This window comes from Streptococcus sp. ST16 (genome assembly GCF_046098135.1).
In the GTDB taxonomy this organism is placed as follows: domain Bacteria; phylum Bacillota; class Bacilli; order Lactobacillales; family Streptococcaceae; genus Streptococcus.
Genome location: NZ_JBJUSE010000008.1, coordinates 1 through 57,108 on the forward strand (window position 1 = coordinate 1; position 57,108 = coordinate 57,108).

A 57,108-nucleotide genomic window follows, 5' to 3' on the forward strand; every position below is an offset into this window, starting at 1 on the left:
TATACGGATGTGACAGAATTTGCCATTCCAAATAGCACACAGAAACTCTATTTATCGCCTGTTTTAGATGGCTTTAATAGCGAAATTATCGCCTATAATCTTTCTTGTTCTCCTAATTTAGAACAAGTGAAAGCTATGCTGGAGCAGGACTTTACAGAGAAATACTACGAAAATACGATTCTCCATAGTGACCAAGGTTGGCAATACCAACACGATTCTTATCATCGGTTCCTAGAAAGTAAGGGAATTCAAGCATCCATGTCACGCAAGAGCAACAGCCCAGCCAACGGTATGATGGAATCTTTCTTTGGCATTTTGAAATCGGAAATGTTTTATGGTTATGAGAAGGCGTTTCAGTCGCTTAAGCAATTGGAACAAGCTATTGTGGACTATATTGATTACTACAACAACAAACGAATTAAGATCAAACTAAAAGGACTTAGCCCTGTGCAATACAGAACTAAATCCTTCGCTTAAATTATTTGTCTAACTTTTTAGGGTCAGTACACAGAGCTGGTTTTTCATGTCTAATTGTCTGTTTCTACGAATCGTCCTAGGATGTGGACATTTTCGGATACAGAGACAAAGGCTGTCGGATCGACCTGTTTCATGATGTGTTTAAAATCATTAAACTCTGCTCGCGTGATAACCGTAATCAAGACTGCTTTTCTCTCGTGATTATAGGTTCCTTCTGCATCGTGGATCATAGTTGCTCCGCGGTGCAATTTTTTATGAATTTTTTCAATTACCTTCTCTGGATGATTGGTCACAATCATAGCCTGCATGCGTTTTTGCTTGGTAAAGACTGCGTCTGTCACACGACTCGATACAAAAATCGTAATCATGGAGTAAAGAGCGTATTTCCAACCAAAGGTCAGACCTGCTATCAGCATAATCATCCCATTTACCAAGAAAGAAATACTACCAACATTCTTACCCGTTTTCTTTCGAATAGTCAGACTGACAATATCTGTACCACCGCTAGAGATATTGTTACGGAGCGCAAAACCAATCCCCAAGCCCATGACAACACCCCCAAAAAGGGCATTGATGATGGGATCCTCTGTCAAGGTCACAACTGGCACAAGCTGGATAAAGAGAGAACTCATGGACACTGTGATAAAGGTAAAGATTGTAAACTTATGCCCAATCTGATACCAAGCCAAAATCATCAATGGAAAATTGATAGCATAAAAGGTTAGCGATATCGGAATGTAAAAGCCAAACCAGTGATGACTCAAGGCAGAGATAATCTGTGCCAAACCGGTCGCACCACTGGAGTAAACGTGTCCTGGTTGAAAAAAGAAATTGACTGCTACTGCTGACAAAAATCCATAGACCAGAGAGGCCGATACTTTCTCATCATATTTTTCCCGAGAGATACTTTGTAAAACTCGTAAGATTTTTATCTGATAAGCAAAGCGGCGCAGATAATAGCGCCACCGCTTAATTTGTTTTGCTTGTTTCATCTTCTTCTACTTGTAAGCTGAGTTCCTCTAGTTGTTTGAGAGCGACTGTTGATGGAGCTTGTGTCATTGGGTCGGTTGCCTTATTGTTCTTAGGAAAGGCAATGACTTCACGGATATTTTCTTCTCCTGCAAGCAACATGACAAAACGGTCAAGACCGATCGCCAAACCACCGTGTGGTGGGAAACCATAGTCCATAGCCTCAAGAAGGAAACCAAACTGGTCATTTGCTTCTTCGGCTGAGAAACCAAGAGCCTTGAACATGCGTTCTTGAAGGTCTTTTTGGTTGATACGAAGGCTACCACCACCAAGCTCATAACCGTTCAAGACGATATCGTAAGCAATGGCACGAACCTTAGCCAAATCACCTTCTAATTCGTGAGCTGTTTCTTCCTGTGGAAGGGTAAATGGATGGTGGGCGCTCATGTAGCGGTCTTCTTCTTCAGACCATTCAAACATTGGCCAATCAACCACCCAAAGGAAGTTGAACTTATCGTTATCAATCAAGCCAAGCTCTTTGGCAATACGGCCACGAAGGGCACCTAGTGTTGCATTGGCTACCTCAAGCGTATCTGCTACAAAGAGAACCAAGTCTTTGTCTTCTAAACCAAGGGCATTTGTCAAATCTGCTTGAATGCCCGTCAAGAACTTAGCAACTGGTCCGTTTAATTCTCCATCAACTACCTTGACCCAAGCAAGACCTTTGGCACCGTACTGTTTGGCTACTTCGGTCATCTTGTCGATGTCTTTACGTGAGTAGTTGTCCGCAGCTCCTTTGACTACAATGGCTTTAACAGCAGGTGCTTCTGAGAAGACTTTAAAATCAACACCCTTGACAACTTCTGTCAGGTCTTGAAGCAACATCTCAAAACGGGTATCTGGCTTATCAGAACCGTAAAGTGCCATAGCATCATCGTATTTCATACGCGGGAATGGCAGCGTTACTTCGATGCCTTTAGTTTCTTTCATCACGCGCGCAATCAAACCTTCTGTGATATCTTGGATTTCTTGCTCCGTAAGGAAGGATGTTTCCAAGTCGACCTGGGTAAATTCAGGCTGGCGATCTCCACGCAAGTCCTCGTCACGGAAACATTTGACGATTTGGTAGTAACGGTCAAATCCAGCATTCATCAAGAGCTGTTTCGTGATTTGTGGACTTTGAGGAAGAGCGTAGAAATGACCTTTATTGACACGAGACGGCACCAAATAGTCACGCGCCCCTTCTGGCGTTGACTTAGAAAGGAAGGGTGTTTCCACATCGATGAACTCTAACTCATCCAAGTAGTTACGGATAGAGTGGGTCACCTTTGCACGAAGTTTGAGATTTTCCAACATCTCTGGACGACGAAGGTCAAGGTAACGGTAACGCAAACGTGTATCGTCATTTGCCTCAATACCATCTTTAATCTCAAAAGGTGTTGTTTTGGCTGTATTCAGCACTGCCAGAGCTGTCACGTTCAACTCTACCGCACCGGTCGGCAATTTATCATTTGCTTGCTCACGCGCAGCAACTTGTCCAGTCACCTCGATGACAAATTCGCTACGAAGACTTTCAGCTGTTGCCATAACCTCTGCAGAAACTTTTTCAGGGTTGATAACCAACTGCATGATCCCTTCACGGTCACGAAGGTCAATAAAGATCAAACCACCCAAGTCACGACGACGGCCAACCCAGCCTTTCAAGGTTATTTCTTGTCCGATATGTTCCTCACGAACACGACCAGCATACATACTACGTTTCATTGTTTCTCTCCTCTTTTATTCTGTTACTATTTTACCATAAAAGCGCAAGCTCTTCATGAAAATCATCAGAAAAGTTTGATTGTCTTTAGAAATCAAAACGAACAGACAAAAAATCCGATGAAAACATTATCGGATTCTCTGATTATGATTCTTAACCTTTTTTACGCTTTTCAGCAATCTCAGCTGCCTTTTTAGGTAGAACAATCTCCGTCGCATAAGCCGAAGCAAAACGCAAGACACCTGCAATAGGCGCAAAGACAACTGCTAGATAGTTGTAAAAGAAATCACCTTTAAAGGCATAGGCAAGTGCCCCGATGATAAAGAAGAGAACGACTGCCTGTATCACTGCTAATAAAATTACTCGTTTCATGTGACCTCCTGACTCTATTATAGCATGAGTATCATCAAAAAGCCGATTAAATTATTCAAAGCATGTAAAGAAATGCTGTAAAGAAGGCCTTTTCGACTCACATAAGCCAGTCCCAAACTCAATCCCAGACTAGCATAGACTAAAAACTGTTGCAGAGTCCCTGGAAAATGAATCAAGGCAAAAAGGACACTCGATACAAGGAGAAACAGAGCTGTCTGTTTGCTATTGTCCTGCTTAGGAAAGAGATAGCGCGCCAGCATCCCTCTAAAGATGAGTTCTTCCGTCAGAGGAGCAAAGACTACCACCATAAAGAAACCAAAGACCGGCTGAGCAACTGTCAATTGTGATACGATTTGTTGATTGACCGACGGATCATCTGGCAAAAAGAACTGGGCTGTAATCGCTACTAGCAAAACCAGGGTTGGCAACCAAATATGTCGATTAAAAGCAGTCGTCTGGATGCTAACCTTTTCTGTCTGATACCATCTGTAAACTCCATAAACATAGGCCCCTGATAGGGCGACATAAAGTGGTAAGACTCCAAAGATCGAAGCTCCTAGGTCAAGCGCTGATAAAGCCATACTCTGAACCAGACCATAGCCAAAGAAAAAGGATAGAACAGCTAGAAGAAACCAGCCAAGATTTTTAAGTAGTTTCATAAAAGACTCCTATTTGAAATAACGTTTTGTTTTTCGCAATTGTGCAACATTGGTATACAAATGGATGACAACTGCCACGAGCAGAGCAACCAACTGTACTTGTCCTAATACCATAGATAGAACTACTAAGACAATATAGATACCTGGTATGATGAGCTGATTGACCTTGAACAAGATCAAGTAAGCTTCTTCCATCTCAGCCTGTTTTTCTCCCTCATCATAAGTATTGAGGTATTCCAAAACTTCCTTTGGAGTCGCCATAACAGAAAGTTTATAGTTACGAATCTTGCTTGTGATTTTTAGGCAGTAAACACCCGACCAAATACTTACAACTATCAAAAGTAAGGATGTTGCTGATATGCCGAATCTTCCTAAGTCTAAAATCATACAGAATAGCATACTAATTTGGGAAACATTCCAAGCCACTGTACCATAATCCAAGAAACGATACATAGCAAGATAGTCTTGTTCGTTTTCTTCGTCCTCTTCTTCTCTTTGATAGTTTTGATAGGCCTTATTGCTTTTTCTAATAAAATAAAAGGTTAGAGTTGCCGTAATCAGCCCTAGACCAAAAAAGATTGAGAACAAGGCAGAGATTACTTGCTCTTGATTGATACTTAAAGGATTAACTCTAAGAGCTCCGGCAAGTATTCCTAATAAAACTCCGGCAATAAAAACTTTCAGTGCAAAAATGATATGTTTCTTATCCATATTTTAACCTCTTTCTATAACAAGCCAGACAACCATTGACCAAAGGCTTTACCTGATTCATAAATTGCTGTCAAACCCTCTGTTCCAAGTGATACTAAAATCAAACAAACAGCAAACAAGAGAATAGCTTGATTTCTTGCTTTTTTCGCCCCTTCTCCTAAAGGATCTCTCCCAAGCCAGCCTGCTAGATAAGCATATAGGATGACTGTTAAAATCCCAAACTCTGTTGACGAAAGAAACAACAAAATTGCTGCTAAACGGATGACGTTAGTCTTGATATTAAAATAATTTCCTAAACCTGCACAGACACCTGCAAGTTCTTTGTTCTCAGTATCTACTTGAAAACCTGCTAAAAACTCTTTCATATTCATTCTCCTTTTTCACTTGCTAGATTTTTTGCTTTCTTTTCAATCCATTCAATTACTGGTATGAGGGCAAAGTAGGCCCAAATAAATTGGTCACTTTGATAGGGATTAAACCAGCCTAAGTCCATCCCAATCAGTAAAAACACACTGACTAATAGAACTATGGCAACTACATAATAGATTACTTTATACTTGTTCATCACTCGTCCTCCTCCAAGCGAAATACCGATTCGACTGTTTCGTTGAAAATTTGAGATATTTTCAGGGCAATCACAATGGACGGGGTGTACTCATCCCGTTCTAGCAAACTGATGGTTTGCCTGGACACGCCAGCTAGCTTGGCCAGTTCAGTTTGATTCAAACCATCGCGAGCCCGAAGCTCTTTTAGACGATTTTTTAGCATGTCTTTACTCCTTTGTTCTTAACTTGATTTCATTGTAACACATCTTTTTATTTTTGACAAGTATATTTGTCAAAAAGTTTAAGATTTTTGTCATTTTGTAAAAGAAAACGGTCAGGAATAAGATCCTGACCAGTTTTAAATACTATTAAAAGCCTAATTTTTCAAAGACTTGAGAAAAATTTTGGCTGATTGTATCAAGCGTAACTTCCACTTCTTTTCGAGTTTGGTTGTTCTTGACCTTGACTTGTCCGCTTTCGACTTCACTCTCACCTAAAGTAATGAGGGTCTTAGCCGCAAAGACATCGGCTGACTTAAACTGAGCTTTGAGTTTACGGTTGAGGTAATCACGCTCTGCTTTGAATCCTTGTTGGCGAAGGGCTTGTACCACTTCCAGGGCCTTGACATTTGCGTCTTCACCCAGGACTGCGATATAGACATCTAGGGCATTTTCAATAGGAAGGGCCACACCTTGTTTTTCAAGGATGAGGAGCAGACGCTCTACACCAAGTCCAAAACCAAATCCAGCAGTCTCAGGGCCACCAAAGTAGGAAACCAAGCCATCGTAGCGACCTCCTGCACAGACTGTCAATTCATTGCCCTCGATTTCAGTGATGAATTCAAAAATCGTGTGGTTGTAGTAGTCCAGACCACGAACCATATTGGTATCGATGATGTAATCTACACCCAGATTTTCCAACATCTGACGCACAGCATCAAAATGAGCTTGACTTTCTTCATCAAGGAAATCCAAGATAGACGGCGCATTCTCTACTGCCTCCTTGTCTTCTTTTTCCTTAGAGTCCAAGACACGGAGAGGATTTTCCTCCAAGCGACGTTGGCTATCCTTAGACAAGGTCTCCTTGAGCGGTGTCAAATAGTCAATCAAGGCTTGACGGTAGGCTGCACGGCTCTCAGGATTTCCCAGAGTGTTAAGATGCAATTTCACACCTTTAATGCCGATTTCTTTCAAGAAATGGGCTGCCATAGCGATGGTTTCCACATCGGTAGCTGGATTGCTAGAGCCAAAGCACTCAACACCGATTTGGTGGAACTGGCGCAAACGCCCTGCCTGTGGACGCTCATAACGGAACATAGGTCCCATGTAATAGAACTTGCTTGGCTTTTGCACTTCTGGGGCGAAAAGTTTATTTTCCACATAAGAACGGACAACGGGCGCAGTTCCTTCAGGACGAAGAGTGATATGGCGGTCTCCCTTATCGTAAAAGTCGTACATTTCCTTGGTTACGATATCAGTTGTGTCCCCGACAGAGCGACTGATAACCTCGTAATGCTCAAAAATAGGCGTGCGCACTTCTGCGTAGTTATAGCGCTTGAAAATTTCACGGGCAAAGCCCTCAACGTACTGCCACTTGGCAGATTCAGCAGGTAAAATATCCTGCGTTCCTTTTGGTTTTTGTAATTTCATAGGGAATCCTCTTTAAACTTAATAGTCTTATTTTACCATAAATAGAGGGATTAAAACAGTGAGAGTAGAAAATCTCAAGAGAGTCTTTTCAGAAAATTCATCAAAAACTTGCCAAATTGTCAGAATTATGAGAAAATAGAGGATATTTATCACGTGGAGGGACTGTTATGAGAGACGATATCAAAATCAATGACCGCGCTTTGGCCTTACAAGACCAAATTATCGAAAAACTAGAGAAGGTTTTTGATACAGATGTGGAATTGGATGTGTACAATCTAGGGCTGATTTATGAAATCAATCTGGACGAAACAGGTCTCTGCAAGATTGTCATGACTTTCACTGATACTGCCTGCGATTGTGCAGAAAGTTTGCCTATCGAAATCGTAGCAGGTCTGAAACAAATCGAAGGTATCGAAGATGTCAAGGTTGAAGTCACCTGGTCACCTGCTTGGAAGATCACACGAATCAGTCGCTACGGCCGTATTGCCCTTGGACTGCCACCTCGTTAATACTCTTCAAAAATCTCTTCAAACCACGTCAGCTTTATCTCCAACCTCAAAGCTGTGCTTTGAGCAACCTGCGCCTAGCTTTCTAGTTTGCTCTTTGATTTTTATTGAGTATAAGTAGGCAAATCACTTTTGAAGATTAAAAAAAGCAAGCCGAAGTTGGCTTGCTTTTCTTGTTTATTTTTTACCAGATTGTTCCATATTCCAGAAGTCTGTCACGGCTCCGCGTGAAGCAGATGATACGATATGAGCGTATTTACCGAGGACACCACGGCTATAAAGTGGTGGCAAGGTTGTTTCTGCCTTGCGTTTTTCAAGTTCTTCTTCGGATACGGCCATGGAAATTTCTTTGGTATCTTGGTCAACCGTAACGATATCGCCTGTACGGAGGTAAGCAATTGGTCCCCCATCTTGAGCTTCAGGGGCGATATGTCCGACAACGAGACCATATGTCCCACCAGAGAAACGGCCATCTGTCAAGAGGGCAACCTTATCTCCTTGACCTTTACCAACGATCATGGATGAAAGGGATAGCATCTCAGGCATACCAGGACCACCCTTAGGTCCAACGAAACGCACAACGACTACATCGCCATCAACGATTTCATCTGACAAAACAGCCTGGATAGCATCTTCTTCTGAGTCAAAGACCTTAGCCGGTCCAACGTGGCGACGCACTTTAACACCTGATACCTTGGCAACCGCACCATCAGGGGCAAGGTTCCCGTTCAAGATGATAAGCGGACCATCTGCACGTTTTGGATTTTCCAATGGCATGATGACTTTTTGACCTGGTGTAAGGTCTGCAAAATCAGCCAAGTTCTCAGCAACTGTCTTACCAGTACATGTGACACGGTCGCCATGAAGGAAACCATTTGCCAGCAAGTACTTCATAACTGCAGGCACACCACCGACTTCGTAGAGGTCTTGGAAGACATACTGACCAGATGGTTTCAAGTCGGCCAAGTGAGGTACACGTTCTTGGATTGTGTTGAAATCCTCAAGTGACAAGTCAACATTGGCAGCATGGGCAATGGCAAGCAAGTGAAGAGTGGCATTTGTAGAACCGCCGAGAGCCATTGTAACAGTAATGGCATCTTCAAAGGCTTCACGAGTCAAGATATCTGATGGTTTGAGACCGAGCTCCAACATCTTAACAACAGCACGTCCTGCTGCTTCGATATCTTCTTTCTTATCAGCTGATTCAGCTGGGTGAGATGATGAACCTGGCAAACTCATACCGAGAACTTCGATAGCAGTCGCCATGGTATTAGCTGTGTACATACCACCACAGCCACCAGGGCCAGGGCAGGCATTACATTCAAGACGTTTCACGTCCTCAGCTGTCATATCACCATGGTTCCATTTTCCGATACCTTCAAATACAGAAACCAAGTCAATGTCTTTTCCATCAAGATTTCCCGGTGCAATAGTTCCACCATAGGCGAAAATAGCTGGGATATCCATATTGGCAATGGCAATCATGGAACCAGGCATGTTCTTGTCACAGCCACCGATAGCGACGAAGGCATCCACGTTGTGACCACCCATAGCCGCCTCGATGGAGTCCGCGATGATGTCACGAGATGTTAGAGAGAAACGCATACCAGGCGTTCCCATGGCGATCCCGTCTGCTACGGTAATGGTTCCAAACTGTACCGGCCAGGCGCCCGCAGATTTGACACCTTCTTTGGCCAATTTCCCGAAATCATGTAAGTGAATGTTACATGGCGTATTTTCTGCCCAAGTCGAAATGACCCCAACAATCGGTGTTTCAAAGTCCTTATCTGTCATACCAGTCGCACGAAGCATAGCACGGTTTGGTGATTTTACCATACTGTCATAAATGCTACTGCGGTGACGTTTATCTAATTCAGTCATCTTATCCCTCCCATTTCAGTTTTTACTATTATAGCACATTTTAAAAGCAATGAACAGAAGAAAATTCTTGAATTTTCAGAAAATTTCGATTAATTCAATTGAATGACTTCTAATTTTTTCATCTTTTTTTGTCAAGTAACTTTACTTTACAAAAAAAATGTGTTATCCTAGTATGGTTGATGAAAATCACTAGATTGAATCGAATTTAAATACCTAAAGGAGAAATCAAAATGGCAGTACCTGCACGTCGCACTTCAAAAGCGAAGAAAAACAAACGTCGTACACACTACAAAGTAACAGCACCATCTGTAAACTTTGACGAAACTACTGGAGATTACTCACGTTCTCACCGCGTATCACTTAAAGGATACTACAAGGGACGTAAAATCGCTAAAGCTGCATCAGCTGAATAATAGAAGGGAGATACCATGCGCGTAAATATTACACTTGAACACAAAGAATCTGGTGAACGCTTGTACCTTACTTCTAAAAACAAACGTAACACTCCAGACCGTCTTCAATTGAAGAAATACTCACCAAAACTTCGCAAACACGTCGTGTTCACCGAAGTTAAATAAGAGTTAAATTAGTGAAAATAGCGTTAAATCAACATTTTAACACTTAATAATAGCCGAGTGGAAACATTTTGGCAACAAAAAAGGTAGTAAGATATAATCTTGCTACCTTTTTATAATCTCCGTTTTCGTATAACAGACTTCGCTAGTGATACGAAAGCCGTGATTTCAATTTATAGCGAAAGTACCCCCTCCAGTTTGTCTGCTACCTCTTTCATAGCAGAAGGGCGAAGATGGGAATAAACTCCCAAAGTTGTCTGTATATCCGCATGTCCTAACCTATTTTTAAGTTCTAGGTCATTCATACCCAAAGATAACAATAGACTTGCGTGGGAGTGCCTTAAATCATGTATACGAATACTTTTGACTCCAGCTATTTCTCCGTGTTTCTTCATGCTATTAGCAAGCATTGTCTTAGTCACAGGTAAGCAGTTATAAGAAAAGACAAAACTTATTTTTCCTAGCTTTTTCTGATGATTTTTCCATAAGGATAGCGCCTTAATCGTCGTATCATCAAGATAAATTTTTCTATTGCTTGAAAATGTTTTTGTAGGGTTAATTTGCCAATTATTTTTATTTTGATAAAACATAGACTTATTGACTTGTACAGCTTTATTCTCAAAATCAACATCTTCCCATGTTAAAGCTTGTAATTCGCTTATCCTCAAGCCTGTCATAAAGAGAAATAGAAAACAGATATATTTCAAATGTTCTACAACATCATCTTTTTCAAAGGTTTTAATAAATTTTTCAAATTCTTCTTTTGTCCAAAAATCAACCTTTTTTCTAGTCCTCTTCATATTTCCAACCTGCCGAGCAGGATTTTCGCTCACAACACCCAAAGTAAGCGCCATATCAAATAGCTCTTTTACTGTTTGATGTAAATCTTTCAAATAGTTATTAGATAGCCCCTCTTCCAAGATGTCTGTATGCCATTTTTTTATATGAATAGGTTTAACATCAACCATTTTCATAGGATAAAAATATTTCAATCTTTTCAACTTAGAAGAAAAGGTCATAAATGTCCTGGTTGTCACTTTATTCTTATAGTGAGGTACAAAATACTTTTCCAAAAACAACTCAACCGTTAAAGTAACACCATGTACAATAGCTTTTTTCGAGTGTTTCGCTATAAAATCATCATACCATTTCTTGGCTTCTGTTTGAGTTTTAAACCCTCTTTTCTTTTTCTGCATTCTTTTACCAGTCACTTCATCAAAACCCAGAGAAGCAACCGCATAATAAGAGCTACTAGCCTTGTCATAATATACATGAGGGATTTTAGGCATATTCTTCCACTTCCTCAAAATTTAATTTTGTACCCAGAATTTCCTCAACAGCTTCAACAGGAACTTGACCTAATCCCTTAGAATTATAGTAAGCAAAGCCCTTTTGTACCATCAAAGCCTTAGCCTGTTTAATCAAACTATAAGCCTGATAATTTCCAAAACCCAATTTTTTCAAATCTTCTTTTGTTACGAACATAGCATTTTTCTCCTTTTCATGTTATAATTATTTTGGTTTTATATTTTGATGTGTGATTGATTTTCACGCATCTTTTTTTTGCATCTAGTCCATAAATTCCTATCATTCAGGAACATATAAATATTATCTAATTCCTGCCTTATCGGTATACTCTTTTTAAATCGTATCACCCTAAAGTCAGCATCTAACCTTTCATCAAAGAACATCACAATTTTTTTAGTCATTTGTCACGTCCTTTGCTTTTTTAGGTAATATTCTAGGTAAAATATAATCTTCTAAAATATCTTGAACAAACTCATCTTTACATGATTTTCGGTAAACTTCTTTAGTGTCAAAATAAGTCATTATACCTTTTTCAGTATTTGGAACAGATAATTTTATAGTTTCAGAAAATACATACTCTCGCTCGCCACCTCTCTCAAAGATTTCTAATACATAATTAAAACGGCGAAGATACTGGTCAATATTTTCATGTTTAATCTGTCTAAAGAAATCAAATATCCCCTCAGTATTCGTTAAAATAAATATTCTACCAGCTACCAATCTATTACGATATCTTGCCGACATTCGAGAATTGTTTAAAGGGTCTAATAACTTCAACCAGTCTGCTGGTTTCAAACTATCATAGCGTAAGTCGTTTAAAAGAATTACTTCCTCCCCTCTATAAGCGTCAAATGGATTACTTAAATCACTATCATACATTCTCCAGTCAAGTCTTTCTTCTTTGGCAGCTTGTATGATATCATTCCCAATTTGTTTGGCAAAAGTCGTCTTACCACTGTCCGACCTACCATGTACAAATATAGCCGTCAGTTTAAACTCACCATTCTGTAATGCCCTCATAGTTTCTCTCGCTGAAAAAACAGCTTGAGCATGAAATGCCTCTTCAAATTTATTTTGATTGTTAGCCCAGAGAAATCTCAATTCTTCATCATCAAAAACATCATCTTCAGTTAGCTCTCCAGTAATAATCTTTTGGAAAACCATATCCAAACTCTCATCTGTTTTCTCACGTTTTTTAGTGGCTGCATACTTCTCAAAATCTTCTTTATTCTGATTGATAAAGGTTTCATAATCAAGCGTATCAAATGTTTCCACATCTCTAGCATGATACTGATATTTATCTTTATCCTTGGCATGGATAAGATAAGCTAAAGCGTTGATACGTGTTAGGTGTCTTCCTCCCCTTGATTTTGGAGTTTCTACACGTTCCTTTTCTACTCCAAGAGCCAAAGCAACTTTGGACAAATCCATTCGTCTTGGAAAATCAATATATCCGTGAATATGAGGTTCAACCAATTTTGTCCCATAAGAAATATCTTTATCATGGACGATAAAAGCAACTTCCACAAATTCCTCTTCTTCAACTAGTTCACGGATACGGTCAAATATTAACCTAAAAATCTTAGCTTTATTCTCTTCCCAGTTTTCAAGCAATTTCTTATCTGACACAGCCCAATCCCAAAAGACTGGTTTCAGTTGTTGCTCAAATAGAAAACGTCTATTTTGTATTCTTTTTACCATTTTTCTTCTTTCTATATCAAAAAATAATTTTGTATCTTTATTTTATTTTTTGTATGTATATGCTTTAGGTTTGAGTATATGCTCCATTTTTTAGAGCATATACTCAAGCATATACTCAAGCATAAACTCAAGAAAAACCCTTAATTTTTTGGCATTTTTGCTTTTCCTAACGCTACGCTGACACCTTCGGTAATGTCCTCGGAAAGCTTGCCAATCAAGGGATTACCCTTGGTTTGCACCATTCTATCGTCAAGTCCTAGAATGGCGCTCGCGCATAGGTTTTGAGTATATGAGTATATGCTCCCCCAAAAAAACTTTTTGACTAAAATTTCTGTATATTTAGGTAGCTTGGTTGCATTGCCCTATCGGAACAAGTCAGCCAACTAGATGCCCGCTGATACCCGCAACCGCGCAGGGCGAACCGCCCTTTTTGCGGTTGCTATCAGCTACTAGTTAGCTCACTTGTAAACCGGTAGGAGCAAGGCGGCCAGCTCCCATCATATACAGAAAATTTAAACTTACATAGCAAGTTTTAGCCCAGAGGCTACTAGTTTGACGGCTTTATATCCTGCATTTCGACCCTCAACCCAGTCCGCTTTAACCTGCACATCTAGCAACTCAACGAATAGAGAGCCACCAAACTCAACGGTTTCTTCAATCTCCTCAAAACTGCCATGGACTTCAATCTTAATGGACTTAACGTCCTCTTGGTCAATTAAGCCATCATTTACAGCCTTAGCGGTTCGTTCATCAATTCCCTCTAAAATGTAATGACTCAAAATGTCGGTTTGTTTACCGTCTTTGAACTTCTTACTTGTTCGAGCTTTAGAAAAATCCACTAGAATTTTTTTAGGAATATCAAATTGAGAGCTTTCAAGTGCTACTTCTTTAAGTGAAAGAGGGGAAGTTAGTTTAATTTTTTTATTTGCCATTTTTTATATTTCCTTTTCTATTTTTTTAATTTAGAGAAGAACCCTTTACCCTGCTTTTCTTCCAAGGCTTCAAGTCGTTCTTCTAGTTTTTCTAATCGTCTAATGCTATTTTTCAAAGAAATAATCTGAAAGTTTGTACTTTTATTACTTTCTTTCTGTTTCTCTTTGAACTTTTTTAAATCAGCCACATCTTGCTTAAGTGCTCTTTCTTCGGCACTCTTCAAGTCGCCCCATATATCCGTTACAGCTTTAGTCATGTTTTTTGTCTCATCAATTCGCTTAGAAAGTTTGATAAACTTTTCAAATTCTTCCTCAGTAAATTGATAATGATCTTTCATGTGCTTACGTGTGACCTTTATTTTGACTTTCTTAAACTCGTAACCTGATAAGCGTTCAATACTTATCCGCCATTTTTTAACAGCGCTATAGGACTTGCCAGTGGCTTCCATGATATCTTTATACTCGTAATAATTCTTATTCGGCATCTCCTTTCCTCTTTTCTGTATATATGTTATAATTTAGATAGATTTATTTTATTGTGTCTTTGAGGTTTTTTCTTCAAAGACTTTTTAATAAAACCATAGGTACCACCCCCTAAAAATAATACTCTTAGTAAGAGTAATTTCATTATACTCCTGAAAAGAGTATTTGTCAACGATTAAACACGATTTATTTTGTTTTATTTAGAAAGGCTTTAATATGAGCATATTTTCAGAAAGATTAAAAGAGTTAAGAAAAAAAAGAGGATACACACAAACAGAACTGGCAAAATATATAAATATGAGACAAGGTAGTTATACAAAATGGGAAACAGGCATGACAGAACCAAGAATTGATAGTATAATACCGCTAGCTAAGATTTTAAATACTACAGCAGATTATCTACTAGGATTAACTGATATCTCCGAACGGAATCCTAAGATTAGCTCAATCAAAGAAACAGAAGCTATAGATGAAGATAAATTAAAAGAAATCTTAAAAATACAAGGAGATGGACAAGTAGATTTCTTTATTCTCAAGTTAATAAAAAATCGAGAAAAAGACCCAAAAGAATTATTTGAGGAATTAACAAAAGATAGCGACCCGATATCAAAAGAAATTGCTTCTATAGATTTCAACACCGCCATTAGAAAACTAAACGAATATGGCAACAATTCGGAAACAACAGAAACAAAATAACCCTATTTTTAGTAACTTAAAACTTATTAAAACTTAATAAAATATAGCGTTTTAGTTAAGACAATAGCTATATGTTACAGAAGTTAAATAAGCATACCTAACTCAAAACGCCTTACTGGGCGTTTTTTGCTTTATTGGCTGGCAGTCTATAGCTTTTGAGGAGAGATTTATGACATTTTATCTTTGGATGTTCCCGCTACTCTTTATCTTTCACGATATGGAAGAAATTATCGGTCTTGTCCCTTGGATTCATCTCAACGAGACCTTGCTGGCTCAAAAGGCTCCAGCTATTCTCAAGATTCACAAAGGAATTACAACAGAGGGATTTGCCCTTGCTGTTTTTGAGGAGTTTATCATTGTCTTATCCATCACTTTATTAGCGTATTTTAGTCAATCTAGAGCGCTCGAATTAGTTTGGTTGGGGGGATTTGTAGCCTTTGCACTTCATCTCTTGATCCATATTGGACAATCAATTCTTCTTCGCAAGTATATACCTGCTCTGATTACTTCTATCCTTTGTTTTCCTGTCAGTGCTTATTTGATTACAGACATCGTGCATTTGTGGAAGGTTTCGACTAGCGAATTTTTCCTATTTTCACTGGTCGGTTCAGGCATCGTCGTCATCAATCTCCTCTTTGCTCTCTGGCTTGGGAAAAAATATTCCGCCTGGCTTGCCCATAACCATTAACAAAAAAATCTGAGACAAAATGGTTCTCAAATTCTTAGTTATAAAAGAGAATAGGCGGAATCGCCGAATGTCGCCCCCCACTAGCTAAGTAGCGCGTTGGTAATAGATATTTTGTGTCCTACTATATAGCTATGCTTTCATGCCACTAATTCTTATTATATAGAGAAAAACAAATTAATTATTCCAAGCGATTCCTGATAATTTTACTATATTACAAAGATAATACAGTAGTCATTTTAACATCGAGATGAATTTTTCCTGTTACCTAATAGTATCCTTTTAGATTAATTACCAATTATTTATGAAATTTTCTGTATACCATATGTTACTTTTCTATACATAATTAATCTTTTATAACTGATACGGAACCATTTGAGCTAATTGCTCGACAACAATCTGTATAAACTTCGATAAAATCATATCCTCCATGTAAAGCAATGCTTTTGGCTTTATCGAGCCCACCAGGTAATGTCTCTCCTCGTTTATAATGCTCAATGATTTCTCCAACTAAGTCTAGGGTGTGCGCTTCATAAGGTGCTCCTAAATAACATTTTGCTACAAAACCTAGGAGAATTCCATTAATACCCACATCTGGAAATTCTAACTTAATTGTATTAATAATTTCATTTACTTCCTTTTTATTATGAACATGTCCTCCTGCATCTAGTTGATGAATAGCATCCATATATTCTTTAGATCGTGATTTTCTTAGAAGCCTATCTAAACTCAATTTATCTATCTGTGGTTGTTTTAAGTTAGAAGTCATGATATGGCTTACTTGTGTTTGTTTTTGGGATTGATATAGATTTAACATTGGTTTAGGCATCTATTTTTCTCCTAATTGTGTTATAAGTTATATTTTGCAATTTAAGATTCCTTTTAATGATACTCTCAAAAAAGAGCTTCCATTTAGGGAATTATGAAAATGGACACGAAACTGAGATTACAGTTACCGTGTCCAACTAATGAACTTATTAAACAAGTACTTTTCTTGTTTTAGGTCCACTTTGTTTATGAACAAGTCCCTCTCCGCCGATTGGTTTTCCAGATGCAGGAACAGCTCTTTCTTTCCCCCAATCTCTAATAGCATCAATTTTTTCTGGGCTAGTTTGAGAGAGTGGGACTACATTATTGAAAGCAGTCATGATATTCTCTTCGTTGAGAATAAAATTATCATTAGCGATAGCTCGGTAAGCTAAATCTCTAACTGTCGATTCTAAGTCCGCGCCAGTGAAACCATCACTTATTTGAAGAATATTATCAGAAAAATCTCCTTCAAATTCTAGACTTAAGTATTTTTTAAAATACAAAGCAAGTATTTCTTTACGCTCATCTGCAGTAGGTAAATCAACAAAGAATAACTCATCAAATCTTCCTCGACGGAGAAGTTCTGATGGGAGCATAGACACATCATTAGCTGTTGCAACTACAAAAACTTGTTTTTTGCATTCTTGCATCCAGAATAAGAATTGACCGACCATACGAGTAGATACGCCACCATCATTAGCGCCACCAGTAGCTCCTGATAGTCCTTTTTCTATTTCATCAATCCATAAAACACACGGAGATACATTTTCAGCGGTAGTTAGAGCATCCTTGAGTTGCTGTTCAGACTGACCTACATAACTTCCTTGAACCGTTGCAAAATCTAAACGATATAATGGAAGTTTCCAGTTAGCGGAAATTGATTTAGCAGATAAAGATTTTCCGCATCCAGGGACACCTACTAGGAGTATCCCTCTAGGTGGTTGCAAACCTTTCTCACGTAACATATCTTTCTTTTCGGGAGTTAGCAGTCCTTTCTTTTCGTTAAGCCACTTTCTTAACCCTTCAAGCCCTCCGACATCCTTCACAGAATCATCTACAACGATTTTTTCTAGACCAGAGATATCAGAGAATAGGCGATCTTTTGCAAATCTTATCTCATCTAAATCAGATTTTCTTATGCACTTATTTGCAATCAAAGCTGCGATAACGTTCTCCGCCTCGATTCTAGTTACCCCATTGAGAGCTGCAGCAGCTTCTCGAATATCGGAGTTGTCCCATTCAATCTGGATATCATTTCGATAGTCGTCAATGTATTCTCGAATTATCGAGTACATTTCCTCTTCGTTAGGTAAATCTATTTTTACTGTCATACCTTGCCGTTGAAGTTGATTCCAAATAGGGGTATTGGTAAAAACTATTACAACGCCTCCAGTTTCATTGGCTAGATTGACCAATGCTAAGACTTGTTTAGAATCGCTATTTTCATTACTAAGATCCGGAACTTCTGTCAGTACAATAGTTTGGTATTGTTTCTTTTGCATTTGGTCCGTCATGTAATCTATTGCACCATAAACAGATTTATCATCGTTAACATTCTTACCAGAACTAAGATTATACACACCTTTGGTGAGAGTGTGTACGTTGAACGGAAGTTGTAATTCTTCAGATATTTCCTTTAACATATCTAATGTTCTACTTGGCTCAATGGTATTGATAGCAATAAAAGGGATTCTTGCAAGTGAATATCTCGTAAGAAGTTCTTTGCTTTTTACTATATTACTCATTTACTGTTCACCTTTATTTAAAAAAGAATTAATTTTATGATTTCTAATAATACTTGACATTTTCCCGCTTCGGTCCTGTTTTGCAGATTCTTCTAAAGATTTTTGCATACTATTAGCTTGTTCTATAACGAGATTTAGGTAGTGTTGTCGCTCTTTATCCGGAATTGCAGGAAGATTGATTGCTTCAGCTAAGAACGTCAATTCTTTCCTCAAAGAAAGAATTGCTTGAATAATAGTTCCCTCGTATCCTTGGGATTTTAGTAAATCATTTTGAAACTTATCTGAAGCTACATTCATACGGTAATTAACAGCGTCAATTAACTTTGTAGAGAAACGTTCTGCCACACCGTATTGCCATTCGATAGTTCCAGATTTCATCATTTTTAAAACTGTTTCATCATCATCTTTGTTTTTAAAAACAGTTAAGATATTTACCCATTCTGCATATGTTTGTGGTTTATTCATTATTTTTGCCGTTTCCTTCTGACTAGCAATTGTGGAGGCACGATATCCCATGAAGGGAGTCCCTCAGCAAACACGCTCATAGGTTCTTCAGTGACATCTTCTTCAGTATTAATGCTCTTAAATGGAGTGGTGTTATTAGATGATAGCTTACTATCGCCTTTATATTTTTCATCCATGTCAATTACCTCCTCAAATTTTAATCTTTCTATTAGATGATGCCAACTTGTTTACATATTGTTCAGGTCTTATTTGTTCGAGGAAGTCAAGAACTTTAGCACTTTCAGCATCTTTCTCTGCAAATTCAATTCTAAAGTCTACAATTTCAGCTAGAGTAGCTCTTATAATTTGTTCACCATTCACTCTTTTATTCTCATATTGTTCTTCAATTTTCTTGCGACTCTTTTCAATGTTTTCAATATTAGATTTATGCTTAAGAACCATAAAAATCCCTGCTATAATAGCTATTAAACCTAAGAAAATATTCCCAAAAATCATCATTAAACCGATTACTCCTATAGCTATACCACCATACAAAAGGAATTTATCAAATAAACTTGGGAAGTAGTTTGACAAAGTTTGTTCTTTTTCAGAGTCAATCTGAGAATTGAATTTTTCAATCAACTCATTTTCGTTTTGGCCATCTGTTGATTTATCATTAAAGGTATCCACATTTATTTCAATTTCGTAAGGAATCTTCATGCGATTTTTTGCAGTAACGTCATTATAAGCGTTTGTTACCCAATCACGAGAAAGAGCCAGTGCAAATTTTTGGGTTGATATGCTTGAGTGAGAAGATTCGGGTTTCATTGCTGCATCGGTAAGCAACTGGGTGAAGTCTTTATGGGTTTCAAATGCAGTCGCCTCAATATCCATGTTTTGATGAGCACGGTTGTCATCTCCTCCGAAGTCAACCACAAGCTGCTCGAATTTTTCTTGTTTTCGAAGAGCTAGTTCCTCGTTATCAAAATCAGTCACAAGTGTGTCTAAAATATCGTCTAATTGTTCTTTGACGCTTTCTGTAGACCCTTTTTTCTCAAAAATATCAGTTAGATAGTTTAATATTTGTTCATGGAGATGAGCACCTTCTAAAATATCCTCTAGAACAGGCCAACTATTACTATATTTTCTTAGGTTAGGGTATAAATCTTCATCTAGTTCGCTTCTTTTTAAGTTAATAGCTTCGGACCATTGTTCTGTTTGCTGTTCAGTAAAACCAGGTTTTTCTTCAAGTCGACTGAGCCATTCATTCATTTGACGTGAGATGACTCCTTCGGTATCAGCTCCCAAGAGTCCGCTCGCAAAAGCATCCAAGATAATTATAGAATTTCTGTCGAGATTTTCTTCATCTTGATTAGCTAAATAACGTTGAGTCCACTTAAGGCACGCGTTCTTTCTGTTAGCTCTTCTACAAATTAAGGCAAAGAAAAGGGAGGTTTTTTCATCATTTCGTTTAATCCCTTCCTTAACTGCTTTTTCAGCTAACTCGGGTTGATCATTTATCCATGCTGCTAATGCAACCAAGCATGGAGCAAGCCAGTAACCTGGAGTTGATATCATTAGTTCTTCTGTTGCAGTGCTGATTGTTTCTTTTTTGACAATTCCTAAATCATCAGCTTGTAAAATCCCTGTGGTAGTACGACGAACAATATCATAATGTCCGTATTTCTTCTCAATTTCCTGACGGATTTTTACTAGTCGAGTTTCAGCTTGTCCTAGTCTATTAGCTTTTTGTTGGATATTAACAAATTCATGAAATTCCTGTGCTAAACTACCAATTTCATCATACACGATTTGAAGATTTTCGTTTGCTACATCAACTCTAGCATCAATTGTTCGTAATCCTTCATGGATAGAGCGCAAGTTATTCTCGATAGCTCGAAGATCAGCTTGATGTATTATTCTTTCAGCCATAATATCCCCCTTGTTAATGATTTCTAAATTAATTAGAAAAAATTTTGACTAATTTTCTAAATAAACTATCTTATAATCATTTTAATTTTTTCCTTATAGAAAAAGAATATCATAATTATTTTATTAATTCAACTTACCATGAGAAAGAAGAGAAAGTATTTGATTCGCGCTGACCTTATAGTTACTCGATTGGTATTTTTGGTATATAGAAATCGATTATCGTATCAATGAAGCTTTAGCCTTATCATGGTCTGATATTGACTTAGATAATGCCATTGGGCATATTACAAAAACACTAAACTATAGTCAAGAACTCAATAGTCCTAAATCAAAATCTAGCTATCGTGATATCGATATAGGCCAAGCGACTATTGCCATGTTGAAAGCCTACCAGCTTAGACAAATTCAAGAGTCTTGGAAGTTAAGGCGAACTGAAACAGTTGTATTCTCTGACTTTATCCATAACTACCCAAGTAACAAAACCTTGAGTACACGTCTAAAAACTCGGTTTAAACATGCTGGCGTTCCTAACATTGGCTTTCACGGTTTCCGTCATACACACGCTACAATCATGCTATACGCTGGCATAGAGGCGAAAGATTTACAGTATAGGCTAGGCCACTCTAATATCTCAATGACCTTGAATACTTATGTCCATGCTACCAAAGAGGGAGCAAAAAAAGCCGTCTCAATCTTTGAGGCAGCCATCAGCAATTTATAAATAATAAGGGTGCCCCATTTTTGGGCTACCCTATTACTATACCTAAAATTAGTTAAGGGTAACTAAAAGGGTAGTAAAAACAAAAAAAGCACTCTAGGATAGAGGCCTAAAGTGCTTCGTTTCAAGGCTTTACAGCCAATCTTATTCAATAAAATATTACAACATTTTGTTGTAGAATTCAACGACAAGTGCTTCGTTGATTTCTGGGTTAATTTCATCGCGTTCTGGCAAGCGAGTCAATGAACCTTCCAATTTTTCAGCGTCGAATGATACGAATGCTGGACGTCCAAGAGTTGCTTCAACAGCTTCAAGGATTGCTGGAACTTTCAATGATTTTTCACGAACTGAGATCACTTGACCTGGAGTTACGCGGTATGATGGGATATCAACGCGTTTTCCGTCAACAAGGATGTGACCGTGGTTTACGAATTGACGAGCTTGACGACGAGTAGTCGCAAGACCAAGACGGTAAACAACGTTATCCAAACGACGTTCCAAAAGAAGCATGAAGTTGAAACCTAGGATTCCGCCTTTGATTTTTGTAGCTTGTACGAACAAGTTACGGAATTGTTTTTCACCTACACCGTAAGTGAAACGAAGTTTTTGTTTTTCAGCCAATTGCAAACCGTATTCTGACAATTTAGAACGGTTGTTTGGTCCGTGTTGTCCTGGTACGTAGTTACGACGTGCCAATTCTTTACCTGTACCTGTAAGTGAAAGGCCAAGGCGACGAGCTTGTTTCCAAGATGGTCCTGTATAACGTGACATATGTATGTCCTCCTGATATAAATAATATTTGGCGGAAATAGTCACTTAGAGAGCCCTGATTCGTGCAGATGCCCTTCGCCTAAACAGCCAAGGTTACTTGTCATAAGACACCTGTTGACGAGCTTCATGCTTTCCTGCTGCTATTTCACACAAAGGCTATTGTACCATGAAAAGCTAGATTTGTAAAGGGATTTTACGGTTTTATTTCAAATTGAGGCTGAATGTAAACTTGCTTCCTAAGCCATACTGACTTTCTGCTGTGATTTCGCCACCAAGCTGATGGGCTAGTTCTCGTGCAATCGCAAGACCTAAGCCATGCCCACCCGTCTTCATATTGCGCGAAGTTTCTACACGATAAAGTCGTTTAAAGATTTTTTCCAAATCCTCAGGATGAATCCCCTGACCCGCGTCTTTCACACTGATTGTCAGCTCTTGTTCTGTTAATTGGGCAAGAACCTCGATTCTGGTTCCTGGTTCTGAATATTTAAAGGCATTGTTTAACAAATTGACCAGAATGCGAGAAAGTTTGTCAGAATGGCTCTTGATTTTCGCTGACTCAGGTGATACTTGAATGTAAACATCCCGCTCCTCTTGTTCAATCTGGAGTTGAAATTCACTCATTGACTCAATCAACAGCTGATCTAAAAAGACCTCTTCGACTTCTTCATCAGCAGTATCTTGAGGTTGCGTGTTAAGAGTCAAAACATCCAATTCCTCTACTAGCTTGTTTAGACGCTCAGTTTGCCGACCAATCGTGGTTAAGTAGTGGAGTCGTTCCTCTTCCTTGATCACTCCATCTAGAATTCCCTCCACAGTAACCTGAATGGAGGTAATGGGAGTTTTAATATCGTGAGAGAGCTGCGCAATCATCATTCTTTTTTCTTGCTCACTCTCATCAAGTGATTGAAAGGTGGCTTGCAAATTGTGGGACATGTCATTAAAAGCCTGACCCAGCTCTTGAAATTCTAATGGGCCTTTGGTTTCAATTTCTGTGCTGAAATCCTTGCCAGCTATATCCTGAGCTTGTTTTTTCAAATGTTTCAGAGAAGAAAAAACAGGTGACAGAAGAAAGATGCTCACTGCAGCACCAATGAAACTAGCAATCAAGGTCATTCCAACGAGAAAGTAAACTTCACTTTTCTCAATCAACATTCGTTGGACTGCCCAGAAAACGACCAAAATCGTTAGTAGAGTCGACACTAGATACCCCACTAAAATATAGTTTTTTAATTTCATTTTCTACCTCTTGGTCTTTCCATCTTATAGCCCAAACCCCAGACAGTTTTGATAGCAGGAGCATTTGAATTTGTATACTTAGTCAACTCTTGCCTCAAAGCATGGATATGAACATTGAGTGTATTGGTATCATCCACATAGTCCTCTTGCCATACCTTCTCGTAAAGTTCCGTCTTTGAAAAGACTCTCTCAGGATTGCTAGCCAATATCCATAGAAGTTCAAAGGATTTCACTGTCAATTCCAAAGGTTGCTCCCCTATGCGAACCTCATGAGTCACATGGTTGATCACTAAGTCACCAAGCTCGATCTGCTCTGTCTCACCTCCACGGCTAAGGCGACGCAAGATATTATTCACTCTTAAAACCAATTCGCGTGGGCTAAACGGTTTGGCTATGAAATCATCTGCCCCCAAACTTAATCCATAAATCTTATCCTGCTCGCTTGTCTTAGCAGTTGTAAAGAGGAAGGGTTGATCCGGAGCGATATACTGAACTTCACTGATAAAATCATAACCGTCCATATTGGGCATCATGATATCTGTGATGATGAGGTCGATAGATTTTTTTCTGAAAAGTTCTAATCCCTCCTTGCCATCATGGGCGACTAAAACATCGTATCCTGCCTGTAAAAGATAGCGGTTTTGAATATCTAGAATATCTAACTCATCATCAACCAGCAAAATTGTCTTTTTCATCTGACACTCCTTCGATAAAAACAGTGTTATACTTGCTTTAGTATAACACTATTTTCCCTAATGTTTAAGTGATTTGAATCTTAATCTTCTCGTTTGGTTGTCAAACCCAAAAGTCCAACAAGACCTGCCAAGGCTAGACCAAAGATACCAAGGCCAGCTGTAGCCGTTTTAGCTTCCCCAGTATTTGGTAGCATCGCTTTATCATCTTTTTTCATCATATTAGCCATTGGGCTAGAAGCTGGTTGATCGACCTTCATATCTGACATATGGTGATTTGTACCCATCATACCCTCAGTCATACCTGTAGAGCCTGTTTCAGAAGGCTTCGTATTCATCTGACCTTGTTGAGATGGTATTGTCGTCATTTCTTTTCCACGAAGCTGAATCGTTACTTGACGAGTTGCGATAAGATTGGTCAAATCTGGTTTTCCATCTTTAGAACCATACACTTTGACAGTAGCTTGGTAAGTGTGAGTGCCATTGGCACGAAGTTGGTCTAGAAGGGCTTGTCCTTCTTTGCCTGTCGTGTTGCCATTCAAATCCACTTCGTAGAAATATTGGCCTTTAGCCAAGCCTTCAAGTGGCAATAGAGCAGGATTTTTAGCTGAACCATTATCTGACCATGGGGCTTTGTCTGAGGCTTTTAACAAGAGACGAGTCAACATACCATCACCACCGAAAGCTTCATATGGAATGACCTGGTTGACACCTGCCAAGAATGGACCTGGAACATTTGCTTTTTCAAGGTAGCTAGCTGGAACATCAATCATGTCTTTGACATTGTTAACAACAGAGTCTTTAACCTGATTTGGTGTGGTTGAAGCGTTTAAATTAACAGTCAAATCTTTAGTCGCTACCAGATTAGTTAAGTCAGGCTTGCCGTCTTTTGCACCGTACACCTTGATAGTAGCTTTGTAGCTTTGCGTACCATTTTGTTTCAAGAGGTCAAGCAGCTCTTTATCAGATTTTCCTTGGGTGCCTGCCAAGTCTACTTCGTAGAAGTAAAGGCCTTTGCCCAATTTCTCTACTGGTGGGAGAGCTGGATTTTTAGCTGAGCCATTGTCTGACCATGGAGCCTTATCAGATGCTTTCAAGATAAGGCGAGTCAACATGCCATCACCAGCGAAGAATTCGTATGGAATGACTTGGTTGACACCAGCTGTAAATGGACCTGGGAAGTTGGCCTTGTCTAGGTAGCTTGCTGGGACATCTACTGTATCTTTGGTGTTGTCGGCCACACCTTTTTGCACTTCAGCTGGAGTGGTCAAACCATTCAAGTTAACATCCAAATCTTTAGTCGCTACCAGATTAGTTAAGTCAGGCTTGCCGTCTTTTGCACCGTACACCTTGATGGTAGCTTTATAGCTTTGCGTACCATTTTGTTTCAAGAGGTCAAGAAGCTCTTTATCTGATTTTCCTTGGGTGCCTGCCAAATCCACTTCGTAGAAGTAAAGGCCTTTGCCCAATTTTTCTACTGGTGGGAGAGCGGAATTTTTAGCCGTTCCGTTGTCTGACCATGGAGCCTTGTCAGATGCTTTCAAAATCAGGCGAGTCAACATGCCATCGCCACCAAAAGCTTCGTATGGAATGACTTGATTGACACCAGCTGTAAATGGTCCTGGGAAATTGGCTTTGTCAAGGTAGCTTGCTGGGACATCTACCGTATCTTTGGTATTGTCTGCCACACCCTTTTGTACTTCAGTTGGAGTGGTCAAACCATTCAAGTTAACAGTCAAATCTTTCGTTGCTACGAGATTAGTTAAGTCTGCCTTGCCATCTTTGGTACCGTACACCTTGATGGTAGCTTTATAGCTTTGCGTACCATTTTGTTTCAAGAGATCAAGCAGCTCTTTGTCAGATTTTCCTTGGGTGCCTGCCAAATCCACTTCATAGAAGTAGAGGCCTTTGCCCAATTTTTCTACTGGTGGGAGAGCGGAATTTTTAGCCGTTCCGTTGTCTGACCATGGGGCTTTGTCTGATGCCTTCAAAATCAGGCGAGTCAACATACCATCGCCACCAAAAGCTTCGTATGGAATGACTTGGTTGACACCAGCTGTGAATGGTCCTGGGAAATTGGCTTTGTCAAGGTAGCTAGCTGGGACATCTACTGTATCTTTGGTGTTGTCAGCCACACCCTTTTGCACTTCAGCTGGAGTGGTCGCTGGTTGCGCTTCACTGGCTTCACGGTCTTGTCCAGAAACTGTAGACGCAGGACTTTCTACAGGTTTAACTGCATCTTCTGTTTGTTTCTTAGAGTCAGGTTGTGCTTGCACTTCTTCTTTTGGTGCTACTACTGGCTCTTTAGCAGTTTCGTCCGCTTTTTCTGAAGAGTTTGTGGTATCCACACTTGCTTTAGGTGTTGGAATAGACTGTTCTGAAGGAAGAGCTACATCGACTGCTTTTTTGAGAACCTCTGCTGGTAAGTCGCTCTTTGCACTCACCGAAGCAGCGTCTGGTACGACTTGGGCAGGAGTCGGATTGACCACATCAGCACGTGCAGAACTTGGTTGGCCAACTAGGACAAAGAAGCCACTAGCCACAACAACTGAAGCAACACCGACACTGAGACGGCGAATAGACCAACGAGTATATCTCTGATTTGGATTGAATTTCATAGGATTCTCCTTAGAGTTTTTCTTTATTTGATGGCTCTAGTATAATCTCCTAAAATTAAAAAGGATTAAGAAAAAGTTAAAATTTTTCTTAAATCCCTCTTATAAAATACTTATATTGATTCATTAATCATTGAGGAAGAAAACAACCCTTCCTCTCCTACTCACTAAGCTCTGTTAGAGTATCCAAATGTTGGTTATTAATCACCGCCATGATATAGGCGCCTGACCGTAAAAGGTCATCGGGACCGAATTGAACATCTAGAGGAGCATTTTCATAGTCACGAAATCCAAGTACATTGAGATTGTATCGCCCACGTAAATCTAGCTGACTGAGGCTTTTCCCCGCCCAAGATTGGGGGATTCTCATCTCGACAATTGAAACATTCTTGTCCAACTGAAAGACATCTACGCTGTTATGAAAGAGAATTCTCTGCGCTAACGAACGTCCCATTTCAAATTCCGGTGAGATGACCGAGTCCGCACCAATTTTCTCCAGTACCTTTTTGGCCATGTGACTTTTTACCTTGGCAATGACGGTCGGCACCCCTAGACTTTTACAGTGCATGACTGCAAGAACACTGGATTCTAGATTTTCCCCCGTTGCGACAACCACGGTATCGCAGGTGTCAATTCCCGCTGATAGAAGGAGTTCTTCATCCGTGATATCCCCAACTACTCCACGCGCCAGCACGGGTTCAAATTGATTAATGCGCTCCTCGTGGTCATCAATAGCAATGATATTCATATGATGTTTGGCAAGAGCAGCCAAAACACTACTCCCAAAAATTCCCAAGCCTAAAATTCCAATCGTCCGATCTGACATCGTTCTTCCTTTCTTATCCAATGGTGATATCTGCTTTCATATAGTGAATCAAATCTTTCTTGTCTGGCTGGTATTCTGCTAAACTTACCAGTAGTGTCAAGGGGCCAATACGGCCGATAAACATCAACAACATAACGATACTGAGAGCTAACTTGCCTAACTCTGGTGTTAAATTCGCCGTCACCCCAACAGTAGCAAGTGCTGAAATGGTCTCAAACATGAGATAGATAAAGCGCGGATTTCCTTCTGCGGTTACCCCTAATAGAATCAAGCCCAGCAAGAAGGTCAGCAAGAAGATAATAAAGACACTAAAAGATTTTTGTACGGTTCGAGGTTCAATGGTCCTCCGAGCTACATTGGCATGAGGCAAGCCCAACAGTTCGCTACGAGCAAAGACCAACAAGACAAAGAAGGTCGTAATCTTGAGTCCCCCTGCTGTCCCTCCAGGTGCCCCGCCCAGAAACATCTGCAAAATGTAGATCAGCAAGGTGACCGGTCGAGCCTGGGTGTAGTCAATAGAGGCAAAGCCTGCTGTCCTCATACTGACAGTCTGGAAAAAGCTAACCAGCAGTTTCTCTGGGACGCTGAGATTCCCAATCGTCCCTGAATTGTTCCACTCAATCAAAAGGGTTGATACCGTTCCAAAGAATAAAATTCCTGTTGTTAAAAAGAGAACTAGCTTAGTATGAAAGCGAAGACGGCGTTTTTTCTTTTTCCCAAACTGGGTCGCTAGGTCAAACCAGACCATAAATCCTAGACCACCCGTTATAATCAATCCTGCAATCACTAAATTTATCAAAGGGTCCGTCTGAAAGACTGCCAAACTCGTACTTCCAAAATTATCAAATCCAGCATTGCAGAAAGCTGAAATAGCCAAAAAGATAGAGGTTAACATCCCTCGACCCCAGCCAAATTCAGGAATGAAGCGGAAACTCAGGAGAAAGGCGCCGAGCCCTTCTACCAGAAAAGTCGTCAAAAAGATCGATCGGATGAAGTCCTTTAAGGACTGGGTTTCCCCATAACTAAAACTTTCTTGAATAGTCTCACGACTACGAAGACTGAGCTTTTGTTTCCCTTGGATATAAAAGATTCCAATAAAGGTCATAAGCCCCAAACCACCGATCTGGATTAAGAGCATACAGATCAATTGACCCCAGATATTGTAAGTAGAGGCCACCGGCTGGGTGAAGAGCCCTGTCACACAGACCATGGACACAGTCGTAAAGAGATGGTCAAAGTAGGTCGCTTGTGACGTTGTTGCTTGAACAAAGGGGAGGCTTAAAAGAAGCGAGCCCAAGAAGATAACTAGGGCAAAACTTAAAAAGATACGACGGGCTGGCGATAATCGAACCAGCGTCGTCTTGATTTTTTCCAAAAAAGGTTTGAATAACATAACTACATTCTACCATAAAAACAGTAAGAACACTCACATGTGGTGCACAATAGTCAGACAGAGTTCGAGTGCCTTATCAAAAGCTTCAGAACCCCAGTCACGACTGTCGTAGTTGTCTAGATCCGCCAGGGAATCTGCGGTAAAGAGCAGTTCTCCCCATACAACCCCACGTAACTGAGCTACTGCCGCAAGAGTAGAGCACTCCATCTCCACAACAGCACAGCCTTCTTCCTTGCGATAGGCAACCTTTTCAGTCGTCTCTCGGTAAAAACCATCTGTCGTCCAGGTCATAACTTCCTCATAGGGAATGCCTCTTTGTTCTAAGACTTGCTCAATGGCAGAGATAGCCTCAATCTGCATCTCCATATAACGAGAAGGCGCTACATAGTGGTAGCTCGTCCCCTCATCTCGCAGAGCGCGAATAGGGACGAGAAAGGCATTTTCCTCTATATCGGCTAGGACGCCACAGGTTCCAGTGGAAATGATTTGCTCCACACCATAGCCAATCAACCAATCCATAAACTGGGCCGCTGGGGCAGAACCCACGGGCGCCTGGGCCAGACAGATCTCCTCACCCTTGTAGTTGACGACATAGACTGGATAGGTCTTGGTGGCAGAAACGAACTCACCAACACAGTCCGCCCCTACTTCCTGAGCATAACGGTCAATCTCCTCCTCCAAAAATGCATAGATGCACTTCTTTGGCAACCTTAAGTCTAACCCCTCATGTGTTGGCATAAGGACCGCTTGGGGGTTATCATCAAACTCTAAAATGGGAATCGCATGCTTCTGAATCATAGCCTACCTCCTCTAATTTTGTACTATTGTATCAAAAGCTGACGGAGTGTCAAGGAGTTGTCTTTACATTTCCTCTAGTAACAACACAAAACTCTCCCTTCTCTCTCGAGAAAGGAGAATTTTGTTTATCCTTGTCCGCCAGGGGCTGGACCGCCGCCTTGAGGACCGCCGCCTTGAGGTCCACCACCAGGTCCACCGCCTCCAGGCATAGAGTTGACGATTTCCGTTTGTTTTTCGCCATTGAGATAGATGTCTCCACCTGTATAGGTCGCTGTTCCATCAAAGTCAAAACCTGATTGACCAGTCATTTTAATGGTTCCGCCTGTGACAGTGATATTTCCGTTTGAATCGATTGGGTCTGTATCCCCTTGACCAACTTCAACTGTCAGGTTCCCACCATTCATAGTGAAGAAGATTTCACTTTGTTGGGCATTTTTGTTGGCTGCATTGACACCATCGTCCGTTGAATAGATGGTAATGTCCCCACCGTTGATAGTAATTGACTTCCCTTCAAGTCCTTCTGTTGAATTCTTGACGGTGTAGGTTCCACTATCGATGACGAGGTCTCCAGAAGCGTGGATGCCATCATCCCCTGCTGTAACGGTGATGTTGTTGTTGGATAGGTACATGGTTCCGACTGAAGTATCTTCATCATTGTCCACCTTGACTCCGTCTTCTTTAGCATCGATGGTCATGGTCGTACCAGTGATGTTGAGTTCATCATTGACATTAAAGGCATCACCAACTGCTGTGATGTTATAGGTTCCACCCGTGATGTGGAGGGTGTCGTTAGCCTTAATACCATTATTTTTCTTTCCATCTACATTAAGAGTTCCTTTCCCGTTGATGGTTAAATCCACCTTAGAAAAGAGAACTGCATCGGCTTTTTCGTCACTGTTCGAGCTTGAGTCAGAGAGACTGTTGGTGGTTCCTTCTGCCAGAGTCAGGTAGACATGGCCGGCTGATGTCGCAGAAATTGCTGCATTGGTGTTGGTCATGGTCGCACCTTTTAAGACTAGGTGAACATCTGCCGACTTATCTGCCTCGACCTTGATCTGAACTCCATCAGACTGACCTGAAATCACATAGGTGCCAGATTTTGTGATGGTCACTGTTGAGTCAGAGACTGTCACGCCATCTCCAGAGACGTTTGCAGATGAGCCAGATAGCTCAATCTTAGAAGCTGTGCTTTCATCATAAGAAGTATCATAGTCCTTCTCTGTAAAATAGGATGATTGGTTTGTCTTTGTTGAAGTTGTTGTTGCACTATTTGTCGTTGCATTGGTATTAGATGTAGTTGTTGACTGGGCACATGCTGCCATCAACACCATTGCCGTTAAACTCGTTGCAAGTAGGGTCCATTTTTTTGATTTCATACCTTTTTCCTCTCCTTCGTATGATATAGTTGACAGTCTACAGAAGATTACTGAAATAAAACTAAAACTTTTCTGAAAGTTTCCTTAAATTCAGTTTCAGTTAAGATTCGCTTAATAAAACTTTTAGAAATGTCCTCTAGACTTGTAGTCAAGCAAGTTCACCTTGTTTAAATATAGTACAACTGAAAGTAATACTCAATGAAAATCAAAGAGCAAACTAGGAAGCTAGCCGCAGGCTGTACTTGAGTACGTCAAGGTGAAGCTGACGTGGTTTGAATTTGATTTTCAATGAGTATAAGAGGAGAAAGACTTATGAAACCACTAGAAACTAAATTCAAACGGATTGAAACCAAATATGTTGTCTCTAAAGAAATTTTAGAGAAACTCATTCAGGATTTAAAGGAATATTTGGTAGAAGACGACTATCCAATTTCAACCATTTCAAATATCTACTTTGATACGGAAGACTTTGATGTTCTCCTAGATGATGATTTTGGAGATAAGCGAAAAGAAAAGGTTCGGATGCGGACCTATCTCAGCCAGCCTACATTAGATAGTCAAGTATTTTTAGAAATCAAAACCAAGGACCAAGAAGGGGTTGGCCGTAAGTTTAGACTACTCTCAACTCCTAGTTCTATCCTTAATTTTATAACCAAAGGGCACTTGGATGCTAGTATCACAGATAAGATCGTCATTGAAAAAGTGAAAAAACTTCATCAGGACTACAAACAGGGCATCAAGCCTCGTATGTATATCTACTACGATCGTTATTCATTAAAAGAAAAAAAATACATCGAGGGCTACAACTATAACAAAATTCGTATCACGATTGACCAAAATCTAGTCTATAGAGATGAAAATGTTAATCTTTTCTCTGGAAATCAAGGGGCCCCTCTATTGGATGATAATACTGTGATTATGGAGATTAAGGCTCCTGGAAACAAGCCCCAGTGGTTGCAGGACATTCTAGACAAGTATGGTTTGATTGAGCACAAATTTTCAAAATACAGTTGTGCTTACCACAAATCTCAAGGACTCCCTTACGCACCACGTCCCAATATAGAAAGCGCAGGTGCCGCTTATGCTTAATCTATTTAATTCAATTTTCAACAACGCTACTGCCAGTGTAGACCCCTTCCAACTAATGCTGGCTCTACTTGTCAGTCTAACTCTTGGTTTGGCTCTCACTTGGACCTACAAATATCGAACCCTCTATACTAGAGAATTTGCTATCAGCTTGACTCTGCTTCCCAGCCTCATGACTTTGGTTATTTTTCTAGTCAATGGAAGCTTAGGTACTTCGATTGCCGTAGCCGGAACCTTTAGTTTGATCCGTTTCCGTTCTGCAACGAGTGGATCAAGAGAACTGATTGCTATTTTCCTAGCCATGATTATCGGTCTAGCTTGTGGAACAGGCTATCTCTTCCTGGCAATTTTGTTCACCCTATTTATCTTGGGTGTTTGGTTCCTTTTGGAGAATCAACAAGTCAAAACTGACAATCAACGTCGTAGACTTTTGACAATCACGGTAGCCAATCAAGAGAAGGTACAGGAAGCTATCCAGACTGCTCTTGACCAATTCTGCTCAGAGATTGATATGATTACAATCAATAGCACAAACGCGGGTGACAATCTCAGCATTGTCTATGAAGTCGAGCTAAAAACAGAGGTGGATGATTTCCAAGTGACTAGCTATCTTACACAAAATATCCATCAATGTGATGTAGCTATAACTAAAAAAGCTAAAAAGAGAAAAAATCTCTAGCAAAAAAGAACAGCATTTTGCTGTTCTTTTAATTTTCTTTGACTGGAATTTTTTTGATAACACGCGCAGGATTGCCACCTAGGACAACATTGTCTCCAAAGGACTTGGTAATCACGGCTCCCGCTCCTGCCACTACGTTATTGCCCAGTGTCACTCCAGGAAGGACAATGACGCCACCTCCAGCCCAGAAATTATCACCGATGGTGATGGGCTTGCCGTATTCGACCCCTGAATTGCGTTCATGCGGATCCAGTGGATGGAGTGGGGTTAAAAACTGACAGTTGGGGCCAAGCATGGCATTGTTACCGATGCGAATCGGACAAACATCCAGCATGGTCAAGTTCCAATTGGAGTAAAAATTTTCCCCTATATGGATATTGACTCCATAATCGACCACCAGGCGTGGATTGATATAGAGATTTTCCCCAGTTGAACCAAACCAAGTCTTGATAATCTCCGCCCCTTTCAAGGGGTCTAGCTCCTGGTTGAAATCCGCCTGCTTCTGACGTGCTGTCTGAGCCAAGGTCCGCAACTCGGGGTCAAACGGATGATAGGGCTCTCCTGCTATCATTTTCTGGTATTCACTGGCCATCTTAATCCCTCACACTTACTTTGAGGCCATCATATCAAAAAGACTTTGAAAGGTCAAGAATAACCTGCTTTCCAGTCTCTCGAAACCATTCCCCGTCCCAACTCAAAACAACTTGCTTGACAAAAGCTTAACTTCATGGTTTAATATACCCCGTAAGGGTATATTTGGAGGTGCCTATGTTTCACTTATTATTTACAAAAATTGACAGTATTTCTACCAGCGAGTTAGAAGCTAAACTCAGAGAACCGATTCAGCTACTGGATGTTCGGACGCCTACGGAATTCCATAGAGGTCATATCAAAAATGCTAAGAATGTCCCTCTAACTGAGATTGGATCTTACACACCTGCGACAAAAGAAACACTTTATGTCATTTGTCATTCTGGTGTGCGAAGCAAACTAGCCGCTAAAAAGCTAAAGAAAAAAGGTTACGATGTCGTCAATGTTCGAGGCGGTATGAGCGCTTGGACAGGTAAGGTCATCTAGAAGCATAAAGGAGAAAGTCAATGAAAGTTATCATTGCTGGAGGAGTTGCAGGCGGTATGTCAGCAGCAACCCGTCTCAGACGTCTCATGGAAGACGCTGAAATCACTATTTTTGAGAAAGGTCCCTTTGTTTCCTTTGCAAACTGCGGACTTCCTTACTATGTTTCAGGAGAAATTTCAAACCGTGATAGTTTATTGGTTCAAACTCCTGAAAGTCTCAGGGCACGCTTTAATCTCGATGTTCGTCCTTTCCATGAGGTCATCAGCATTTCACCAACAGAGCACACTGTGACCGTACGCCATGATGGACAGGAATTCACAGAAAGCTACGACAAGTTGATCCTCTCCCCAGGAGCTAAACCATTTGTTCCTACCATTGAAGGCTTGGCAGAAGCTAAGAACGCCTACACGCTTCGCAATGTTCCCGATCTCGATGAAATTATGGCGGCCTTGGACAATCATCCAAAAGAAGCTGTCGTTATCGGCGCAGGCTTTATCGGGCTTGAAATGGCTGAAAACCTGGCGAAACGTGGATTGCAAGTTACTATCGTTGAAAAAGCGCCCCATGTCTTGCCACCATTAGATCACGAAATGGCAGCCTTTGTTCAAGCAGAATTGGTTAAAAACGGCGTTCGCGTTATCACTTCTCAGTCTGCAACTCGATTTGAAGACCAAGGAAAAGTCATCGTTCTCGAAAACGGTCAAAAGATCACTTCTGACCTCACCATCCTTTCTGTCGGTGTTGAACCTGAAAACGGACTGGCTAAAGCTGCGGGAATTGAACTGGGACTTCGTGGTGGGATCTTGGTCGATGAACATTATGAAACCAGTCAAAAAGATATTTTTGCAGTTGGGGATGCCATCGTCGTCAAGCAAGAGATTACGGGCCAAGACGCCCTCATCTCTCTCGCTTCTCCTGCCAATCGTCAGGGACGCCAAGTGGCGGACGTCATCGCAGGACTCGGGCGTACAAACAAGGGCAGTATCGGCACTGCGATCGTTCGTGCCTTTGATATGACAGCTGCTTCGACTGGTCTCAGCGAGCGTATCCTTAGCATGAACCAACTTCCTTACAAGGCACTTCATGTCAGCGGTAAAGACCACGCTGGTTATTATCCAGGCGCTACTGATATGACCTTGAAGCTCCTCTTTGACCCAACCACTGGAAAAATCTATGGTGCCCAAGGAGTTGGAAAGAAAGGTGTTGACAAGCGAATCGATATCCTAGCTACTGCCATCAAGGGAAATCTCACCGTCTTTGACTTACCAGAGTTAGAGTTTACCTATGCGCCACCTTTTGGATCTGCCAAGGATCCCGTCAATATGCTGGGCTACGCAGCCTTGAACCTTATCGAGGGCCTCAGCGACAATATTCAATGGTACCAGCTCGAAGACGAACTGGCTAAGGGCAAGAAATTCCTAGATGTGCGGACAAGTGGCGAATTCCAAAGTGGTCGACTCAAAGTCGATACCATTCATATCCCCCTAAACGAACTACGGGAACGCTTGGATGAACTGGACAAGAACCAAGCCTACATCGTTAGCTGCCACAGTGGTTTGCGCAGCTATATCGCAGAGCGTATCCTCAAGCAAGCAGGATTTACCGTCCAAAACCTTGACGGCGCTTATTCACTATACAAAATGGCTAACCCAGAAGGAGTAGAATATGGTAACTAATATCAGCATGGCTGACTTTTATGAAAAATATCAACATGAAAATCTAGATCTTATCGATGTCCGTGAAGTACATGAATTCCAAGCAGGACATGTGCCAGGTGCTAAAAGTCTGCCTTTAAGTACCTTGGAGCAAGGCTACAAAGAACTCAAACCGGACCATGAATACCATGTCATCTGTCAAGGTGGAGTACGTTCCGCCTCTGCCTGTCAATTTCTCAGTGCCCAAGGTCTCACCGTTACCAATGTAGAAGGTGGTATGAATGCTTGGCCTGGGCAAGTAGAATAATCAAAAGAAGCTGGGCAACAACTCAATTTCAGGAGAAAATGAAGTAATACTCAATGAAAATCAAAGTGCAAACTAGGAAGCTAGCCGCAGGCTGTACTTGAGTACGGCAAGGTGAAGCTGACGTGGTTTGAATTTGATTTTCGAAGAGTATAAATCTCCCCACAATAAAACGCATACTATCAAGGCTTTTCAACGCCTGATAGTATGCGTTTTTTTATTTTAAAGGCTTTTTACCAGCCTCTCTTGAGTCACATTACACTATTCTAATAGTAGCTAGACCTTTGCAACTCTTATCTCAAAAAATTAGTTTATTTCCGTTTAATCAAGTATCGGATAGCCTTTTCCAAACGTTCTTTTTGAGCCTCAGGGTCGTCTAGCGGTTGGTTGATGCAGGCGGTGAGATTTTCGGTAATCATCATCTCAATCACGCGCTCAACACTAGACTTCACTGCTGTCAACTGCGTCACAATATCAGCGCAGTCACGATCTTCTTCAATCATCTTTTGAATCCCACGCAACTGGCCCTCTGAACGTTTCAAGCGTGTTATATACTTTGAGTTTGTCATTGATTTATCCTTGGTCACTTTTTCTTCATTATATCTCGAATAAGGTTCTTTGTCAAAATTCTCATCCTATCTGTTTTTATAGGAACCCAATCCGTGTTTTCATGATATAATAGTAAAAAAATGTTCAGAATGGACTTACTTATGAATTCTATCTATGGTGGCTACGAATCCTATTTACCGACTATCTTGCAAACCTTTATTCAAGACATAGAAGAGGCCGCAGCTAATTACAAAAAGGAAACCAACCTCAAACTATATGAGCATTTGCATGCGCGCATCAAAACAGAAAAAAGTATGCGTGAAAAATGCCAACGCAAAAGTCTTCCTCAAACAAGTCAATCCGCTCTTAAAGAAATACGAGATGCTATAGGCGTTCGAATTATCACAGGCTTTACAGATGATATCTACCGCATCGTAGAGTATATTCGCCAGATGTCAAGCATCCATATTTTCAAAGAGAAAGACTATATCCGTCAGGTCAAACCCAACGGCTACCGTTCCTATCATCTGATTCTAGAGGTGACCACTCCCTACCCAGACTGTCTGGGAAATGACCAGGGTACCTATTTTATCGAGATTCAACTGCGTACGATTGCCATGGACTCCTGGGCCAGCCTCGAACACCAGATGAAATACAAGAAAAACATCCAAAATCCTGAGAGAATCACGCGCGAGCTCAAACGTTGTTCCGATGAACTTGCTTCTTGTGACTTGACCATGCAAACCATCCGTGATTTGATTCAGCGCTCTGATCAAGACTAAGGAGAACTTATGAAAATCTTACTTGCCGAAGATGAAACCCAACTAAATCGTGTTATCACCGTTGCGTTAGAACGCGAAGGCTACAGCGTTGATTCTGTTTTTAACGGACAAGACGCTGTCGAAAAGGCTAAATCTAACCACTATCACCTCATGATTTTTGACATCATGATGCCAATTAAAACTGGAATTGAAGCCCTCAAAGAAATTCGCCAGTTGGGCAATACGACCCACGTTATCATGTTGACAGCCATGGCGGAAGTAGATGACCGTGTAACCGGACTCGATGCAGGTGCCGACGACTACTTAACCAAACCCTTCTCTCTCAAGGAACTATTGGCTAGACTCCGTTCTACTGCCCGCCGTCTGGAGGACTATACACCCGATACCGTCCAATTAGGCAACACCCGCTTAGACATTAACGAACAAGAATTAGCTGCTACAAACAGCATTCGCCTAGGAAAGAAAGAGACTCAACTCTTGACCCTCCTCATCCAGTATGCTAACCAAGCCCTCAGTTGTCAACAACTACTAGAACAGGTCTGGCCAGATGAGTTGGAAGAAAGTGATCACGAGCTCGTTTTTCTCTATATTTCCTACCTACGCCAAAAACTCCAAAGTGTCCAGTCTAGCTTACAGATACTTGGGCCGGCAGAAGGCCCCTTCCAATTAACAGGAGGTGACTAGATGTTTCGAAAGCTTCGTATCAAATTTATCGCAACGGCTACTCTTGCCATCACTCTGATTCTAACCTTCTTTCTAGTTTTGATGAATAGTATCGTCTACACTCAGACTGAGGACAACATTCACACTGTTCTCTCTATCTTAACCAAGAATGAGGGGGAACTTCCTATTACTGACGAAGTCAAAGAAAGTCTGACTGAGAAAAATATCCAGGAAGGAATCGTCTATAATTTCCAATACTTCTCCGTCAGAGAAAAGGAAAATGACTACGCCATCTCTCTCACAAATGTTCAATCCTTAACTGAGGATGAGGTCAAAAGTTTTCTCCCCAATGTTCTCAAAAAGCAGGAAACTTATGGCACTATTACTCATAAGGGGCGTTATTTTACCTACCAAGTGAGCCAATCTACGACTGGGAAACTGCTGGTCTTCTTTGAAACGACTTACTATATCCGGGAACGCAGTACCCTACTTCAAGTTTCTATCTGGCTAGCCTTAGCTAGCTTACTCCTCCTCATACTACTCTTCACCTTGATTTCAGGGATTGTCATTCGTCCTTTTATCAAAAACTATGAAAAGCAACGGATGTTTATCACCAATGCAGGACACGAACTCAAAACACCTCTAGCTATTATTTCGGCCAATACCGAACTACAGGAGTTAATAGAGGGTGAGACTGAGTGGAGTATCAGCACTAAGGAACAGACAGAGCGTCTTAACCATCTGATTGGAAGACTCATCCGACTTGCTCGGCTCGAGGAGCAAGAGGATATCAAACTAGCTCCTCAAAATATCTCCGTCATCGCTGAAAAGGTTGCCTCAGATTTTGCTCCTCTCTTTACCAAAGAAGATAAAAGATTTGAAAGTTCTATTGAAGCAGATGTTGTAGAAAAAGTAGCCCAAGAGGAATTTTATGAGCTTCTTAGCATTCTTCTTGACAATGCCCGCAAATACTGCGACCCCGCTGGAACGATTCGCTTGACGCTTCAACGAAAAAATTATCTACTACACAAACACACTTGTATCACTATTTCTAATGATTATAAGGATGGGCAAGCAGCTAATATTAAACGTTTCTTTGACCGCTTTTATCGTGCGGAGACCTCTCACAATAACCAAACTATATCTGGCCATGGAATAGGCCTCTCCATGGCTCAGCACCTCGTCAGCTTGTTTAGAGGAAAAATCTTTGTCAGCTACAAAAAACAGGTGATTACCTTTACAGTTTGGCTATAATGGTTTCACTCTTTATTATTCCATAAAAAGCGAACAAGTCCGCATTCTAAAAACAGAATGCGAGCTTGTCCGCCTTTTTCTATGTATATGATGTGTTTTTCACATCTCATCGTTCCAAGCGAATGCGGGTCACAATCCCATCTGGGTCTACAAGATTCAACTCACTCGAATTTACCCACTTGATTGGTGCTTCTACCTCTTGCGCTTGCTGAACGATGGCTAAGAGTTCTTCCTTGCTTTCGACCTCAAGGACGTAGTAGGCCAAGCCAGGCATGCCTGCCTTACGTGGAGCCAGATTTTTTCCTCCCCATTCATTGACTGCTAAGTGATGGTGGTAGTCCCCAGCTGCAATCCAACTAGCACTAGGGATGCTAAATTTATCCTCTAGCCCTAACACCTTTTGATAAAACTGACTCGCCGCGCGACTATCCTTAACCGATAGATGGATATGCCCCATTCTCGTCCCTTCAGCTAGGATAAAGGGATCTACCTTTTCCCCTAACTCATAGATATCCTGAGCCGCAAGGGCCTCTGTCACACCGATAATGCGTCCGTCTTCTCGAATATCCCATGAAGAAACTGGCTTATCACGGTAGAGTTCAATGCCATTTCCTTCCAAATCTTCCAGATAAAGGGCCTCACTGTATCCATGATCCGCTCCTCCGACCAGAGGAATGCGCAAATCACTTAAGTGTTTCAGGACATCTGCCAAGGCTTTTCGTGTCGGCAATAAAATCGCTAGATGGTAGAGCCCATAATGCTCCCTTACTTCCCCAGCTTTTTCTGCCTGAATCAGGTGGACCAAGGCTTTTCTGCCAAGTCCCAAAATCGCTTCTGTCTCTGTTTGAGATAAAATCTCTAAGCCAATAATCTGGTGATAAAAAGCCGTTTGACTCGTCAAATCCTTGACATTTAAAACCGCCTCTGCTAGGTAAATGTGGCTTTGGTATGCATAAGTCATAGGGTGTCTCCTTTTTGTTGTAACTTTATTAATTACATCCATTATACACTATTGAGATAAAATGTCAACGAAGACAACTCAAAAGAGCTGGAAACCAGCTCTTCTTTTTATTTAACAACCAGCTCGTAGCGAGTTTTGCTGGTAAAGGTTTGCCCCGCTTTGAGAATAACTTGGTCTTTGAGGTCACTGTGAATGGCATCTGGTAAGGCCTGCGCTTCAAGGGCAATCCCATTGTGCTGAATCATTGGCTGACCAGCTATGATGACACCCTCATCCACAAAGTTTGCTGTGTAGACCACAAAGCAAGGAGCCTCTGTCTTGAAAAGTAGGAAGCGACCTGAATTTTGGTCATAAAGGAAACCAGCATTGTCATGGCCTGCAGGGAGGGCAAATGGGTGATCCAAACCAGATACCATCTGGATTTGCTCATCTTCTTCTGCAAAGATATCCTTGAGCAAAGCACCATTGTAGATGTGTTTTACTACGTCACGATTGGCATCTGGAGTTTTGGCCGGAACACCGTCCGGAGCGATTGGGTAAATGCCCTCCGTATTTAGCTGAAAGACATGGCGGTCAACTGTCTGCGTGAAATCGCCAGACAAGTTGAAGTAGCTGTGATTAGTTGGATTGACCAGCGTATCCTGATCGGTCGTTACCTTGTAGCTGACTTCGTAGGCACCTGTTTCTTCCAAGCGGTAGCTAATCCAAATCTTAAGATTCCCAGGAAATCCTCCTGTCCCGTCTGTACGCTCTGTGTAGAGGGTCAAGCCATGGTCGCTTACTTCGACCAATTCAAACAAGCTCGAATCCCAACCAGTTGAACCACTGTGGTTACAGTTGCTAGCATTATTAACTTCAAGGTCATAGGTCTTGCCATTGAGCTCAAATGTCGCACCTGCGATACGACCTGCTACTGGCCCCACACTTGCTCCATGCTTGGGACTATTGCCTACATAGCTAGCAAAATCATCAAAGCCCAAGATAACATTGGAAAAATTTCCAGCCTTGTCAGGCGTTACATAGCGCAAAATGGTCGCACCATAAGTCATAATCTCCAGCTGATAGCCACCGTCAGTCTCAAAGCGATAGGCCAAGACATCCTTGCCATCATGATTTCCAAATACACGCTCTGTGTATGCTTTCATTCTGTTCTCCTTTGATTCATTTCTCTTAAGTAAACAAACCATAGAGAGTGTATGCACCATCTATGGTTGTAGTTTCTATGTTCAGAATCCTTTGTCAGAAAACCTTAAGTATCTTCTTAACAAAAGGGGGGTCTTCTATTCTTGTTTTATGCTTCTACACGTTCAGTCCATGAAGTTGCTGTTGTTTTGAGAACTTTGTTGAGTTCGTCAATGTTCTCAAATCCAGTTGTACGCAACCATTCACGAGCTGCTGCTTCACCGTCTTTGATGTAGGCTTCAACTGATCCAGCCCAAGTTGCACGGCCGCAAAGAACACCGTTAAAGTTTGCACCTGATTCGTGGGCAAAGACAAGGGTTTCTTGGAAAAGTTTAGCTGACACTCCCGCACTCAAGTAGATGTATGGAAGGTTAGTCGCTTCGTCTTGTGCTTTGAAGAAGGCTGCTGCTTCTTCACGAGTATACACGATTTCACCATCGCCAAAACCTTCAACGTATTTGACATTGACTGGAACTTCCACTTTCAAGACATCGATGTTGAAGCGTGGGTCTGAGAAGACCTTCATAGCACCGATAACCTTGTGTGGTTTTGCTTTAGCGTATTCAGCAGAACCTGCGTCAGCGATTTTTTCATCGTAAGCGAGGATTTCAAGGAAGAATGGAATGTCTTCCGCCACACACTCTGAACCGATGCGTTCGATGTAAGCTTGTTTTTGTTGGTTGAGTTCGTCAGAGCTGTCTACATCGTAGTAAAGCAAGAATTTGACAGCATCAGCACCTTGTTCTTTGATGCGTTTGGCAGACCAAACATCCAAGCAGTCTGGCAAGCGTTTAGTGCTAGTTGTGTCGTAGCCAGTTTTTTCATAAGCAAGGAGAAGGCCTGCGTTGGCATCAAGCGCTTTTGTAGCTGGGAGACCATACTCAGGGTCAAGAAGCATAGATGAAGCGTATTTTGTCAATTCATCTGCAACCAAGACCTTGAGTTCTTCCATTTGAGCCACAGTTGGTTCCTCTGTTTGGTATTGAGCCATGAGGCGTTTTAAAGCACCACGTTGGTCAAAGGCAAGAGCTGAGATAATGCCATTCTCGTCAGAGAGTTTTTGCAAGCGGGCTACTTTATTGGGACTTAATTGTAATTTACTCATAGATACTTCCTTATTTTTGATAGTCATGAATGATGACACCTTGTACCACACGGTTTACGGTGCCTGTAGGTGATGGTGTATCTGGTTTGTTTTCCACTTTAAGCGAAGTCAAAAGGGCAAAGAGTTGGGCATATACGATGTAAGGGAAGACACGGTAAATGTCATTCAAGACACCGCCGCAACCAAGTGCCACTTCTTTGACATTTTCAAGACCAAAGGCCTGATCACTCAAAAGCACGACGCGACGGGCAATCTGGTCACCAGCCACTTCACGAACCAAGTCCAAGTCGTACTTGCGAGTGTAGTCTGTCGTTGTGCCAAAGACCAAAACAACTGTATCTTCGTTAATTAATGATTTTGGACCGTGACGGAAGCCAACTGGGCTTTCATACATAGTTGCCACTTGACCAGCTGTTAATTCCAAAATCTTGAGCTGAGCTTCATGAGCAAGACCGAAGAAAGGACCTGCCCCCAGATAGATGACACGGTTAAAGTCTAGGTCAACAAGCTCTTTGACATCTGCTGCATTGTCTAGGACCTTACGGGCAAGGCTAACCACAACTTCAAAACGTTCAGCTTTAACAGCAAATTCTGTAGGGTCAAAAACCAAGAGAGCTGTCAACATCATAGATGTAAAGCTAGAAGTCATGGCAAAGCCAGCATCATTAGAGGCAGCTGGTTGCAAGAGCAAAAGATTGCGCTCATCGCCATGAGCTTGAAGCGCCAATTTACCATCTGCAGCACATGTAATGGTCACTTGATAGAGGTCGTCAACCAAGGCTTTAGCCAAATCAACAGTCGCCACACTTTCAGGTGAATTCCCACTACGAGCAAAGGATACAAGGACAGTCGCCACATCTTTTTTCAGATAGGTTTCTGGATTGGCTACAATATCTGTTGTCGCAATAGAATTGAAGTTCCATTTACGTTCGTCATAGACTTCCTTAAAGTATGGTACCAAGGTATCTCCCACATAAGCAGAAGTACCAGCACCTGTCAAGATGACCTTGATATAGTCATGTTTATCAGCGATACCTTGCAGAAAAGCTGCAATTTCTTCACGTTTCGCTTGATAGGCTTCAAAAGCCTCTTCCCATACATCAGGCTGTTGGTAGATTTCACGAGTCGTGATTTCTGCACCCAGTTCAAGTAATTCTTCTTTTGTGTAATTTAGCATAGAGTTCCTCTAATCTATTGTTGTTTCATTCCTATTGAAAATATGGGAATGGGAGTGACTCCCATTCCCATGTATATTCTATACAAGCTGTTCTAACGATTTAGCCGTTATCACATCTTATTCGTCTTCGTCATCATCGAAGCCAGCTAACAAATCATTGACTTTTACAATGCTTTCTGCAGCACGACTCTTATAGTCCGCATCTGCGCCTGTAAGGCTGGCATTGATAAATTCAATCACCATTGGAAGATTCATCCCTGCGTAGAGTTCAATGTCGCGACCTTCCATAATCAAACGGCTTACCACGTTACATGGTGTACCACCGAGAAGGTCCGCAAAGACTAGGAAATCATCCAATCCTTCGATAGCAGCTTCAAATTTTGCAGTAAATTCTTCTGGGCCATCTTCTGGAAGAAGAGCCACTGCATGAATGTTGTCCTGTGGACCCATGATCATTTCTGTGCTACCTTTCAGTTCTTCACAGAAGCGACCATGACTCACCAAAATTAATGATTTGCTCATAAATTATGCGCCCATTCCAAGCAAGAATTTACCGATGAATGAAAGACCTACTGCAAGAACGATAATGATACCGATCGCTTTAGTAGAGTTCATACCTTTCTTACCAAGCAACCAGAAGATAAAGGCAGTAAAGATTGCTGGAAGCAAGCGTGGGAAGATTGAGTTCAAGATGTCTTGGAAGTCAATCATCTTTTCACCGATTGGCAATTTGTAAGAAATATCAAAGTTGATCATTGTTGCTACAAGAGCACCCATCATGAAGACACCAAGTACAGATGCAGCGTCAATCAAAGCTGTCAACGTACTTTGCATGTTATTGATAAGGTTAACCCCTTCTTTATAGGCAAATTCCAACTGTTTCCAACGGAAGATGTCATATGCAACTGCAACTGCAATCCAAAGGAAGATACCCCATGGTTGGCCAGCGATAGCCATAGTTGCTGCGATAGATCCCATGATAGCAGGTACAAGTGAACCAAAGATTGTGTCTCCAAGAGGAGCAAATGGTCCCATCAAACCTGTCTTGATACCGTTAACGGCATCTTTTGAACCTATACCATCTTTTTCTTCCATGGCAAGGTCAAAACCAGCGATAATTGTGTGGAAGAATGGAGAAGTATTGAAGAATTGAGTATGAACTTTCATCATTTCTTTCAATTCAGGAGTTCCATCCCCATACATTTTACGCAATTGAGGCAAGATCATGTAAAGGTAACCAGAAGCTTGCATACGTTCATAGTTCCAACCCAATTGGAAAGTAAACAAGCTACGTTTGTTGATTTGATTAAAATCTTCTTTTGTAAGTTTGTAATTAGAATTCGTCATCTTCGATTTCCCCACTTTCTGATGGTGTAGAAGGTGCTGCTACAGCTACTTTTTGGCTGTTCTTAAAGTGAACAACTGCAAGGAAGATACCTACGATAGAGATACCGATCATAGACAAACCTTTGAAGTTGTTAGCAAAGCCAATCTTTTCAGCAACATCAGCAGGTAAAAGGCTAATGATACCAGCAACAGCACCACCAAGACTTGTTACGTATGAGTAAAGTACAGTCAACATAGCTGTCAAACCGAATCCCATAGCAAGGTAGTGAAGGTTACGTTTAACCGGAAGGTAACGAAGCAAGATAGCGAATCCAAGACCTGGAAGCATACGACCTGCAAGAGTCAAACCGTCTGCAACCCATTGATATTCTTTAACAAGGTCTACTACTGATTGTACAAAAGCACCACCAAAAGCAAGGGCGAAGAATACTGGAAGGGCGCGAGAAAGAGCCCAAGGAACTGCACCAAGAAGGTAGTTGCGTTCGATACCTTTGTAGTCGAAGCGTTCGATCGCAGCATCAATACGGTGTGCAAAGAAAGTAGTTGTCATACGTCCAAGAACGTCGAAGTATGTCAAAAGTGCTGCTACTGGTACAGCGATTGTTGTGATCGCAAGATCTGTATCAATACCTTGAGAGATAGAGAATGCTGTTGCAAGAACCGCACCAGAAGTTGCGTCGATACGAGAAGCACCACCAAAGGTACCAACCCCGAGAACGAACAACTGCAAGCTACCACCGATAAACAAACCAGTTGTCACATCTCCCATGATCAAACCGGTAATGAAACCAGCGAATACAGGGGAACCTGCAGATGAAACGATTGTCAACTCATCACAGATTTGATAAGCTGAGTACAAAGTGAGAAGTAAAATTTGCCACCATTGTATCATAACAATGACCTCCTAAAAATTTTTTCCTATTTTAATAAGCTCAAAAAGTCTGAAACTGGATCATTTGGAACCATTTGAGCAGTGAGTTTCACACCTTTTTCTGCTAGTTTGTGGAAATCTTCCACATCCTTGTCTACCACGTTGATAGAACGTGTGATAGAGCGAGTTTCTGGTGTTTGAGACATATTGCCGACGTTGAGTGTTTCAAGCGGAACACCTGCTTCGACCAAACCAAGGAAACGGTCTGGTTTACGTGCAACGATAAAGAGACGTTGGCTATCGTATTTACCAGCAAGGATATTGGCTGCTGCTTTCTCAACTGGCAAGATACTGAGTTTGACACCTGGTGGTGTCGCAAGTTTCAAACCACTCTTTTCAATATCGTTGTTAACAACTTCGTCGTCTACAACCATAATGCGTGAAACGTTTAGTTTCCCTGCCCAAAGATTGGCTACTTGACCGTGGATCAAACGTCCATCGATACGGCATCCTACAATTGTCATAAGTTTTCCCCCTTTATGTGTTTTAGTGTAGGTTTACGAGTTAAATGAATCTCTTCTTTATATTCGCCCTCAGTTTCAAAGATGACGATGCGGTTAGCACCTTCCTTGAGATAGCTATGGGGGATATAAAGTGAGAGGGTCGGGCCGACGTTCCAGAAACGTCCTAGGTGACGCCCATTGACAAAGGCAACTCCCTTACCAAACTCAGACAAGTCTAAGTAGGTATCCTTCGGCTCTTCAACGGTGAAGTCAAAAGCGTAAAAGGCGGGTTGTCCTTCTGTCCATCCTTTTGAAAAATCAATTTTCTCAGGATTATCCAATGGAAGTGGATATTGTTTCCAATTTAACATGAAGTGTAGATCCTTGCAGACACCTGTCCGAATTCCTTTACGTTGCGTATCTGCCAAGAACTTATGTCCGTAGTTGACACGCCCCATATTTTCGACCAAGATATCAATCTCTGAAAAGCCTTCTCTATTGCCCTGACAGTAGATATCTTCACCAATTTCTGTCTGGTATTGAGTGGCAATCCATTGACCATCTACATAGAGTTGAGCTCGATCACGTCCATCGATGATACGGAGACGTTCCTCTTCTGCATCCCAACTTGCTTCGGTACGATAAAGAAGGTAGCCATAACTTTGACCAAGTTCTTCCATCGCTTTTGGATAGAGACTTTCAGTTGGACTTGCCAGGCTATCCAGGGTTTCAAACAAGGAAACTTTTTCGACTAGTGGAATGGATTCCATTTCCATGCTTTCCTTGTAAAGTGGTTCCAACTGTGGATACTCTGGGAAGTGTGTTGCCATCATCTTCTTGACTGCTAGGTATTTAGCAGTTGGATTTCCTTCTTCATCGAGAAGGGCATCATAGTCGTAAGATGTAACTTGTGGCAAATCTAGAGTTCCTCTGGCCGAGCAGCCATTCATGAAACCAAAGTTTGTGCCACCATGGAACATGTAAAGGTTGATGGAGCCTTGCTCTAACACCTCTCGAACAGCTTCCGCCAACTCTTTTGGATCGCGTGTGATGATGGGTTCTTTCCAACGGTTGAACCAACCATCCCAGAATTCCATACACATGAGAGGCCATTTTTTGCCATGCTCATCAAAGAATTCCTGCATCTGTGAAAAGTTGTATGGAGCTTTAGAGCCGAAGTTCCCTGTCACAAAGAGGTCATCTTCGATCAAGGTTCCGGCTTTCAGAGTCGCTCTCCAAGGACCGTCTGAAGTAAAGAGTGGGCAATCAATCCCTCGGTCTTCCATCAATTTTCGAATCGCTCTCAGATAAGACTTATCTTCTCCATAAGAACCATATTCATTTTCGACTTGCATCATAAGAATGTTTCCACCATTTTCCAACAAGCGAGGCACAAGCCTCGGCAATAACTGGTCATAATAGCGAGCAACCGCCTCGATGTAGGCCGGGTCGGACGAGCGGATTCGCATGTCCTTGGTCAAGAGCCAAGCCGGCAAGCCACCAAATTCCCATTCCGCACAGATAAATGGAGACGGGCGTACAATGGCATAGAGACCCAAATCTTGTGCTATTTGAAGAAATCTCTCCAAATTTCTGGCACCTTCAAAATCAAATTCCCCTTCAACGGGTTCATGTAAATTCCAAGCCACATAGGTCTCGACCGTATTAAAGCCAAGCGCCTTTAAGTTATAGAGAGAATGATACCAATCCTCTGCTGGAATTCTAAAATAATGAATGGCGCCAGACAAAATCTTGAACGACTTCCCATCTAAATAGAAATCGTCCTCAATTTTAAATCTTGTCATGTTACCACCTCTGACGAATTAAGTTTGCGCTTTCATTTATTATAATATTAAATATAATCAAATCTTTTGCATTTGTCAATAGGTTTTAGAAAATTATTTAAAATTTTTCTATTTTTTTACTTACCATTTACCAAAATTATCTAAAAATAGCATGAAAGCGATATTTTAATGTATGATAATTCACAAGGTTATGAAATGAAATTTTTTATATGTAACATAACATTTTTAGTCTATTATTTTAATTTTTTTTACCTAAATACTACTATTTTGTCTGTATTTATGGTAAAATCAAGACTGGAGAAAGAGAATCGAGGTGAAATTATGGCTATTCCAAAATACCAATATATTAAAGATGAATTAAAAAACAAAATCATCTCTGGTCAATTTGCAAGTGGAGATAAATTTTATACAGAAGCAGAATTGATCGCGATGTATGATGTTAGTTCAATCACTGTTGTGCGTGCTTTGAATGACCTTGCAAAAGACGGCTATATTGTCCGCCAACAAGGGAAAGGGACTTTCGTTTCACGTGCCCGCAAGCACAAACTCGTTGAATTTTCAGATGTCGAAATCTTTGAAACAAAAGATGATAAAGTTACTGTCCTTTCTATCGAGCGCGGAAACAAGCTTGAGTACCTGGAGAAACTTGGATTACGTGGAGATCAGTTCTACTACAAAATTGAACGTACCCGTCAAACAAATGGCGTAACTTACATCTACCACACATCCTATATTCCTGAACAATACATCAATGCCAACTATCCAAATCTTGACTATTATAGTTCTATCTATAAACGTTTCAAATTGGATTACCGCATTCACATGAACGATGAACATTTTGAGGAAATCAATGAAATCGCATTTCCAACACCAGAGCATGTTGCTTCTGTACTTGGAATCGATACGCAATTTCCAACAGTCTTCCAAACCAAGACTACTAAACTTGAGGCTACTGGCCAAGTCCTCGCCTATAGTGAAACGTATAAGCGAGCAGACTACTACAAAATTAAATTCCTCTCATGTAATCGAGGTCATTAAGAGAAAGCTTGAGCCTAGCTCAGGCTTTTTCTATACCTATTATAGCATGAGGCCGAGGCTATGGAAATGTTCTGAAAGGTTCTTATTTAATTAGTAGCATTTTTACTAAAAACAAGTTAAATATCGGCTTTCTCTTTCTCATTTCTGGAAATAATTTTCTTCTAAATCTTATGATTTCCTCTATTTATTATAGTTCTTATATAAACCCACTTGACATTTTACTCCTTACATAATAAAATAAAATCGGTTTTATGTAAACGCTGTCATATATGATAATAACAAGGAGGTTTTGTCATGAAACTAGAAAAGAAACAGCGCTTCTCCATTCGTAAATACGCGGTTGGAGCAGCTTCTGTACTTATAGGATTTGCTTTTAGCGCACAAGTCGTAGCTGCCGACGGGATTACTCCAGCTCCAACAGCTGAGGAAACCGTTCAAACTATTCAGGAGAGTCCACAAGCAGCCGAAGAAGCTGTAGAGTCCAAGGCCCCAGAAAAACTGGAAGAAAAGGCTGGCGAGCCTGCAAAAGAGGAGGTCAAAGAAGACAAGGAGGCTCCTCATACAGTTGCTCCAAAAACGGAAGAGTCAAGCGCACCAGTTGTGACAGAAAATGCTACTCCAACTCCTACTGCCGAGAAAGAAAGCCCTGCTCCAGCTGAAACTCCTGCAGCAAGCACTCCTTCAGAAAAGAAAAATGAAGCAGCCACACCTGCAGTAACCACTCCTAACACTGAACGAGCACCTCAGGTAAATGAAAAACTGGCAAAACGAAAAATGATCTCAATTGATGCTGGACGCAAGTACTTTTCTCCAGATCAACTCAAAGAAATCATCGACAAAGCCAAACACTACGGTTATACTGATCTTCATCTACTAGTTGGAAATGATGGCATGCGTTTTATGTTGGACGACATGACGATCAAAGCCAATGGTAAAACCTATGCAAGCGACGATGTCAAACGTGCACTCGAAAATGGAACTGATGCCTACTACAAGGATCCAAACGGCAACCATTTGACAGAGAGTCAGATGACGGACTTGATTAACTACGCTAAAAACAAAGGCATTGGTCTCATCCCAACTGTAAACAGCCCTGGTCACATGGATGCGATTTTGCATGCAATGAAAGAACTAGGCATCCAAAAACCGAACTTCAACTACTTTGGTAAGGAATCTGCTCGTACCGTTGACCTGGATAACAAAGAAGCTGTTGAGTTTACCAAAGCCCTGATCGACAAGTATGCTGCATACTTTGCTGGAAAAACTGATATTTTCAATATCGGACTAGACGAGTACGCCAATGATGCTACAAACGCCAAAGGCTGGAGCGTTCTTCAAGCCTATAAATGGTATCCAGAAGATGGATTCCCTGACAAGGGTTATGATAAATTTATCGCCTACGCCAATGACCTTGCTCGCATCGTCAAATCTCACGGCCTCAAACCAATGGCCTTTAACGACGGTATCTACTATAATAGCGACACTAGCTTTGGAACCTTTGACAAAGATATCATCGTTTCTATGTGGACTGGTGGATGGGGCGGATACGACGTCGCTTCTTCTAAACTTCTAGTTGAAAAAGGCCACCAGATTCTTAATACCAACGATGCTTGGTACTACGTCCTCGGACGAAATGCCGATGGTCAAGGCTGGTACAACCTCGACCAAGGACTCAATGGTATCAAGAACACTCCAATCACTTCTGTACCAAAATCTGATGGGGCTACTATCCCGTTCATCGGGGGTATGGTAGCTGCTTGGGCGGATACCCCATCTGCACGCTATTCACCATCACGCCTCTTCAAACTCATGCGTAGCTTCGCAAATGCAAATGCTGAGTACTTTGCTGCCGACTATGAGTCTGCTGAACAAGCTCTGAAAGAAGTCCCAACAGACCTTAACCGCTATACTGCAGAAAGTGTCGCAGCTGTCAAAAAAGCTGAAAAAGCTATTCGCTCACTCGATAGCAACCTCAGCCGTGCCCAACAAGACACCATTGATCAAGCAATCGCAAAACTCCAAGAAGCTGTTAGCAACTTGACCTTCACACCAGAAGCTCAAAAAGAAGAAGACGCGAAACGCGAAGTTGAAAAACTTGCCAAGAACAAGGTAATCTCTATCGATGCTGGACGTAAGTACTTCACACTTGACCAACTCAAACGCATCGTAGACAAGGCGAGCGAACTCGGCTACTCTGATGTGCATCTTCTCCTAGGAAATGATGGACTTCGCTTCCTCCTTGATGACATGACCATCACAGCTAACGGCAAAACTTATGCAAGTGACGATATCAAAAAGGCCATCATCGAAGGAACAAAAGCTTACTACGATGATCCAAACGGAACCACTCTTAGTCAGGCTGAAATCACTGAATTGATTGAGTACGCAAAATCAAAAGGTATCGGACTCATCCCAGCGATCAACAGCCCAGGTCACATGGATGCCATGCTCGTCGCTATGGAAAAACTTGGAATCAAGAATCCTCAAGCCAACTTTGACAAGGTCTCCAAAACAACTATGGACCTCGAAAACGAAGAGGCGATGAACTTTGTCAAAGCCCTCATCGGCAAGTACATGGACTTCTTTGCAGGCAAGACTAAGATCTTCAACTACGGTACAGACGAATATGCCAATGATGCTACCAACGCCCAAGGCTGGTACTACCTCAAATGGTATGGACTCTATGGCAAGTTTGCTGAATATGCTAACACTCTTGCTGCCATGGCTAAAGAAAGAGGCCTTCAACCAATGGCCTTCAACGATGGTTTCTACTACGAGGACAAGGACGATGTTGAGTTTGACAAGGATGTCATCATCTCTTACTGGTCTAAAGGATGGTGGGGCTACAACCTTGCATCTCCTCAGTACCTTGCAAGTAAAGGCTATAAATTCCTTAATACCAACGGAGACTGGTACTACATTCTCGGTCAAAAACCAGAAGATGGCGGTGGCTTCCTCAAAAAAGCTCTCGAAAATACCGCGAAAACTCCATTTAATCAACTAGCATCAACTAAATACCCTGAAGTTGACCTTCCTACTATTGGTAGTATGCTTGCTATCTGGGCAGATAGACCAAGTGCTGAGTATAAGGAAGAAGAAATCTTTGAACTCATGACTGCCTTCGCAGATCACAACAAAGACTACTTCCGCGCTAACTACAATGCCCTCCGTGAGGAGCTTGCTCAAATTCCTACTAACTTGGAAGGATACAGCAAAGAAAGTCTCGATGCCCTAAATGCAGCTAAAGAGGCTCTCAACTACAACCTCAATCGCAGCAAGCAAGCTGAGTTAGACACTCTTGTAGCCAAGCTCAAAGCAGCCCGTCTAGGCCTCAAACCAGCGGAAACTCACTCAGGAAGCCTCGATGAAAACGAACTAGCTGCCAATGTTGAAACCAAACCGGAACTCATCACAAGAGCAGAAAAGATTCCATTTGAGGTCATCAAGAAGGAAAATCCGAATCTCCCAGTCGGTCAGGAAAAGATCATCACACCAGGTGTAGAGGGCGAACGCACTCATTACATCTCTGTCCTTACTGAAAATGGGAAACAAACAGAAACTGTTCTAGATAGCCAAGTAACCAAAGAACCTGTGACACAAGTGGTTGAAATCGGTGCCCCTATTACTCACAAAGGAGATGAAAGTGGTAAAGCGACAACTGCAGAAGCAAAACCGAGACTAGATATCCAAGAGGAAGAGATTCCGTTCACTACTGTGACACGTGAAAATCCACTCTTACTCAAAGGGAAGACTCAAGTTGTTACTAAAGGCGCTAACGGTCGTCGCAGTCATTACTACTCTGTGAGCACTACTGTTGACGGTAAGGAAGTGAAAACTCTTGTAGATAGCCTTGTGACCCAAGAAGCAGTGACCCAAGTTATTGAAGTCGGAACTCTTGTTACCCATGTGGGGGATGAACACGGTCTTGCCCCAGCCGCAGAAGAAAAACCTAGACTGGACATCCAAGAAGAAGAGATTCCGTTCACTACCGTAACACGTGAAAATCCACAATTACCAAAAGGACAAAGTCAAGTAGTCGTTGCTGGAGTAAATGGTCGCCGTACCGTCTTCTACTCTGTCAGCACTACTGCTGATGGCAAGGAAGAAAGAACCCTTGTCAATAGTGCGGTATCGCAGGAAGCGGTCGCTCAGGTTGTCGAAGTCGGAACTGCCGTTGAGAAAGCTGAGCAAGCTGAAGCAACTACTAGCAAAGCAGATGAAAAACAACTCCCTGCAACAGGAAGTCAAGACTCTGCAGGCTTGGTCGCAGCAGGACTCATGGCCACACTAGCAGCTTACGGGCTCACTAAGAAAAAAGAAGATTAACATCCTTCGATAAGCATATAAAAAAGCGAGATTGAATCTCGCTTTTTTGTTGTGATTAGTCACCCAGTCCGATACGTTCAAAGATATCGTCTACTCGTTTTGTGTAGTATGCAGGGTTGAAGATTTCATCGATTTCCTCTTGAGTCAGGCGTGATGTCACTTCTGGATCTGCTTCGAGAAGCGGTTTAAAGTCCACTTGGTTGTCCCAAGAGTAGGCTGTTTTCGGTTGAACAAGGTCGTAGGCTTGCTCACGCGTCATTCCCTTCTCGATCAAGGTCAACATAGCACGTTGGCTAAAGATAAGACCAAACGTAGAGTTCATGTTGCGAATCATGTTTTCTGGGAAGACCGTCAAGTTCTTGACGATATTTCCGAAACGGTTGAGCATGTAGTCAATCAAAATGGTTGTATCTGGTGTGATGATACGTTCAGCTGATGAGTGAGAGATATCCCGTTCGTGCCAGAGAGCCACGTTTTCATAGGCTGTCACCATGTGACCACGAATAACACGCGCAAGACCTGTCATGTTCTCAGAACCGATAGGGTTGCGTTTGTGAGGCATAGCAGATGAACCTTTTTGGCCTTTGGCAAAGAATTCTTCCACTTCGCGTTGTTCAGATTTTTGAAGACCACGGATTTCCGTTGCCATACGTTCGATTGAAGTCGCGATGCTAGCAAGAACTGCAAAGTACTCAGCGTGAAGGTCACGAGGAAGTACTTGTGTAGAAATTTCTTGAGCACGGATACCCAATTTGTCGCAGACGTATTGCTCTACAAATGGTGGGATGTTGGCAAAGTTCCCAACCGCACCAGAAATCTTACCAGCTTCCACACCAGCAGCTGCATGCTCGAAACGCTCGATATTGCGCTTCATTTCGCTATACCAAGTCGCCAATTTAAGACCAAAGGTTGTCGGCTCAGCGTGCACACCGTGGGTACGCCCCATCATGATGGTGAACTTGTGTTCTTTCGCTTTGTCAGCGATGATGTTGATGAAGTTTTCAAGGTCTCGACGGATGATGTCGTTGGCCTGCTTGTAAAGGTAACCGTAGGCAGTATCCACCACGTCGGTAGAAGTCAACCCATAGTGTACCCACTTGCGCTCTTCACCAAGCGTCTCAGAAACCGCACGTGTGAAAGCCACCACATCATGGCGAGTCTCTTGCTCAATCTCCAAAATACGATCAATGTCAAAGTCCGCTTTTTCACGAATCAAAGCCACATCTTCCTTAGGGATTTCCCCCAACTCAGCCCATGCCTCGTCAGCCAGGATTTCCACCTCAAGCCAAGCACGGTATTTATTTTCTTCACTCCAAATGTTCGCCATCTCAGGGCGAGAGTAACGGTTGATCATTTTCTTCTCCTTTAATCTAATTCACTTCTTCATCTAAGATTAAATTTTCCCAACGCTCTATTACACGTTCATCTTCCAAAATCCTATAAAGATCATTAAAGTCATTAATAAATACTTCTCTTAAAATCTCATTACTCAGATATTTATTAGCATTATCAATGATAGATTTTATAACCTCTTGAATTTCAATATCATCAATATAACAATTAGCATCTTGTAACCTTGTTATTATTTCTATGCTAATATCCTCCCTCTTTTTTATATCTTGCAGAAGTGTGTATATTTTCTTTTGATAAGGGAAATCAAATAGAACTTGCGTATTATCTTTTGTCATTAAATCTAAGTGCTCTATTCTTTCGCGTATATTAACTTTTTCTTTATCGTAGATATATTCAATTTCATCAATTAAATGTTGAGGAGCTCTATTTTCCAGCAAGAATACAGATAAGTATCTACTAATTTCCATTTTATCAAAATTTAGAGGAGATATTTCTTCAATAAATTTTAAATACGAGGATTTATCAGTTGTATTTCGTAAATAAACAAGAATTTCACTTATGGCTATTCTTTCATCTATTTTGATAGAACTTAATCCTCTACTATTTTCCGTATGTAAAAATATTTTCTGAGCCTTTGAATCATTTCTAAGCTCATATGAATAAGTACCCGATTTTTGGCTTCCCTCCTTAACGAGTTTATAATAATAATTTACTACTTTGAAAACTACTCGTCCAATCAGTTTCCTTATGCTATCATTAATTGGAATAATACTTGAGTTAGAAATCAATCTTTCATAATCAATATAATTATCAGCAAAAAATTTATGAATTAGCTTATATTCCCAACTATTTCCTACCTCTGCAAATCTATCATATCTTGCATTAGAATAGAAGTTCTTTACAAGCTCTAAAAATTGATATTCTTGCTTATTAAAATTAGCTTTTTTACCTACTGCTTTTTCAATCCTTCTATTCAATTCTACATGATTATGAATCTTAATTCTTTCCGAGAATTCCTCAATAGGTTCTTTTTCATCAAATTCCCATAGTACTAAAATTATCTTTTGTAATCTTTCAATTCCTACAGAAATATTATATAAAGCTAAAAATAATTCTGTTGGCATCTCTGAATCAATTGAATTCATATTGTTAACAATAGATATACCATTATAGATAAACTCTCCTGAAATATCTAACTCAGAAACCATGTTAAAATTTTTATAGTACCACTTTTTATTTACCATTTTTACTCCCCAAACTCAACCACACTATCCGGCACATCACTAAACAAAGTCACATGTCCCATCTTGCGGTTATGCTTCGCTTCTATTTTACCATACATGTGGAGATGGGCGCTTGGATTTTCTGCGATATACTTTTCAGCGGCCTCGACATGCTGGCCGAGAACATTGAGCATGACTGCAGGCGCATGCAATTTGATAGCTGGCAATGGTGCTCCGAGAACACCCAAGATATGGGTGTCAAACTGCGAGAAGTCGCAGGCTTCAATTGAGTAGTGGCCTGAATTGTGTGGACGTGGTGCGATTTCATTGACGATGATGTTATCAGCCGTCGCAAACATTTCCACACAGAGCGTTCCAGACAGGTTCAGTTGTTCTGCAATTCGCACAGCCATGGCTTTGGCTTTTTCCGCTAGACTTTCTGAAATGCGAGCTGGGACAATGGTCTTAGAGAGGATATTGTTGCGATGGATATTTTCCTGAACTGGGAAGACTGTCACGTCCTTACCATTTCCGGATACTATGACAGAAATCTCAAGGTCAAAGTTGACAAATTCTTCCAAAACGCAGGCTGCTGAATCGGCTAATGCATAGGCTTCTTCCAAATCTACTTCTGAGCGAATGACCTTTTGTCCATGCCCATCGTATCCACCAGTCGCCGTCTTAAGCACACAATTTTTCGACAGGTCGATATCTGCCAAATCTTGGCTAGAAGTCACAACCTTGTAGGGTGCAACTGTCACTTGTGCCTTGTTTGAGAGGAAGTCCTTTTCAAAAATGCGATTTTGAGAGATGCGGAGCAGGTCTGTTCCCTGAGGAAGTTGTCCTTCCTTGATAACCGCATCCAGACCGTCAGCATCGACATTTTCAAACTCATAGGTGA

At 41.2% G+C, this 57,108-nt stretch carries 58 protein-coding genes and 1 pseudogene (1 of these 59 only partly in view); 17 read left to right on the plus strand and 42 right to left on the minus strand.

Annotated features, from left to right (window positions below):
• A partial coding sequence (locus ACIY14_RS06060) for an IS3 family transposase (RefSeq protein WP_409001931.1) occupies positions 1-477 on the plus strand: 477 nt, incomplete at its 5' end.
• Between the two features lie 50 nt (positions 478-527).
• Here the strand turns inward: ACIY14_RS06060 and ACIY14_RS06065 are convergent.
• The 9 genes from ACIY14_RS06065 to hisS all read right to left on the minus strand — a co-directional run bounded on the left by ACIY14_RS06065 (position 528) and on the right by hisS (position 7,144).
• Positions 528-1,469: a YitT family protein gene (locus ACIY14_RS06065; protein WP_409001932.1), complete on the minus strand. Its 942-nt coding sequence runs from the start codon at positions 1,467-1,469 to the stop codon at positions 528-530.
• On the minus strand, positions 1,447-3,210 hold the full coding sequence (aspS, locus tag ACIY14_RS06070) for an aspartate--tRNA ligase (RefSeq protein ID WP_409001933.1): 1,764 nt from the start codon (positions 3,208-3,210) through the stop codon (positions 1,447-1,449). Before aspS ends, ACIY14_RS06065 begins: the two co-directional genes overlap by 23 nt.
• Positions 3,211-3,361: 151 nt before the next feature.
• Entirely contained in the window at positions 3,362-3,580 is a 219-nt protein-coding gene (locus ACIY14_RS06075; protein WP_000832176.1) for a hypothetical protein, read from the minus strand.
• Between the two features lie 17 nt (positions 3,581-3,597).
• On the minus strand, positions 3,598-4,239 hold the full coding sequence (locus ACIY14_RS06080; protein ID WP_409001934.1) for a lysostaphin resistance A-like protein: 642 nt from the start codon (positions 4,237-4,239) through the stop codon (positions 3,598-3,600).
• A gap of 9 nt (positions 4,240-4,248) precedes the next feature.
• The gene (locus ACIY14_RS06085; RefSeq protein WP_409001935.1) at positions 4,249-4,950 is read right to left on the minus strand and encodes a DUF3169 family protein; all 702 of its coding nucleotides are present in this window, start codon (positions 4,948-4,950) and stop codon (positions 4,249-4,251) included.
• A gap of 14 nt (positions 4,951-4,964) precedes the next feature.
• On the minus strand, positions 4,965-5,315 hold the full coding sequence (locus ACIY14_RS06090; RefSeq protein ID WP_409001936.1) for a PspC domain-containing protein: 351 nt from the start codon (positions 5,313-5,315) through the stop codon (positions 4,965-4,967).
• Positions 5,316-5,317: 2 nt separating this feature from the next.
• A complete protein-coding gene (locus ACIY14_RS06095; protein WP_409001937.1) occupies positions 5,318-5,515 on the minus strand; it encodes a hypothetical protein in 198 nt (65 codons plus the stop codon).
• On the minus strand, positions 5,515-5,718 hold the full coding sequence (locus ACIY14_RS06100; RefSeq protein WP_084945484.1) for a helix-turn-helix transcriptional regulator: 204 nt from the start codon (positions 5,716-5,718) through the stop codon (positions 5,515-5,517). The genes ACIY14_RS06095 and ACIY14_RS06100 overlap by 1 nt, the downstream gene beginning before the upstream one ends.
• A 145-nt stretch (positions 5,719-5,863) precedes the next feature.
• The gene (gene hisS / locus ACIY14_RS06105; protein ID WP_409001938.1) at positions 5,864-7,144 is read right to left on the minus strand and encodes a histidine--tRNA ligase; all 1,281 of its coding nucleotides are present in this window, start codon (positions 7,142-7,144) and stop codon (positions 5,864-5,866) included.
• A gap of 167 nt (positions 7,145-7,311) precedes the next feature.
• Here hisS and ACIY14_RS06110 point away from each other — a divergent pair, with 167 nt between their 5' ends.
• Positions 7,312-7,653, plus strand: a complete 342-nt coding sequence (locus ACIY14_RS06110; RefSeq protein ID WP_001204052.1) for a metal-sulfur cluster assembly factor — start codon at positions 7,312-7,314, stop codon at positions 7,651-7,653.
• Between the two features lie 174 nt (positions 7,654-7,827).
• On the opposite strand, the gene ilvD is transcribed toward ACIY14_RS06110, so the two are convergent.
• The gene (gene ilvD / locus ACIY14_RS06115) at positions 7,828-9,531 is read right to left on the minus strand and encodes a dihydroxy-acid dehydratase (protein WP_409001939.1); all 1,704 of its coding nucleotides are present in this window, start codon (positions 9,529-9,531) and stop codon (positions 7,828-7,830) included.
• Between the two features lie 230 nt (positions 9,532-9,761).
• Here ilvD and rpmF point away from each other — a divergent pair, with 230 nt between their 5' ends.
• Complete coding sequence (gene rpmF / locus ACIY14_RS06120) at positions 9,762-9,944, plus strand: 50S ribosomal protein L32 (RefSeq protein ID WP_000290417.1); 183 nt, start codon at positions 9,762-9,764, stop codon at positions 9,942-9,944.
• Between the two features lie 15 nt (positions 9,945-9,959).
• On the plus strand, positions 9,960-10,109 hold the full coding sequence (gene rpmG, locus ACIY14_RS06125; RefSeq protein WP_001265622.1) for a 50S ribosomal protein L33: 150 nt from the start codon (positions 9,960-9,962) through the stop codon (positions 10,107-10,109).
• A 170-nt stretch (positions 10,110-10,279) separates the two neighbouring features.
• Here the strand turns inward: rpmG and ACIY14_RS06130 are convergent, their stop codons facing one another.
• The 5 genes from ACIY14_RS06130 to ACIY14_RS06150 all read right to left on the minus strand — a co-directional run bounded on the left by ACIY14_RS06130 (position 10,280) and on the right by ACIY14_RS06150 (position 14,532).
• Positions 10,280-11,395, minus strand: coding sequence for a tyrosine-type recombinase/integrase (locus ACIY14_RS06130; protein ID WP_409001940.1), 1,116 nt, complete (start codon positions 11,393-11,395; stop codon positions 10,280-10,282).
• Positions 11,388-11,591, minus strand: coding sequence for a DUF3173 family protein (locus ACIY14_RS06135; RefSeq protein ID WP_000498227.1), 204 nt, complete (start codon positions 11,589-11,591; stop codon positions 11,388-11,390). Before ACIY14_RS06135 ends, ACIY14_RS06130 begins: the two co-directional genes overlap by 8 nt.
• 216 nt (positions 11,592-11,807) lie before the next feature.
• Positions 11,808-13,115, minus strand: coding sequence for a Rep family protein (locus ACIY14_RS06140; RefSeq protein ID WP_409001941.1), 1,308 nt, complete (start codon positions 13,113-13,115; stop codon positions 11,808-11,810).
• A gap of 518 nt (positions 13,116-13,633) precedes the next feature.
• Entirely contained in the window at positions 13,634-14,047 is a 414-nt protein-coding gene (locus tag ACIY14_RS06145; RefSeq protein ID WP_409001942.1) for a hypothetical protein, read from the minus strand.
• Between the two features lie 17 nt (positions 14,048-14,064).
• Entirely contained in the window at positions 14,065-14,532 is a 468-nt protein-coding gene (locus ACIY14_RS06150) for a hypothetical protein (RefSeq protein ID WP_409001943.1), read from the minus strand.
• A 214-nt stretch (positions 14,533-14,746) separates the two neighbouring features.
• On the opposite strand from ACIY14_RS06150, the gene ACIY14_RS06155 reads away from it, so the two are divergent.
• Positions 14,747-15,226, plus strand: coding sequence for a helix-turn-helix domain-containing protein (locus tag ACIY14_RS06155; protein ID WP_409001944.1), 480 nt, complete (start codon positions 14,747-14,749; stop codon positions 15,224-15,226).
• 169 nt (positions 15,227-15,395) lie between these two features.
• The gene (locus tag ACIY14_RS06160; protein ID WP_409001945.1) at positions 15,396-15,914 is read left to right on the plus strand and encodes an HXXEE domain-containing protein; all 519 of its coding nucleotides are present in this window, start codon (positions 15,396-15,398) and stop codon (positions 15,912-15,914) included.
• A gap of 343 nt (positions 15,915-16,257) precedes the next feature.
• Here ACIY14_RS06160 and ACIY14_RS06165 read toward each other — a convergent pair whose 3' ends face one another.
• The 5 genes from ACIY14_RS06165 to ACIY14_RS06185 all read right to left on the minus strand — a co-directional run bounded on the left by ACIY14_RS06165 (position 16,258) and on the right by ACIY14_RS06185 (position 20,842).
• Positions 16,258-16,740, minus strand: coding sequence for a hypothetical protein (locus ACIY14_RS06165; protein WP_409001946.1), 483 nt, complete (start codon positions 16,738-16,740; stop codon positions 16,258-16,260).
• A 148-nt stretch (positions 16,741-16,888) separates the two neighbouring features.
• Positions 16,889-18,466: an AAA family ATPase gene (locus tag ACIY14_RS06170; protein WP_409001947.1), complete on the minus strand. Its 1,578-nt coding sequence runs from the start codon at positions 18,464-18,466 to the stop codon at positions 16,889-16,891.
• Positions 18,467-18,982 (minus strand): hypothetical protein, encoded by a 516-nt coding sequence (locus tag ACIY14_RS06175; RefSeq protein ID WP_409001948.1) that lies wholly within the window; start codon positions 18,980-18,982, stop codon positions 18,467-18,469.
• The gene (locus tag ACIY14_RS06180; RefSeq protein ID WP_248026330.1) at positions 18,931-19,107 is read right to left on the minus strand and encodes a hypothetical protein; all 177 of its coding nucleotides are present in this window, start codon (positions 19,105-19,107) and stop codon (positions 18,931-18,933) included. The genes ACIY14_RS06175 and ACIY14_RS06180 overlap by 52 nt, the downstream gene beginning before the upstream one ends.
• A 13-nt stretch (positions 19,108-19,120) precedes the next feature.
• Entirely contained in the window at positions 19,121-20,842 is a 1,722-nt protein-coding gene (locus tag ACIY14_RS06185; protein ID WP_248026327.1) for a glycerol-3-phosphate acyltransferase, read from the minus strand.
• Between the two features lie 217 nt (positions 20,843-21,059).
• Between ACIY14_RS06185 and ACIY14_RS06190 the strand changes: the two are divergent.
• Positions 21,060-21,563 (plus strand): annotated as a pseudogene (locus tag ACIY14_RS06190) (site-specific integrase); the annotation flags it as partial.
• Positions 21,564-21,719: 156 nt separating this feature from the next.
• On the opposite strand, the gene rpsD reads toward ACIY14_RS06190, so the two are convergent.
• The 8 genes from rpsD to ACIY14_RS06230 all read right to left on the minus strand — a co-directional run bounded on the left by rpsD (position 21,720) and on the right by ACIY14_RS06230 (position 31,267).
• The gene (rpsD, locus tag ACIY14_RS06195; RefSeq protein WP_000092756.1) at positions 21,720-22,331 is read right to left on the minus strand and encodes a 30S ribosomal protein S4; all 612 of its coding nucleotides are present in this window, start codon (positions 22,329-22,331) and stop codon (positions 21,720-21,722) included.
• Positions 22,332-22,532: 201 nt separating this feature from the next.
• Positions 22,533-23,567 carry a sensor histidine kinase gene (locus tag ACIY14_RS06200; RefSeq protein ID WP_409001949.1) on the minus strand — a complete coding sequence of 345 codons (1,035 nt, stop codon included), beginning with the start codon at positions 23,565-23,567 and terminating at the stop codon, positions 22,533-22,535.
• Entirely contained in the window at positions 23,564-24,262 is a 699-nt protein-coding gene (locus ACIY14_RS06205; RefSeq protein ID WP_409001950.1) for a response regulator transcription factor, read from the minus strand. The genes ACIY14_RS06200 and ACIY14_RS06205 overlap by 4 nt, the downstream gene beginning before the upstream one ends.
• Positions 24,263-24,342: 80 nt before the next feature.
• Positions 24,343-26,877, minus strand: coding sequence for an SSURE domain-containing protein (locus ACIY14_RS06210; RefSeq protein WP_409001951.1), 2,535 nt, complete (start codon positions 26,875-26,877; stop codon positions 24,343-24,345).
• A 157-nt stretch (positions 26,878-27,034) separates the two neighbouring features.
• Positions 27,035-27,700: a TrkA family potassium uptake protein gene (locus tag ACIY14_RS06215; RefSeq protein WP_001283889.1), complete on the minus strand. Its 666-nt coding sequence runs from the start codon at positions 27,698-27,700 to the stop codon at positions 27,035-27,037.
• A gap of 13 nt (positions 27,701-27,713) precedes the next feature.
• A complete protein-coding gene (locus ACIY14_RS06220; protein WP_409001952.1) occupies positions 27,714-29,093 on the minus strand; it encodes a TrkH family potassium uptake protein in 1,380 nt (459 codons plus the stop codon).
• 33 nt (positions 29,094-29,126) lie between these two features.
• The gene (locus ACIY14_RS06225; protein WP_409001953.1) at positions 29,127-29,891 is read right to left on the minus strand and encodes a nucleoside phosphorylase; all 765 of its coding nucleotides are present in this window, start codon (positions 29,889-29,891) and stop codon (positions 29,127-29,129) included.
• Positions 29,892-30,016: 125 nt separating this feature from the next.
• Entirely contained in the window at positions 30,017-31,267 is a 1,251-nt protein-coding gene (locus ACIY14_RS06230; RefSeq protein WP_409001954.1) for a carbohydrate-binding domain-containing protein, read from the minus strand.
• 312 nt (positions 31,268-31,579) lie between these two features.
• On the opposite strand from ACIY14_RS06230, the gene ACIY14_RS06235 reads away from it, so the two are divergent.
• Positions 31,580-32,356: a polyphosphate polymerase domain-containing protein gene (locus ACIY14_RS06235; RefSeq protein ID WP_409001955.1), complete on the plus strand. Its 777-nt coding sequence runs from the start codon at positions 31,580-31,582 to the stop codon at positions 32,354-32,356.
• A complete protein-coding gene (locus ACIY14_RS06240) occupies positions 32,349-33,032 on the plus strand; it encodes a DUF4956 domain-containing protein (RefSeq protein WP_409001956.1) in 684 nt (227 codons plus the stop codon). Before ACIY14_RS06235 ends, ACIY14_RS06240 begins: the two co-directional genes overlap by 8 nt.
• A 28-nt stretch (positions 33,033-33,060) precedes the next feature.
• On the opposite strand, the gene ACIY14_RS06245 is transcribed toward ACIY14_RS06240, so the two are convergent.
• Entirely contained in the window at positions 33,061-33,624 is a 564-nt protein-coding gene (locus ACIY14_RS06245; protein ID WP_409001957.1) for a sugar O-acetyltransferase, read from the minus strand.
• A gap of 176 nt (positions 33,625-33,800) precedes the next feature.
• Between ACIY14_RS06245 and ACIY14_RS06250 the strand changes: the two genes are divergently transcribed.
• The 3 genes from ACIY14_RS06250 to ACIY14_RS06260 are packed head-to-tail and all read left to right on the plus strand — an operon-like array spanning position 33,801 to position 36,071.
• Positions 33,801-34,109, plus strand: a complete 309-nt coding sequence (locus ACIY14_RS06250; RefSeq protein ID WP_409001958.1) for a rhodanese-like domain-containing protein — start codon at positions 33,801-33,803, stop codon at positions 34,107-34,109.
• 20 nt (positions 34,110-34,129) lie between these two features.
• Positions 34,130-35,785 (plus strand): FAD-dependent oxidoreductase, encoded by a 1,656-nt coding sequence (locus ACIY14_RS06255; protein WP_409001959.1) that lies wholly within the window; start codon positions 34,130-34,132, stop codon positions 35,783-35,785.
• On the plus strand, positions 35,775-36,071 hold the full coding sequence (locus tag ACIY14_RS06260) for a rhodanese-like domain-containing protein (RefSeq protein ID WP_409001960.1): 297 nt from the start codon (positions 35,775-35,777) through the stop codon (positions 36,069-36,071). Before ACIY14_RS06255 ends, ACIY14_RS06260 begins: the two co-directional genes overlap by 11 nt.
• A gap of 308 nt (positions 36,072-36,379) precedes the next feature.
• Here ACIY14_RS06260 and ACIY14_RS06265 read toward each other — a convergent pair whose 3' ends face one another.
• A complete protein-coding gene (locus tag ACIY14_RS06265) occupies positions 36,380-36,637 on the minus strand; it encodes a metal-sensitive transcriptional regulator (protein ID WP_000185161.1) in 258 nt (85 codons plus the stop codon).
• Between the two features lie 141 nt (positions 36,638-36,778).
• Between ACIY14_RS06265 and ACIY14_RS06270 the strand changes: the two genes are divergently transcribed.
• Genes ACIY14_RS06270 through ACIY14_RS06280 form a run of 3 tightly spaced genes read left to right on the plus strand, consistent with a single transcriptional unit; the run spans position 36,779 to position 39,316 of the window.
• Complete coding sequence (locus tag ACIY14_RS06270) at positions 36,779-37,399, plus strand: GTP pyrophosphokinase family protein (RefSeq protein ID WP_409001961.1); 621 nt, start codon at positions 36,779-36,781, stop codon at positions 37,397-37,399.
• Positions 37,400-37,408: 9 nt separating this feature from the next.
• Positions 37,409-38,083, plus strand: a complete 675-nt coding sequence (locus tag ACIY14_RS06275; protein ID WP_409001962.1) for a response regulator transcription factor — start codon at positions 37,409-37,411, stop codon at positions 38,081-38,083.
• Positions 38,084-39,316, plus strand: a complete 1,233-nt coding sequence (locus ACIY14_RS06280) for a sensor histidine kinase (RefSeq protein WP_409001963.1) — start codon at positions 38,084-38,086, stop codon at positions 39,314-39,316.
• Positions 39,317-39,422: 106 nt separating this feature from the next.
• Here the strand turns inward: ACIY14_RS06280 and ACIY14_RS06285 are convergent, their stop codons facing one another.
• The 9 genes from ACIY14_RS06285 to ACIY14_RS06325 all read right to left on the minus strand — a co-directional run bounded on the left by ACIY14_RS06285 (position 39,423) and on the right by ACIY14_RS06325 (position 48,267).
• Positions 39,423-40,277, minus strand: a complete 855-nt coding sequence (locus ACIY14_RS06285) for a VOC family protein (RefSeq protein ID WP_409001964.1) — start codon at positions 40,275-40,277, stop codon at positions 39,423-39,425.
• Positions 40,278-40,384: 107 nt separating this feature from the next.
• Complete coding sequence (locus ACIY14_RS06290) at positions 40,385-41,422, minus strand: aldose epimerase family protein (RefSeq protein WP_409001965.1); 1,038 nt, start codon at positions 41,420-41,422, stop codon at positions 40,385-40,387.
• A gap of 146 nt (positions 41,423-41,568) precedes the next feature.
• Entirely contained in the window at positions 41,569-42,564 is a 996-nt protein-coding gene (gene lacD / locus ACIY14_RS06295; RefSeq protein ID WP_409001966.1) for a tagatose-bisphosphate aldolase, read from the minus strand.
• Positions 42,565-42,574: 10 nt separating this feature from the next.
• Positions 42,575-43,741, minus strand: coding sequence for an SIS domain-containing protein (locus ACIY14_RS06300; protein ID WP_409001967.1), 1,167 nt, complete (start codon positions 43,739-43,741; stop codon positions 42,575-42,577).
• A gap of 117 nt (positions 43,742-43,858) precedes the next feature.
• Positions 43,859-44,263 carry a PTS sugar transporter subunit IIA gene (locus tag ACIY14_RS06305; RefSeq protein WP_000045700.1) on the minus strand — a complete coding sequence of 135 codons (405 nt, stop codon included), beginning with the start codon at positions 44,261-44,263 and terminating at the stop codon, positions 43,859-43,861.
• Between the two features lie 3 nt (positions 44,264-44,266).
• Positions 44,267-45,088 (minus strand): PTS system mannose/fructose/sorbose family transporter subunit IID, encoded by an 822-nt coding sequence (locus ACIY14_RS06310; protein ID WP_409001968.1) that lies wholly within the window; start codon positions 45,086-45,088, stop codon positions 44,267-44,269.
• Positions 45,075-45,980 carry a PTS mannose/fructose/sorbose/N-acetylgalactosamine transporter subunit IIC gene (locus tag ACIY14_RS06315; protein ID WP_409001969.1) on the minus strand — a complete coding sequence of 302 codons (906 nt, stop codon included), beginning with the start codon at positions 45,978-45,980 and terminating at the stop codon, positions 45,075-45,077. The genes ACIY14_RS06310 and ACIY14_RS06315 overlap by 14 nt, the downstream gene beginning before the upstream one ends.
• A 26-nt stretch (positions 45,981-46,006) precedes the next feature.
• Positions 46,007-46,483 (minus strand): PTS system mannose/fructose/N-acetylgalactosamine-transporter subunit IIB, encoded by a 477-nt coding sequence (locus ACIY14_RS06320; protein WP_000156968.1) that lies wholly within the window; start codon positions 46,481-46,483, stop codon positions 46,007-46,009.
• Entirely contained in the window at positions 46,480-48,267 is a 1,788-nt protein-coding gene (locus ACIY14_RS06325) for a glycoside hydrolase family 35 protein (protein WP_409001970.1), read from the minus strand. The genes ACIY14_RS06320 and ACIY14_RS06325 overlap by 4 nt, the downstream gene beginning before the upstream one ends.
• A 279-nt stretch (positions 48,268-48,546) precedes the next feature.
• On the opposite strand from ACIY14_RS06325, the gene ACIY14_RS06330 reads away from it, so the two are divergent.
• Both ACIY14_RS06330 and strH read left to right on the plus strand, forming a co-directional pair.
• Positions 48,547-49,305, plus strand: coding sequence for a GntR family transcriptional regulator (locus ACIY14_RS06330; RefSeq protein WP_162278992.1), 759 nt, complete (start codon positions 48,547-48,549; stop codon positions 49,303-49,305).
• 294 nt (positions 49,306-49,599) lie between these two features.
• Positions 49,600-53,631: an LPXTG-anchored beta-N-acetylhexosaminidase StrH gene (gene strH, locus ACIY14_RS06335; protein ID WP_409001971.1), complete on the plus strand. Its 4,032-nt coding sequence runs from the start codon at positions 49,600-49,602 to the stop codon at positions 53,629-53,631.
• Between the two features lie 55 nt (positions 53,632-53,686).
• On the opposite strand, the gene purB is transcribed toward strH, so the two are convergent.
• The 3 genes in view from purB to purK are tightly spaced (at most 16 nt apart) and all read right to left on the minus strand, a layout consistent with a single transcriptional unit that may run on beyond the window.
• Complete coding sequence (purB, locus tag ACIY14_RS06340; RefSeq protein WP_409001972.1) at positions 53,687-54,985, minus strand: adenylosuccinate lyase; 1,299 nt, start codon at positions 54,983-54,985, stop codon at positions 53,687-53,689.
• Between the two features lie 16 nt (positions 54,986-55,001).
• Entirely contained in the window at positions 55,002-56,228 is a 1,227-nt protein-coding gene (locus tag ACIY14_RS06345) for a hypothetical protein (protein WP_409001973.1), read from the minus strand.
• Positions 56,229-56,230: 2 nt separating this feature from the next.
• Positions 56,231-57,108 carry the 3' portion of a 5-(carboxyamino)imidazole ribonucleotide synthase gene (purK, locus tag ACIY14_RS06350; protein WP_409001974.1) on the minus strand. Its footprint extends 202 nt past the window's final position, so only the last 878 of its 1,080 coding nucleotides appear in the window; the start codon falls outside the window, past its right edge — the gene reads right to left on this strand; it ends in the stop codon at positions 56,231-56,233.

Excerpts from the sequence above, each read along its gene's own strand:
- ACIY14_RS06065 (WP_409001932.1), bottom strand. The coding sequence starts at position 1,469 with ATGAAACAAGCAAAACAAATTAAGCGGTGGCGCTATTATCTGCGCCGC.
- aspS (WP_409001933.1), bottom strand. The coding sequence starts at position 3,210 with ATGAAACGTAGTATGTATGCTGGTCGTGTTCGTGAGGAACATATCGGA.
- ACIY14_RS06075 (WP_000832176.1), bottom strand. The coding sequence starts at position 3,580 with ATGAAACGAGTAATTTTATTAGCAGTGATACAGGCAGTCGTTCTCTTC.
- ACIY14_RS06080 (WP_409001934.1), bottom strand. The coding sequence starts at position 4,239 with ATGAAACTACTTAAAAATCTTGGCTGGTTTCTTCTAGCTGTTCTATCC.
- ACIY14_RS06085 (WP_409001935.1), bottom strand. The coding sequence starts at position 4,950 with ATGGATAAGAAACATATCATTTTTGCACTGAAAGTTTTTATTGCCGGA.
- ACIY14_RS06090 (WP_409001936.1), bottom strand. The coding sequence starts at position 5,315 with ATGAAAGAGTTTTTAGCAGGTTTTCAAGTAGATACTGAGAACAAAGAA.
- ACIY14_RS06095 (WP_409001937.1), bottom strand. The coding sequence starts at position 5,515 with ATGAACAAGTATAAAGTAATCTATTATGTAGTTGCCATAGTTCTATTA.
- ACIY14_RS06100 (WP_084945484.1), bottom strand. The coding sequence starts at position 5,718 with ATGCTAAAAAATCGTCTAAAAGAGCTTCGGGCTCGCGATGGTTTGAAT.
- hisS (WP_409001938.1), bottom strand. The coding sequence starts at position 7,144 with ATGAAATTACAAAAACCAAAAGGAACGCAGGATATTTTACCTGCTGAA.
- ACIY14_RS06110 (WP_001204052.1), top strand. The coding sequence starts at position 7,312 with ATGAGAGACGATATCAAAATCAATGACCGCGCTTTGGCCTTACAAGAC.
- ilvD (WP_409001939.1), bottom strand. The coding sequence starts at position 9,531 with ATGACTGAATTAGATAAACGTCACCGCAGTAGCATTTATGACAGTATG.
- rpmF (WP_000290417.1), top strand. The coding sequence starts at position 9,762 with ATGGCAGTACCTGCACGTCGCACTTCAAAAGCGAAGAAAAACAAACGT.
- rpmG (WP_001265622.1), top strand. The coding sequence starts at position 9,960 with ATGCGCGTAAATATTACACTTGAACACAAAGAATCTGGTGAACGCTTG.
- ACIY14_RS06130 (WP_409001940.1), bottom strand. The coding sequence starts at position 11,395 with ATGCCTAAAATCCCTCATGTATATTATGACAAGGCTAGTAGCTCTTAT.
- ACIY14_RS06135 (WP_000498227.1), bottom strand. The coding sequence starts at position 11,591 with ATGTTCGTAACAAAAGAAGATTTGAAAAAATTGGGTTTTGGAAATTAT.
- ACIY14_RS06140 (WP_409001941.1), bottom strand. The coding sequence starts at position 13,115 with ATGGTAAAAAGAATACAAAATAGACGTTTTCTATTTGAGCAACAACTG.
- ACIY14_RS06145 (WP_409001942.1), bottom strand. The coding sequence starts at position 14,047 with ATGGCAAATAAAAAAATTAAACTAACTTCCCCTCTTTCACTTAAAGAA.
- ACIY14_RS06150 (WP_409001943.1), bottom strand. The coding sequence starts at position 14,532 with ATGCCGAATAAGAATTATTACGAGTATAAAGATATCATGGAAGCCACT.
- ACIY14_RS06155 (WP_409001944.1), top strand. The coding sequence starts at position 14,747 with ATGAGCATATTTTCAGAAAGATTAAAAGAGTTAAGAAAAAAAAGAGGA.
- ACIY14_RS06160 (WP_409001945.1), top strand. The coding sequence starts at position 15,396 with ATGACATTTTATCTTTGGATGTTCCCGCTACTCTTTATCTTTCACGAT.
- ACIY14_RS06165 (WP_409001946.1), bottom strand. The coding sequence starts at position 16,740 with ATGCCTAAACCAATGTTAAATCTATATCAATCCCAAAAACAAACACAA.
- ACIY14_RS06170 (WP_409001947.1), bottom strand. The coding sequence starts at position 18,466 with ATGAGTAATATAGTAAAAAGCAAAGAACTTCTTACGAGATATTCACTT.
- ACIY14_RS06175 (WP_409001948.1), bottom strand. The coding sequence starts at position 18,982 with ATGGGATATCGTGCCTCCACAATTGCTAGTCAGAAGGAAACGGCAAAA.
- ACIY14_RS06180 (WP_248026330.1), bottom strand. The coding sequence starts at position 19,107 with ATGGATGAAAAATATAAAGGCGATAGTAAGCTATCATCTAATAACACC.
- ACIY14_RS06185 (WP_248026327.1), bottom strand. The coding sequence starts at position 20,842 with ATGGCTGAAAGAATAATACATCAAGCTGATCTTCGAGCTATCGAGAAT.
- rpsD (WP_000092756.1), bottom strand. The coding sequence starts at position 22,331 with ATGTCACGTTATACAGGACCATCTTGGAAACAAGCTCGTCGCCTTGGC.
- ACIY14_RS06200 (WP_409001949.1), bottom strand. The coding sequence starts at position 23,567 with ATGAAATTAAAAAACTATATTTTAGTGGGGTATCTAGTGTCGACTCTA.
- ACIY14_RS06205 (WP_409001950.1), bottom strand. The coding sequence starts at position 24,262 with ATGAAAAAGACAATTTTGCTGGTTGATGATGAGTTAGATATTCTAGAT.
- ACIY14_RS06210 (WP_409001951.1), bottom strand. The coding sequence starts at position 26,877 with ATGAAATTCAATCCAAATCAGAGATATACTCGTTGGTCTATTCGCCGT.
- ACIY14_RS06215 (WP_001283889.1), bottom strand. The coding sequence starts at position 27,700 with ATGTCAGATCGGACGATTGGAATTTTAGGCTTGGGAATTTTTGGGAGT.
- ACIY14_RS06220 (WP_409001952.1), bottom strand. The coding sequence starts at position 29,093 with ATGTTATTCAAACCTTTTTTGGAAAAAATCAAGACGACGCTGGTTCGA.
- ACIY14_RS06225 (WP_409001953.1), bottom strand. The coding sequence starts at position 29,891 with ATGATTCAGAAGCATGCGATTCCCATTTTAGAGTTTGATGATAACCCC.
- ACIY14_RS06230 (WP_409001954.1), bottom strand. The coding sequence starts at position 31,267 with ATGAAATCAAAAAAATGGACCCTACTTGCAACGAGTTTAACGGCAATG.
- ACIY14_RS06235 (WP_409001955.1), top strand. The coding sequence starts at position 31,580 with ATGAAACCACTAGAAACTAAATTCAAACGGATTGAAACCAAATATGTT.
- ACIY14_RS06240 (WP_409001956.1), top strand. The coding sequence starts at position 32,349 with ATGCTTAATCTATTTAATTCAATTTTCAACAACGCTACTGCCAGTGTA.
- ACIY14_RS06245 (WP_409001957.1), bottom strand. The coding sequence starts at position 33,624 with ATGGCCAGTGAATACCAGAAAATGATAGCAGGAGAGCCCTATCATCCG.
- ACIY14_RS06250 (WP_409001958.1), top strand. The coding sequence starts at position 33,801 with ATGTTTCACTTATTATTTACAAAAATTGACAGTATTTCTACCAGCGAG.
- ACIY14_RS06255 (WP_409001959.1), top strand. The coding sequence starts at position 34,130 with ATGAAAGTTATCATTGCTGGAGGAGTTGCAGGCGGTATGTCAGCAGCA.
- ACIY14_RS06260 (WP_409001960.1), top strand. The coding sequence starts at position 35,775 with ATGGTAACTAATATCAGCATGGCTGACTTTTATGAAAAATATCAACAT.
- ACIY14_RS06265 (WP_000185161.1), bottom strand. The coding sequence starts at position 36,637 with ATGACAAACTCAAAGTATATAACACGCTTGAAACGTTCAGAGGGCCAG.
- ACIY14_RS06270 (WP_409001961.1), top strand. The coding sequence starts at position 36,779 with ATGAATTCTATCTATGGTGGCTACGAATCCTATTTACCGACTATCTTG.
- ACIY14_RS06275 (WP_409001962.1), top strand. The coding sequence starts at position 37,409 with ATGAAAATCTTACTTGCCGAAGATGAAACCCAACTAAATCGTGTTATC.
- ACIY14_RS06280 (WP_409001963.1), top strand. The coding sequence starts at position 38,084 with ATGTTTCGAAAGCTTCGTATCAAATTTATCGCAACGGCTACTCTTGCC.
- ACIY14_RS06285 (WP_409001964.1), bottom strand. The coding sequence starts at position 40,277 with ATGACTTATGCATACCAAAGCCACATTTACCTAGCAGAGGCGGTTTTA.
- ACIY14_RS06290 (WP_409001965.1), bottom strand. The coding sequence starts at position 41,422 with ATGAAAGCATACACAGAGCGTGTATTTGGAAATCATGATGGCAAGGAT.
- lacD (WP_409001966.1), bottom strand. The coding sequence starts at position 42,564 with ATGAGTAAATTACAATTAAGTCCCAATAAAGTAGCCCGCTTGCAAAAA.
- ACIY14_RS06300 (WP_409001967.1), bottom strand. The coding sequence starts at position 43,741 with ATGCTAAATTACACAAAAGAAGAATTACTTGAACTGGGTGCAGAAATC.
- ACIY14_RS06305 (WP_000045700.1), bottom strand. The coding sequence starts at position 44,263 with ATGAGCAAATCATTAATTTTGGTGAGTCATGGTCGCTTCTGTGAAGAA.
- ACIY14_RS06310 (WP_409001968.1), bottom strand. The coding sequence starts at position 45,088 with ATGACGAATTCTAATTACAAACTTACAAAAGAAGATTTTAATCAAATC.
- ACIY14_RS06315 (WP_409001969.1), bottom strand. The coding sequence starts at position 45,980 with ATGATACAATGGTGGCAAATTTTACTTCTCACTTTGTACTCAGCTTAT.
- ACIY14_RS06320 (WP_000156968.1), bottom strand. The coding sequence starts at position 46,483 with ATGACAATTGTAGGATGCCGTATCGATGGACGTTTGATCCACGGTCAA.
- ACIY14_RS06325 (WP_409001970.1), bottom strand. The coding sequence starts at position 48,267 with ATGACAAGATTTAAAATTGAGGACGATTTCTATTTAGATGGGAAGTCG.
- ACIY14_RS06330 (WP_162278992.1), top strand. The coding sequence starts at position 48,547 with ATGGTAAAATCAAGACTGGAGAAAGAGAATCGAGGTGAAATTATGGCT.
- strH (WP_409001971.1), top strand. The coding sequence starts at position 49,600 with ATGAAACTAGAAAAGAAACAGCGCTTCTCCATTCGTAAATACGCGGTT.
- purB (WP_409001972.1), bottom strand. The coding sequence starts at position 54,985 with ATGATCAACCGTTACTCTCGCCCTGAGATGGCGAACATTTGGAGTGAA.
- ACIY14_RS06345 (WP_409001973.1), bottom strand. The coding sequence starts at position 56,228 with ATGGTAAATAAAAAGTGGTACTATAAAAATTTTAACATGGTTTCTGAG.